A 42,638-nucleotide genomic window follows, 5' to 3' on the forward strand; every position below is an offset into this window, starting at 1 on the left:
TAACACGAATAATTTTCCCAAAAATTCCCGAAAAATGCACAAAGTCAACAGCCTAGCTTAAGCCCCTTTTTCTATACAAACTCACAGGTGATCGGTATGATGCCTACTATAGGACAATATGCCTTGGGTTATTGGTGTAAATGATTGGTTTTTCAATACCCAATAAATCGCCGTCAAAACGAAAGACTAATTATTGTAGAGACGGCGATTTATCGCGTCTTTGTAATTTATCTTTGTAATTTATCGCGTCTTTGTGATGATTTGATCGCAAAAAACCTTAACCGATTTAAACTCGAAAGTCTAAAATATGGTGCGCCGTAATTTGTGGTTGTTCCAGGTGTGGAAGATGACCACAATTTTGAATCCAGGTAAGAGTACTATGTGGAATTGCCATTTTAAATTTCATGGCATCCCCAGTACCCAAAATTTTATCGGAATCGCCCCACAAAATTAGCGTTGATTGCAAAATTTGTGATATTGTTTCAACTCTAAAAGCACTGTAACCACCACTTTTAGTGAAAGAAATCAGAGCTTGATGCCAACTCGGCATTTGTAAGTGCAATGCCCCACAAGATAATGCATCGATAGAAGCAAGACTTTGATTTTTATATCCAATGCGAGAAACGCGATCGCGCACCTTCAGATTACTCAAAAACTGAGTTGCTAAATAATCCAACGGGGGAAACATAAATTTACTCAATGGTGAACCACCCGCCAACCCCGCACTATCAATTAACACCAGCTTTTTTACTACTTCCGGGTAAGTCAGCGTAAAATCAATCGCTGTCGCACCCCCCATCGAAGCACCCACCAAAATTACAGGTTGGTTAATCAGACTTTTCCAGAAATAATAAAGATGGGTTTTAATCGCAGTTGGGCTATAGGTAATTCCTGAGAGTCTATCTGTAAATCCAAAACCCAACAAATCCACTGCCCACGTTTCATTATCTTTTGAAAGTAGTGGCAAAAGCCGCCGAAATTCTAATACAGAACTGTCAAAGCCGTGAATTAATAAAATCGGAGTGCCACCACTCCCTTGCTTGACAAAAGTTGTGGTAATTGCTTGATTAGTTAAAGGAGTAGCGATCGCAGCAGTTTGAATACTCTGAGCTAGTGCGATCGAGGCTGGTTCTGTGAGTTGCCCAACTGCTGTAGGAAGAAAATTCGGAAACATAAATTTCAGTTTATCGTACTAGCTTGCTTCCACATATAGCTGATTTTGTTAAACAACAAAATTACACAAGCTAACGTGCTGAAGTATTAGTTGTAATACATAAAACATCAACCAGCGGCTATCAAAATATTCTAACTCCCCCCACTCCCCACTCCCTCCAAAAATTATGGCATCAAAGAAAATTTTCCAAAATGTCAAAATGGGGACTAAAGCCACGTACAATTAAAATCGCTTATCCCTTAATCCAGGAGCTAATGCCATGCCAATGGCGGTTGGCGTAATTGAAACTTTAGGTTTTCCTAGTGTCTTAGCAGCAGCAGATGCAATGGTCAAAGCTGCCGCAGTCACAATTGTGTATTATGGTCAAGCGGAAAGTGCTCGCTTGTTAGTTGCCGTCCGGGGACACGTTTCGGAAGTAAATAGAGCTGTTGAAGCCGGAATCGTAGCTGGTGAGCAAGTCAAGGTTGGTACAGTAATTACCTACTACGTTGTTCCTAATCCCCCGGAAAATGTGGAAACCATATTACCAATCCATTTCACTGAAGAATCAGAACCTTTCCGCATGTTCTAAGCAATTTTGCTATCAAAATCTGTAGCGAAGCTTCGTACAATTAACTTGTAGCCCCCATATCGTTTATTCATACAGGAGATTAATAATGTCATTACAGGCAGTTGGAGCACTCGAAACTAAAGGTTTTCCTGCGGTGCTAGCAGCAGCAGATGCTATGGTCAAAGCTGGTCGAGTCACCCTCGTTGGTTATATCAGAGTAGGTAGCGCTCGCTTTACAGTTAATATTCGTGGCGATGTTTCTGAAGTAAAAGCCGCTATGGCTGCCGGTGTTGAAGCCGCAGAAAATGTTTTTGGCGGTACGCTTGAATCCTGGGTAATTATTGCTCGTCCCCATGAAAACGTTGAAGCTGTTCTGCCAATTGGTTACACAGAACAAGTCCAAGGGTATCGAGAATCTGTAGAAAATCCCATTGTTAGATCAAACAATCGATAGATTCAACATCCTGTGGGGGAATTCAAAATTTAAAACGAAGAATCTCCATAAATGAATTTAAAGAGAAGTTTCTTGTCAAGCTTCTGACTATCAAAACTTTAGGGGAATGCATTCTTTCTGTTTTTAGATTTTGCATAAGTTAAATTTTGAAGCAGAGGGAAAGCAACAGTCAGAGTCAATAGTCAAAATCAATATTGACTGTTGACTATTCATTGTTAAGAATAACTTGCCAATGTTAGAGGCGTAGTTGTGAGTAAAGCTAGTTTAAAAAAAGATAAATTTGCCTATTAATTTCTACTATCCAGAATAGTGTAGGCGTAGCCCGTTGTAGACATCGCTACATAGCATACTGGGGCTGATTCCACACTACAGTGATACTATTTATCCAAGAATCTATCCAATTACTTTTAAAACATCATCTTAAACGCTAATTACCGTATATACACTTAATAAAATCGAAAAATATCATAAAAATTAACTTAATACAATTCAGTTAAGGCTTGATATTCCTTAAAAAGCAAGGAATTAAGCCAATTTATCACAGGAGTTAGGGAATCTTCCGAGGTAAAATCTCATTAACATCAAGCATATTGAAATTGAACTAAGTATTTAACTAAGTAAAGGATTATAGAGTGTTGAAACTTATACGGGTGAAATAACGTCTGACATTGAGTTAAATTAGATTCGTTCCTCGTATATGTTACAAAATGTCAGATTTCCCCGATCAATCTAGTGCAAAGGTGTATCCTCACCACTCTAGGCAAATTTCTGTTCTAAGTTAAAAACATAACTTTACGAAAATTTAAAATTAGCATAATTAGTCCAAATGCTTGATATGCAAAGGTTTAGGGCATTCTTAAGTAAAAGCAAAACATCAATGTAGAAAGTTTCTGCATAATTTGAGTGAATTAAGACGTAATAAAAGTAGAATCACTGAGCTATTTTCATGAAACTCATGAAATACGGGGCAGCTGCCAGTTAAACAATTAGGTGGGACAAATGGGGGTTGTGATGCAAACTTCAAAATTGAGTTTCGAGGAATGCAATCTCACTATGAAAATGGATATAGAAAAACTGGCTATAGATTGGCAAAAGCGATTGGCTGTGGAATGTCCAGACCAAAATGAAGCTACTAGAGAAAGCATTATTCTCTGGCTATTGGGATCTGACTCAAAACGGTTTGATCTGTTTAATCCGAAAGAACTCGATATCGCCAAGCAAGCGATGGAATATCGCTGGAGGATTTTACGTCAACGCTACTTGGGGCTGGGGCGAGAACGTGCTTATCGCAACTTGATCACGCGATTAGGGAGTTTAGTAACATTACGCAATAAGATTCAGACTTGGGTTTCTCTCAGCCGCGATCGCCAGCGCAGTGTGATAGATGTGTTACAAGAAGTACTCCAAGAATTATTGCAAAGCGATAGCCAGATGCAACAGCAAATGGCTGATATTGGCAAATATACAACCGATAGGCGATTGGGGGATGCTCTGCTATTTGCCAGTTTAGAAGAATATTGTTTGCGGCCAGTCCGCAATCAACCCCTATTAGCTTATCGATTTGTGAATTATTTACGTCGCACTCAGCGCGGTGGCTTAACCCAAGTACCTGGCCGTGACTTGGTTAGACTCGTGTCAGAAGAAATTCTCACAGATGATAATGATAATCGGGTTAACTTAGTTGATAGTCAGGCGATCGCAGAATATCAAGAAGCACAACAACTAGAAGAACAACAAGCGCTGCGCCAGTCAGTACAAAAAGAATTTGAAAATTATTTACAAGAAAATCTGGGAACAGACGCAGTGGAATGGCTACGACTGTATCTGCAAGGTAAGTCCCAAGAAGATATCGCCCGGAGACTAAATAAACAGACTAAAGAAGTTTATCGTCTGCGAGAAAAAATTAGTTACCATGCTGTGCGTGTTTTTGCCCTCAAAGGTAAACCAGAACTCGTAGATAACTGGCTCTCAATTTCCTTGCAAGAACATAACTTGGGATTAACACAAAACCAATGGCAGCAACTTGATGAAAAATTGACTCCTCTAGGGCGGCAAATTCTAGACTTGCGGAAAGCGGGTAATTCAATAGAAACAATAGCTCAACAGTTAAAACTCAAAACTCATCAAGTGTTAGGTGAATGGACAAAAATCTATCTTGCAGCCCAAGCTTTAAGAACCCAAGAGTAACCTGTAGTGGGAGTGGGGATAAGGGAGATAAGTGAGGTGAGGGAGAAATAACTAATGCCCCATACCCCATGCCCTAATCCTCAGTATTATCCACAGTCTATAATCTAAAATTCATATTCTACTTACGTCTACTTAGGTATATATAATTGAAATTTTAACAATCGAACAAAGTATCTTTATTAACTACCTACTGAATTAGAGGCAAAATATTATATACATAAACACCAAGCAATCAAACCTATGTTGTCTTCAGAGGGCGAACTAACAGATACTACAGTAAATGAGTCCCAGGTGCTAACCGCTACACAATTTAAGTGGGAGGAAGAAGGCGATCGCGAGCAGATATTCCAACTGATTGATAGTCTTTTGTCCTTTGAAGCTTGCCTCTACCACCAGATTTTGCCCTTTGGATTAGAAGACAAAAACCTCTTGCTAGGTATGGTTCATCCACAAGACAGTGAGGCGCTAGATTACGTTGGTCGCATTTTGTCTTGTATCAATTGCACAATGGTGATTGAGGCGATCGCAGCCGACGCTCACCGGAGAATACTGTCAACCTACCTCAACCATAAGAATACATCTCAGCTAGATGCCCAACAAATACATCAGCCAACAGCGGACTCTCCTTCAACAAATAGCCCAGCGACCGTTGCTGACACACCTGTTCCTTTTCTAGATGCCGACTCGGAATCAAATCAACAACCAATATTGATGGTGTTTCAGACACAAAAGCGTCAACATTCTGGGCAGCGCGTAGACTTGCCGCCCACTCCAGAGCTAGACCAATTATCTCAAACTACAACGTTCTCGACCCCTATTGAGAGCGAGAATTCTGAAGCTGCATCAAACAATTTACCCATTTTGCCCACGCAAGTTCCCGAACTACTTAGTCCGATTGAGGTGCTAACAACACTACCACCTAAGAAATTACTAGAAGAATTACTAGGGCGAATCCTGGCTGGGGGAATTGGTCGGCTGTATTTAGAAAGACAAGCTTACGAAGGCAGAATACTGTGGAGTGATAATGGAGTTTTACAGTCTGTATTAGACAAACTGCCGCTCTCGGTTTTTCAAGGAGTACTGAATGAATTAAAGCGGTTTGCTTCCCTGCCTGTCACCACAGTTGCAGAACCAAAACAGGTAGAGAAAGAATACGTATATCAAAAAAACCGCTTATTATTGCGCTTGCGAGTCATGCCGGGAATCTACGGCGAAGAGGCGACACTACAAGTGTTACGAGGAGCAGCATTAAAGTTCTATCAACAACAACAATTGACGCGTATAGGCCGCGATGCTTTAGGAATTTCTCAGCAACTAAGCTTAAAGTTACATGAACTACAAGAAAGGCTTTTACTGAATCCCAGCCTTGATTCTCAGCAATTAGAGGCTTTAGTTACCCTGAATCAACTAGTCAAAAATTTAGACCAACAGATCAAAATACTGGCGCTAGATAGCAATCCACCAACAAACAGCAAATCATAAGTCTGTCAGTGAAACCGCTGATTTCGATCACATACATAATTGTTATGTTGTAATCGAACTCTAGACCGATCAACCTTAGAGATTCATCTTCAATAAATACAAATTTTGCGATCGTATTCTGAGTAAGATTACGGTTTAAACAAACTTATAGTAGCAAAGTTAGTTTCCCACTCTTAAATCCATTTGTTGCAAATATTTCATGCTAACTGAGGTTTTTAGTGAACTTTTCCCCTTAATGAGTACAGCCAATCCACAGACTTTGGAATGGCTACTCAACGTTGCAATTGAACATGAATACCCATCTGGGCGAGCCGTTGTGATGGAAGATGCCTGGGGTAACGCCGTTTACTTTGTGGTTTCTGGTTGGGTCAAAGTCCGGCGTACCGTCGGGGAAGATTCAGTAGCTCTGGCAATTTTTGGGCGTGGTGATTTTTTTGGAGAAATGGCAATTTTGGATGAATCTCCACGTTCAACTGATGTCATTGCTCTTTCATCCGTGAAATTGCTTAGTATCTCCAGAGAGCGTTTTATTCAAATATTGTTTAAAGACCCGCAGTTACATCACCGGATGTTGCAACTGATGGTGCGGCGATTGCGGCAAATTAACCTACGCTTACAAATGCGGTCTTCACCACCAGCAGTCAAACTCGCCCATACCCTAGTGAGTTTAGGCGAAAGTTATGGTCAGGAATCAGACTTAGGAAGAGAAATTTTTAACATTCCCTTTAAAGATTTAGCAGAGGTGACAGAAATCGGCGTTGAAGAAACCACCAAAATCATGGAAAAGCTGCATGAAAAAGGGTGGATCAAAATTGATAGCGCCAACAACATCACTTATCTTGTGAACTTCAAACAGTTGATGAACTTGGCTGGCAAAATTTGATCGCCTTAGCCCCAAAGATGTAAGGATAGAAAGCATGAGAGCGATCGCAGATGTGGGCACAGAGCTATAGTTGATTGATGAGGCAGCAGGTAGTGGAGCGATCGCAGTCACTCACCTGTAAACAGTTAGCAAACTGCTTTTTAGACAGGTTGATTACCCTTACCTGTTGCATAAACTATATTATGAAACTACTGAGGCGTAAACGCCTTGATTCGCTTTTATCCCCGACTTAAAAGACGTTCACCCCTCAAAACCCAAAAGTTTTGAGGGGTTCACTTCGGGGTTTTCAGCATATTTTCTTATAAACTTGGTTCTGACTACCAGCCGCAGCAAATAAAAGTCAAAAATTAAAAGGTAAATTTGTCATTATGGGAAAAATTACTCATCTACTATTACCTCAGCACACAAGATGACTGAAGCAACAGCAACTCGCCCCAACACCTACATCCAAGAAATCGAGCCAACGATTCATTACCTGGTGGGAATGTCCCAACCAGAAACCCATCTGTTTGAGGTGACTTTACGCCTTGTAGATTATCCCTCGCCGATTCTCGATTTAAAACTACCGGTGTGGACACCAGGTTCCTATTTAGTCCGGGAATACGCCAAAAACTTACAGGATTTTGATGCTTTTGCAGAGGAGAAGCCTTTACCTTGGCGGAAGATCAGTAAAAATCACTGGCAGATAGACAAAACGGGTGTTTCAGAATTAACTGTACGTTACCGCATTTTTGCCAATGAGTTATCGGTACGGACAAATCACCTAGATGCTACCCACGGTTATTTCAACGGTGCGGCAATATTTTTTAGAATACCGGGCTGGGACAAGGAACCCATTCGCGTCACCATCATACCACCACGCCCAGAATGGCAAGTAACTACTGCTCTACCATCTGTTGCTGAGGAAACAAATAGTTTCTTGGCTGGGGATTTTGATACTTTGGTTGATACTCCCTTTGAGATTGGTAGCCACCAATTGTATAAATTTGAGGTATTGGGAAAACCCCATGAACTGGCAATCTGGGGGAAAGGTAATTATCAAGTTCAGCAGTTGATTGCTGATATCCAGAAAATTATCCAGGTAGAAGCGCAGATGTTTGGCGGTTTGCCATATCAACGATATGTGTTTCTGCTACATTTATTTAGCCAAGCTTTTGGCGGTTTGGAGCATAAAAACTCTTGCTCCTTGATTTACCAACGTTTTGGATTTCGCACTCAGGAAAAATATGATCGCTTTATCCAATTAGTTGCACACGAGTTCTTTCACTTGTGGAATGTCAAGCGAATTCGCCCAAAAGCATTAGAGGTCTTTGATTACGACCAAGAAAACTACACACCATCATTGTGGTTTTGTGAAGGTACTACTAGTTACTATGATTTGTTAATTCCTTTACGGGCAGGAATTTATGATGTTAAGTCGTATTTGAATAACTTGGGTAAGGAAATTACCAGATATCAAACAACACCGGGGCGCAAGGTACAACCCGTTTCCGAGTCGAGTTTTGATGCCTGGATAAAACTCTATCGCCCGGATGCCAATAGCGGTAATTCCCAAATTTCCTATTATTTAAAAGGAGAAATGGTATCGTTATTGCTGGATTTACTGATTCGCTCTACTCACGGCAATCAGCGCTCCCTCGATGACGTGATGCTAAAAATGTGGCAGCAATTTGGGAAAGATGAAATTGGCTATACCCCAGAAGAGTTGCAGGAAGTTATAGAATCTGTTGCCGGAATTGATTTGACTGATTTCTTTAAACGCTACATTGATGGCACTGACGATTTGCCCTTGAACGAGTACTTAGAACCCTTTGGTTTGCAGTTAGTAGCTGAACAACAAGAAGAACCTTACTTGGGCGTGAGAATAAATACAGAGAATGGGCGGGAGATGATTAAGTTTGTGGAGACTGGTTCACCTGCACAAGTAGGGGGAATTGATGCGGGTGATGAGTTGCTAGCAATTGATGGGATTAAAGTAACGGGGAATAGCTTAAGCGATCGCCTGAAAGATTACCAACCGAACGATACCATTCAAGTAGCAGTTTTCCACCAAGACGAACTGCGTACCTATTCCATCACCCTGGCGTCACCACATCCCACTCGCTATCAGGTAAAACCTGTTGAGCATCCTGACTCCAGACAGCAGCAAAACTTTGCTGGATGGCTTGGGGTTGCGATCACAACTGTTTAATAAAGGGCATGGGGCATGGGGCATTGGGTATTGGTTATTTCCCTCCTTGCTCCCAGTCCCCAGTCCCCAGTCCCCAGTCCCCAATCTAAGACGTTCTCACCGCCCCAGAGTAAATCAAACCCCGTTGTAGATCCAGCGTTATGATTGCCCCATCCCGAATCGCCTGGGTTGCCTCCTTCACGCCGACAATCACTGGTACACCAAGACGTAAGCCAATTACTGCTGCATGACTTGTGAGACTTTCATCTTCCGTAATAATCCCACCAGCTTTCCGAATTGCCTCGACAAAATCGGCACTAGTGCGGGGTGCAACCAATATGTCGCCGGGATTAAAGTTACTAACATCCATGCCAGTATTCGCCACCCGTGCGCGACCACTCACTGAACCTTGTCCCAGTCCAATTCCGTGACCTAATACCGCCGTCACCACCTCTACCTTAATCAAATCTGTGGAGCCGGAAATTCCCTGGAGTGTACCAGCGGTCATTACTACTAAATCTCCCTCAGACAATAACTTCAACTCCTGAGCTACGTTGATCGCAGCTTGAAATGTCTGACCAGTCGAAGGTAATCCTAGTACTAACAGCGGTTTTACTCCCCACACCATCTGTAACTGCCGCGCCACATTCACATGGGGTGTCACTGCTAAGATCGGTGTTTGGGGACGGAACTTAGAGACATTACGAGCTGTTGCCCCAGTTTGCGTTAGGGTCATGATTGCTGCTGCGCCTAGTTGTTCGGCAATTTGACCGACAGCTTGACTAATCGCATTAGGAATGGAGCGCCGGGCATCTCTGACAGAACGTAAGTTTAAGTGTTGGGATTCTTCCTGCTCCATACGTTCGGCAATTCGTGCCATCGTCGCCACTGCTTCTACAGGGAAGCTACCCACGGCGGTTTCGTTGGAGAGCATCACCGCGTCCGTGCCGTCTAAAATCGCATTTGCCACATCCGACACTTCAGCGCGGGTGGGACGGGGATTGCTCACCATGCTATCTAACATCTGAGTAGCGGTGATGATGGGAATCCCCAAGCGATTTGCTGTGGCAATTAACCGCTTTTGAAGTACGGGAACATCTTCTGCGGGTAATTCCACCCCTAAGTCGCCTCTGGCAACCATTACGCCATCACACAAAGCCAGAATCGCCTCCATTTGTTCGATTGCTTCGTGCTTTTCAATTTTGGCCACTACTGGCACTTGCTTACCTGTACTGGAAATTAGTTCTTTAATTTCGATCATGTCCTGCGGATTGCGGACAAAGGAAAGTGCCACCCAATCGACACCTTGATCTAGACCAAACATCAGATCCTCTCGGTCTTTGTCGGTCATTGCCTTAATTGACAGGTAAACGCCAGGAAAGTTTACGCCTTTGTTGTTAGAAAGTTTACCAGGCACAGTGATCCGACAATGCAAATCACCTTTGTCCCGGTTAATCTCCTCTACAACCATTTCTACTCGTCCATCATCGAGGAGAATTTTTGCGCCAACTGGGACTTCTTCGGCTAAATAATCGTAGGTGACGCAGCTAATTTCTTGAGTACCTACAACTGGACGATTTGTCAAGGTGAAGCGATCGCCTTTTGCCAAAACTATAGACCCGTTGTCAAACTTCCCCAAGCGAATTTTTGGGCCCTGCAAGTCTTGAAGAATAGCCACTGGCTGATTTAATTCAAAAGCGGTTTGCCGAATTAAGCGAATACTACGCTGATGGTCGGCATGAGTTCCGTGGGAGAAGTTTAGCCGCAGCGTCGTGGCTCCCGCTTCAATAATTGCCTTGAGCATTTCAGGACTGCTAGTGGCGGGGCCAATAGTAGCGACAATTTTTGTCCGGCGCAGAGAATCTCTTAATTGCATAGGGGCTGAAGTTAGGGAGCTATCTGGGAAGTCATCGTAACTTAAGTGGCATCTCCTTTTCAGTCACTGCTATATCAATAAGATATAAACAGTTAGAGAGGGTTTATGGGAGAGTGGGGGCTGTGGGATAGACTAGATATAGTACATCAATCTTGTATCCATCCTCCCAACGAAAGAGTTTATCCCATCAACTTTTTGCCAATTGTCATACCCCACTTATCAGTAAAGATTAGTTCTTGTCTGGAATCATAGCGTTATTCATCTACTGATATGCAAAGCTGTGGATAAATATTGCTATACAAAAAGTTACAAAACTTTATTGTTCCCTAATATTTATCGTATATTCGTAATGTTTGATTAAGAAGGAGTCAATGTTAGAAATGATCACATCGGAGGCACAAAAGCCACTGACAATCCCACCCAAGGAATTTTTAGCGCCTCCTGGTGATTTTAATCCCACGCTACTGCTCTTTTTGGTAGCTGTAGCAATGCTGGTGTTATCTAACTTTGGTTACTGGCTTTGGGAATGGCCGCACTGGCTGTGCTTTAGCGTTAACACCCTTGCCTTGCATTGTGCTGGAACTGTAATTCATGATGCCTGTCACCAATCAGCCCATCGCAACCGGGTGATGAATGCGATGTTAGGGCATGGCAGTGCGTTGATGCTAGCTTTTGCTTTTCCAGTATTTACGCGGGTGCATTTACAGCATCATGGTCATGTCAACCATCCTAAAGACGACCCAGATCATTATGTCTCTACTGGTGGCCCGTTATGGTTGATTGCAGTGCGATTTTTGTACCATGAGGTATTCTTCTTTCAACGGCGACTGTGGCGTAAATATGAGCTATGGGAATGGTTCATCAGCCGCTTAATTGTTGGTGTAATTGTTTATATCTCAGTGCAGTACAACTTTTTGGGTTACATTCTGAATTTTTGGTTTATACCGGCTTTTGTGGTGGGGATAGCGCTGGGATTATTTTTTGACTATTTGCCTCATCGTCCTTTTGCGGAGCGCGATCGCTGGAAAAATGCTCGCGTCTACCCAAACCAAGTTCTCAATATCCTGATTATGGGACAGAATTACCACTTAATTCATCATTTGTGGCCTTCGATTCCTTGGTATAATTACCAACCTGCATACTATGTTATGAAGCCCCTTTTAGATGAAAAAGGCTGTTATCAAACTTCAGGATTGTTGCAGAAAAAGGACTTTTTTGAGTTTGTTTATGACATCTTTTTAGGAATTCGGTTTCATCACCAAAAAGAATAGAGTTGTTGTATGAAGCTCACGTCAAAAATCCCCGATTTCAACAACCACACCCGGAGCGATTGTTGCTAAGACACTGCGAACACTGGGTATCAATGGAAGCAAATCAGGTAGGCGATTACTAGATGCCACCAGAACAACGACCGCAACTCCAGCCTGTTGCAAGTTTTGCTGATATCGTAAGTTTTGGTCTGTTGTCAGGAGAACCGTGAAACTCTCCTGGATCATCAGTTGCAACAGTTCACCATTCTTTTTGCCTGACCATCCCATTTCCACAACTGTGCGTACCTCATAATCAGTGAGTTCACGCCTTAAGGGTCGTGGAACACACTCATCAAGCAGAAGTCGCATAGGCGGTCAGCATTTCCTTTGCTAATTCTAGAGCGGCGATCGCTTGCTCACGGCTGACACTGGGAAAGTGATCTAAAAACTCATCCAGTGAGTCACCCGCTTCTAGATAATCAAGCAAGGTTTTTATCGGCACACGAGTACCAATAAAAACAGGGGTTCCTCCCAATATATTGGGGTCGCTATGAACAACACGTGATGTGGATGTCATATAGTTAGCTTGTCTGCGACAGACTACCTTCTGATTCTAGCTTTGGTTGTCTTGGAAATCTCAGTATATATTCCATTTTCTCTTTGCGGAGCGCGATCGCTGGAAAAATGCTCACGTCTACCCAAACCAAGTTCTCAATATCCTATACAATAGCGATCGCGCCCCTTTTGTTTGGCATTGTACAGTGCTTTATCGGCTGAAGCGATGAGTGTATCTGGTTTAATGTCGCAAATGGGTATGACAGAAGTAATACCCAAACTAACTGTGACGATATCCTTGACATCAGACTGTGCATGGGGAATGGACTGAGCATAAATTGCTTGCTGAATATTTTGTGTTACTTTGATTGCTCCTGCTAAATCAGTATTGGGAAGGAGTACTGAAAATTCTTCTCCTCCATAACGTGCTACTAGATCACCAGGACGATTAACTATTTGTTGCACTGTTTGCGCTATTCTGATTAGACAATAATCGCCTTCAAGATGACCATAGCAGTCGTTGTAAGATTTGAATTTATCAACATCGAATAAAATCAGTGACAGGGGTTGTTGTTCTCTTGCAAGGCGTTTCCATTCTGCTTGCAGTCGTACATTGAAACAGCGACGGTTAGCTACCTGAGTCAAACCATCTAGATTTACCAGTTGTTCTAGTTTATGATTTGCATCTTCTACTGTTTCTTTAGCAATTACTAACTCTGCTGTTCTCTCTTGTACCCGTTGTTCCAAAGTTTCCAAAGATGTTTGTAACTGAAGTGCCATGTTGTTAAACGATTTCGCCAGTTGACCTATTTCGTCTTTTGAGCTAATTTTGGCGCGGATATCTAAGTTACCTGCGGTAAATTGGAAAACTATATTCGTAAGGTAAATTATTGGTTTTGTTAGCAGTTGCCCAATAGCAAAAGCAATGATTGTCACTACTGAAGCGATAATTGCAAATAAAAACATTGCGTGACGAATTTGCTTTTCTACAGGTGCTAGGGCAATAGCAAGGGGTTGTGCAAACAACACAGACCAAGGTTTATATTTTAAACGAGCGATCGCAATCAGATTAACCCGATCGCCTGTTGCTGATAAAGAAGTAATTAAATATGGCTGTTTATTATCTAATGCTTGCTTCAGTTTTGACTCATTAGTTGCCAATTCCTTAACAGGATAATTAAGCAAACGCCCTTTCTTTTGTAATTGAGTTACAACATCCAAAGGCAGAGGCACAATTGATTTAAAAAGTAGTTTTGGTGCAGTGCTATGTGCCAAATAAATGTTATTTTCATCTAAAAGAATAGCAAAAGATTTTGCCCCAGCCCGTTCAGTTTGTCGAGTTACTAACTGCTGAATAACAGTAGCATTATATGAAACACGCAATACACCTAATATATCTCCCTTGGAATTCCGAACCGGACTGCTAAAAAAGAGAGTAACAAGGTCAGGAATGTTTGGCGATCGCATCATGCTAGAAACAAAGGATAACCCAGTTTCTAGTGGTTTTTTGAAATAATTGTGAACCGATTCATCTTTGCCAATGTTCGATGTCTGTGTATCCAATACATTTTTACCGTTTAAGTCGAGCAAAGAGTATGAGAGAATATTGAGCATGTCTTTGCGACTGAGACGGATTAATGTTTCTATTGCCAATTGCATTTCGGGGCTGTCATCTCGCTGTTTTGGATTTAGGCTGAGATAGCGTGCCAAACCTGGTAGAATCGCCTCTACGCGCACGGCATTGAGATTTCCATCAATAAAGGCATCTATTCTGTTAGTGGTTTCCTTAGCCGCCGCAGATAGGGCTTGTCGGGCGTTGTCAGTTAGTGCTTTTTCAGTTGTCTGTTTGTTGATAAATGCCAATAACAGCAAAGGAATCAAAGCAACAATCAGAAACGAGGCGATCAACTTTGTCCGAATGCTGCCCAAAAAAGTCTGCTGCATGGCTTTAAACTAGAAGGGAGGGTTCAAGAAGGAAGAATTGAACAAACTTTCTAGCTCAGGAATGCGCGTCACGTTTCCAGAGCGAATAAAAAAGTCTGCATATATCTTGGCAGTTTTGTAGATGGAATTAGGGTTGCTAGATTGAAACAATTTTTGATTTTCAGCTAAATCAGTTAGGTTTACTCCCTCCAGAGAGAGTGTATTGCTAGGAATTTTTAAGGCTTTGCTGACGATCGCGTTTCCTTCTTGAACATTTGCTTTCCAGTAGATCGCAGCTTGCAGCCATCCTCGCACAAATGCACGAACATCTTCGGGGCGATCGCGGATTGTATCATTGCGAAAGATAATCATATCTAAAATCAAGCCAGGGGTTTGTTTGCTGGTAAATAGGATATGTCCCCCTGATTTAATAGCTTCAGAAAGATGGGGTTGCCAAGTGTGTCCGGCTTGAATAACATTATTTTTCAGGCCTTGAGGAATTTCTAAAGCCTCTAATTTAACCAATTTCACATCATCGCTGGTGAAGTTGGAACTTTTCAACATCTCAGTCACGAAAAGTTCGCTAAAACCGCCTAGATTTGCACCTAGCTTTTTCCCTTGCAAGTCAGCGACAGTTTTTATTTGTGGTTGGGCGACTACTACATCTGCTCCTGTTGATTCATCTATAACCAGCACGCCTTGTATATCAGGATTTGTGGCACTCAAGATAATAAAACTTCCCAAGGACGCTGTAATACCATCATACTTACCCGCACTGAAATTTGCTCTTTCCAATTGGGTGTATCGTTTATAAGTTAGTTCAACATCTACACCTTGGGCTTTGAAGAATCCTTTTTCTTGAGCAATGATGCCTGGATACTCTCCAATAAAAGATGCAAATTGCACTTTCAAGGGAGGGCGTTTGAATTCGGTCGGTGATAAAGTATGACAAGCAAATAGCAAACAGGTGGTAATGAGAAAAATACTAATGTATCTGAGTAGATTAAACAAAGTTAGCTTGCTGAACAGATACTTTAATATAGAAGCAAATACAACATCTTGTTATGGAAGCTTTAAGCTTTGCATTTGGGAGGAGTCAGCTATTCACACAGAACGCCAATTTTCGATTTGCAAGTTAGGTACTCTTTGAAATTCTCGGACATTAGATGTCACCACAATATGATTATTGATTACTGCGCTGGCTGCTATAAGTACATCATAAGCACCAATAGGTGAACCAGCTAATTTAAGAAAGCTTCTGATGTAGGCTGCTTGTTCTGCTTCTTTTGAATCAAAAGGTAAAATTGTAATTGAACTTAATAATATTTCAATAATTGATTGGATTTTAACAGCGCGTTGTGGGTTTATAGCTAATCCATATTTCACCTCCATAACTGTTAGAGATGAAACAAAAATTTCAGTAGGAGAGATTAACTTTATTCGCTTGAGGGTGTTTTCTTCTCCTTTGACAAAATCACTAATTACGCAAGTATCCAGTAGATAACCCATAGATAATTAAAATTCTATTTCGTTCGGTGGTATTAGTTCCTCTCGATATGATTCAAAGATAATACTTTCTTTTATACCTGAATATTGCATGATTATTTCTGGCCATTGGCTGGGTTTAGTTTCTAGGAAGGTGACAAATACTAAACTTTCAGTGATACCTTCTGGTGTTTCAGCTAATTCAATTTTGCCGTTTTTATAAATTCCTTGAATTGTTTTTAACATATAGCTTACCTCCTACATAAATTTTAATCTATAGGACTCATATTTGATTGTTTAAAAAATTCAGTATAACTCAAAGAGGCTTCTTGACGGTTGCCTATTGCCTTACTAGGCAAATAATTTCATAAATGAAATCGGATCGCTATATAAAAATAACCTCCCAAAGCGATCGCCAACTGATATCCTTAAGTCTATCAGGCTCTCAGTTTCAACCAAGCATCTCAATCACATCGGCATCCAATGAGATTGTTACATTGTCGCATTGGGTTTGACTGCAATTGTCCAATACTGAAACGTTTCACCTCCAATCTGGTCACTATCTTCATGGTATATTTGCCGCAAACATTCGTAAAATGCTTGGGCTTCATTCTCTAATCCAAATGTCATTAAGCACTTTAATATGCGAGTGATACGAAGATAATTGTGGTCAAACATACAGACCCATTCGCGTTTACGATTCGGATAGTCTTCTGACTGGCTGACAACTATGTTTCCGTCATTATTTTCGTGGCGTTGCAACCCATAAAACTGAAGCATAACTGTCAAGGAGCGCAGCAAATTTTGGCGTATGTGTAGGTTGCTTTGAAATGCTTGAATTACATTCTCATCAATGATAGGTGCATTAGGATTGAATGCACTTGGCTCAGGCAAAGGAAACAACCACTGAATGTAATCGTGGGCACACTCTAATTCTTCAAAATTCCAAGTCCAAATATCTTGAATCATGCGACCTTCTGAATCTCTTTGCTCCCCTAAATAGAACGGAACAAGCATTGCAGTGAGTTGTTTTTCATGATTCATTGCAAACTACCTTCAAAAATTAACATCAGTAGCTAATTTTGTAGTTTTTTACTGAATTTTCTTAAATAATTTACACTTTTGACTTCACTGCTGACTGTGATGCTTGTAAAGTCTGGGGCAAACTCCAGTCGGGACGCAAGCTGGCGGCGTTGCGTAAATAAATATGATGAACCGAGGCGGAGGCTGGCAGATAGGCGTGGATTAAGAACCGAATGCAGCGCTGCAAGCTACCTTCAACGTGCATTTGCTGCACATCCAACATGGCCACATTATCCCAACCAGGACGCGCTCTGGCGATCGCAGCTGGGAAAATAGCATCCAAGTCGCGTGTCACTGAGAAAGTGACACTAATAATATCTCTGGGCTGGAATTGATTCCGGTTTTCCAGTTCATCTAATAGTTCTGTCACCACCTCTCGCATTACCTCAACAGTATTTTCTGAAGCGGTTGTTGCTCCGCGAATAGCCCGCATTTGCCAGTCCACGCCAAAATCCTCCTTAAAACATAAAAGTTAGGAGTTAGGAGTTAGGAGTTAGGAGTTAGGAGTTAAAACTCTCAACTTCTCACTCATAACTCCTAACTCATATTAGGGTCGATATAACCACAACGGTAAACCACTAGTAGACATTTCAAATTCGAGCCAATCAATACCAGCCCCAATTCCTGATGAAAACTGACGACTCCCTGGTAGAAGACGACTCAATAAGGGTTTACGTTCTTCTAGGGTATAGCAGAGAGTTTTTTCTGGATCAAGTCCGACTAGTTCTGCTGTCCAGCGGCGGGCATCTTCTTCTGTGCCCAGGCGGTCTACAACACCCAACTCTAGGGCTTGCTGTCCAGTAAAAATCCGGCCATCGGCGAAACTTTTCACAGCTTCTACTGTTAAAGAACGGCCATCTGCTACCGTTTGGACAAACTGCTGATAACTTGTGTCAATCAACTCTTGCAGGATGTTTTCTTCTGGTTGAGTCAGTTGCCGATCGAAAGACAATATGTCTTTGTAAGGCCCAGACTTAATTACCTTGAAGGAAACACCGATTTTTTCTAGCAAGCGTTCCAAGTTATTTCCACGCAGAATCACACCGATACTACCCGTAATCGTACCTGGATTAGCTACTATGTATTCGGCTCCCACGCCGATGTAGACTCCTCCAGATGCCGAGATATTCCCAAAGCTAGCGACGATTTTGATTTTTTCGCGCAAACGCTTCAGGGCGCTGTAGATTTCTTGGGAATCTCCGACTGTACCGCCAGGGCTATCGATCCGGAGCAATAATGCCGGAAACTTTTTTTCTTCTACAGTTTTCAGGGCTTCTAGGACGCGTTTGCGAGTAGCACCGGCGATCGCACCAGTAATTTCAATCCGCGCAATTTGTTTTCTAAACTTGGGCTTAAACGGCCAAATCATGAGCTGTCAACATACCTCGTAATAAATTCAATATAAGATGCCCAACGGTCAGACGCCCTGTTTTTCTCTGTTAAGAAACATGAGCAGGGATTGTGTTCATCATAATTTTAAGGAAATTTTTATATTTTTCAGTGAGTTTTATTTTGATATTCTCGATGAATGCTAATCAAGTCCTTAAAGATTGTAGCTAACACAAAATGCTAAACTCTAGTTTAGCGTCCAACGTGATGAATTAGTACAGACTATTTTAGCTTTTTTGCGGAATTCAAAATTTCAAAACCCTTGGTATTATAACTTTTGAAATTTTTGAAAATTAATTTACTACGGTCAAACACCCATACTAGTTGTTAGTAATTAATAACTAATAACTAATGATTAATAAATATTTCATCAATAAATTTGGCACTCAATTTAATTCATAAAATTTCACTCAGCAACACTAATCTCTATTTAGGTTAAGACCAGTAGTACTTTCACTGTTGGAAATATCACTTTTTCCTATCTTCTACAGCCCATGAGCGCTTTAAAAAGCTATTTTCACTATTTCTTAATCTATTCGTAATATTTGATACCGATAATAAACGTACATATCAAACAGTGCGCCGACAAAAGTACAGGTCAAGCTAATTACAACTAATCCGCGTAGGGGAGTTCCACTGCCAAAGGTGGCAAGAAAATGCATAATCTCAGTAGCGATCGCCTCTGTTAACTCTTGTAAGCCAGGGAAGTGACCGATGAGCGATAGAAACAGCAATCCACCGCCAACGAAGAACATGGGAGCGACAAAACTAAAAATGATCGTCAGTAGTAGAGAGCGGAGAAAGTTAGTGAAAATAGTCATTTAAGACAAACTCCGTGAGTAGAGATGACAAGAGCTAGATAGCGGTTTGTCAATTTCTACAATACGTGCGATCGCTCCGAAGCAGACAATCTGTCAAGAATCTTAAGTTTTCATTAAAAGAAGCGGCTACCAGTTACAGCACATGCTGGGGATATAAAAAATGACTGAAATCTGAAAAAACCTTGCAAAATCAAGATTCTAGCCAAGGTTAGCACCTATTTATTGCTTTGTAGCACGTTTAATAACAACTTTATTTTCTGAGAGCATCTTTAATCTAAGTTAATGTTTCGCCTTATCCAGGGAGTGGTGAAGAAGCAGGGGAGTAGGGGAGCAAGGGAGCAAGGGAGCAGGGAGCAAGGGAGCAAGGGAGAAGAATTTTCCCCTCTGCCCCTCTGCCCCATTCCCCATTCCCCATTCCCCATTCCCCATTCCCCATTCCCCATTCCCCATGACTTCCGCTATTCTTAAGGCAGTTACCGAGTTAGCTACAGAACATTGAACCAGACTACATCCAAATCCAGTTTAGGGGAATGGAGTCAGCGGCTGCTGGCGGCGATTTTTCTGGGTGGGCAAGTACTAGTTCACCTATTGAGGGGCAAAATCCATCGGCGCAACACCTTAGAACAAATGGCAGCAGTTGGGCCAGATTCCCTATTTATTGCCCTGTTGACGGCTATTTTCGTTGGCGCTGTGTTTACCATTCAGGTGGCACGGGAATTTATCAACTTTGGTGCAGGAAACATTATCGGCGGAGTGCTTTCTGTAGCGTTGACACGAGAACTCGCTCCTGTGTTGACAGCAGTGGTTTTGGCGGGACGAGTCGGTTCTGCCTTTGCAGCAGAAATTGGTACCATGCGAGTCTCAGAACAAATCGATGCCATGTTGATGTTAAGAACAGATCCAATCGATTACCTGGTTATCCCCCGCGTTCTTGCTTGCTGTTTAATGCTACCAATTTTAACCCTCCTGTCTTTGGTAACAGGGATGTTCGGAGGATTAATAATTGCGACAAATATCTACAACCTGTCTGATACGGTATTTTTAGACTCAGCCCGTAGCTTTCTTGGAATCTGGGATATTTTTAGCGCCATGATTAAGGCGTGTTGCTTTGGCATTTTAATCGCCGTAATCGGTTGCAGCTGGGGGTTGACAACAACAGGAGGTGCCAAAGGTGTAGGACAGTCAACTACAACTGCTGTTGTGACTGCCTTGTTAATTATATTTGTTAGCAACTTTTTTCTTTCTTGGTTAATGTTTCAGGGGACTGGCAGTGCATTCTTAGGCTTATAAAACTAATCAGTTAGGAGTTAAGAGTTATTAGTTAAAACTCCTCATTCCTAACTCCTGCCTCCTGCCTCCTAAAATAGGATAGATGCCTCCTACTAAATAAAGCAGGATTTAAGACTGTGACCAGTTCATTCGCTCCTAGCTCCACATCAACTGTGGAACTCAAGCCTAGTTACAATATACCGATAGTCTTGGTGATTGCCGCTATTCCACTACTGTTGGTACAACCGTGGGTAGGCTTAGTTTTCACACTGTTTGGTTTGTTTCTCATGTTTCAGGCGTTAACGCTGCGTTTGCAATTTACCGTCACCAATTTAGATATTTACAGAGGCGAAAAATTAATTCGGCGGTTTCCCTACCAGGAATGGCAAAACTGGCGGATCTTCTGGAATGGAGTCCCCATTCTGTTTTACTTTAAAGAAATTAAAAGTATTCACTTTTTGCCGATTTTATTTGATCCCAACACCCTGAAAAGTTGTTTAGAACAACGTTGTCCGCGTATTTAGTGCTGAGTACCATCTGTGCTGAGTCGTTTTGCTCTAAACTCATAACTCAGCACTCATCACTCAGGACTTTTATGGCAGGTCAATTGTAATATTTCTGAAAGCTATTTATTCGCGTCATAGGAATTACACTATTGTTTATGAACCCAGAGGCATCTCAAACCCCAGAACCAATTGATGAGCGGTTGGCAGAAAAACAAGAAGAGAACAAGGCAGTTGAAAATCCAGTAAATCCATCTGTTGAGTCAGTGTTAGAAACAGGAGCCATTAGCTCCTCAGAGGACTACACAACTTCTGAGCCAATTATTTCCAATGCAGAAGTGGTAGATTCTACAGTAGAGCTAACAGAAAATTCAAATGGCGAGTTTGTAGCGCAGTTAGAAGCGGAAAATGTCGTACTGGGGTCTGAAATAGGATCAGGAAATCAATCATTATATGCCGAAGCAGAGCAGCGAGTGGCAGAGTTGCAGAGCGCTGAAGCTGCTCTCAAAGAAGAAATAGCCAAGCTGCAAGCTTCTTACGAAAGCCTTAAGGCACAGGTGAGTGAAACTCAAACCTCACTGGGACGACTTGTACAAGAGTCGCTGTTGCAGTTAGAACAACGCAAACAAACCCTGCAAATTTCTGTAGAACAACTAGAACGCCGTCAAGAACGTATCCGCAACGAGATGCGAACCACTTTTGCTGGTACATCCCAAGACTTGGCAATTCGGGTGCAGGGTTTTAAAGACTATCTCACGGGTAGCTTACAGGATTTAGCCGTTGCCGCCGAGCAGTTGCAACTGACGCCAAGTGTGGTGGAACGAGAAAAACCACCCGTAAAAGAGGCAAAACCAGTTGAAGCTCAACCTGGAATACCCCAATTTGCCCAACAGCAATTTCAAGATACTACAAAGCAAATTCGCCGCCTAATTGACCAATACCGCAATAAACCGGATTATTACGGCCCACCGTGGCAACTACGCCGTACTTTTGAACCAATCCACGCTGAACGAGTTTCTAACTGGTTTTTTACCCAAGGGGGACGGGGTGGTTTGCGGACAATGGGTAGCCGCTTGCAGAATATCCTAATTGCTTCATCTGCGATTTCGATATTACACAAGCTGTATGGCGATCGCGTCCGTACTTTAGTCTTAGCTAATACACCGGAGCGATTAGGTGAATGGCGGCGCGGCTTACAAGACTGTCTGGGAATTGGTCGCCCAGATTTCGGCCCAGACCGGGGTGTGGTATTATTCGAGGCATCAGATGCTCTCGCTCAAAAAGCAGACAGATTGACGAAAGCCAATCAAATTCCCTTAATTATCATTGATGATTCAGAGGAACAAATCAGTTTGTCATTGCTGCAATTTCCCTTGTGGTTAGCATTTGCCCCTGACCCCAAAACAGTGAGAAACTATGATGATGACTTTTAATTGGTCATTTGTCATTTGTCATTGGTCATTCGGTATTGTGCAAAACAGTTCTGTTAGGGGTAGCGGGGCGTTGAGCCAGTTCCTAGTTCCTAGTTCTGGGTAAAAAGTGAGATTCAGCACTCAGCACTCCTGAGAGTCGTTAGTCATTGGTCAAGAGTAATACCTCTTGACTTTCTTAAATTTTGAATTTTGAATTTTATTATGGCTATTTGGTTAACTCTATGCGGGACAATTGTAGTCATAGCTTACCTGCTGGGTTCTTTTCCCACTGGCTACATTGCTGTGAAGCAGTTAAAAGGTATTGATATTCGGGAAGTTGGTTCAGGTTCCACTGGCGCAACTAATGTATTAAGAACCTTGGGAAAAGGGCCAGGAGCATTCGTTTTAGTACTTGATTCTTTGAAGGGAGTATTAGCGATCGCTCTAGTATACTGGTTGTTCAATTTTGCCTCTAGTCAAAATTATATCCCCCCAACGGTAGATGTAAATCTGTGGCAACCGTGGATAGTAACTTTAGTTGGGTTAGCTGCCATCCTGGGGCATAGTAAATCAATTTTTTTGGGCTTTACTGGTGGTAAATCTGTTGCTATTAGCTTAGGGATTTTATTAGCAATGAGTTGGCAGGTAGGTTTAGCAACAGCGGGTGTGTTTGCCGTCGTTGTCGCTATATCAAGGATTGTCTCTTTGAGTTCAATTGTAGGTGCGATCGCAGTTTCCATTCTCATGGTACTTTTGCATCAACCCTTACCCTATATTCTGTTTGGAATTGCCGGTGGACTATATGTGATTTTGCGCCATCGCACTAATATCGAACGGCTGCTTGCTGGTACTGAGCCAAAAATTGGGCAAAATGTAGCGACAGAACCAGAACAAACTGTATGATTGTCCAACCACAAATAGATATGTTTTTACCCCTGTGCTTTATCCGGGGGTTTAGTTTACGAATTAACTTTGCCTTTAATTAAACGGTGGAAAAGGCGGCAAGGCCACAAAAAAGCTCCACAAATACTTACTGAGGCGATGGCGGCCACAACTCGCCAACTCGAACTAGACCCAGTGGTAGACTCTGAAGGTTGAGCTTGTGTGCTTTTAGCTAGTTCTGGCATTGAATGAGATAGCTGACTGGCTGTACTCACCCCTTCAATCGCTGCTCCAATTAGATAAGCTACTAGGGCAATTACTAGCCAGTGATTCATAATATTGCACTGTTTGAACTTTGAGCGTATGCTTGGCAGTGAGCAATCACTTGATTTCTCGTACTAATGATTGCCGCCTTGCCCTAAAGATAATCGACCTTCAGCCGTATCGCGAATTAGGGGCAGTTTAGATTTTATATAAGTATTGAGGGTGCCATCTGCCTGAGCATCAAGCCCCTGTTTAGCTTTCAACTGCTGGAGTAGCAATTGTACTAAAGCAGCATCGTCAAATTGGAGCAGAGTGCTAACCTGGGTAGACTCGATTACAGCCCAAAGCTGTTGCATCATTTTTGCAGTTACCATGAGTCTGTAACCTCTTAAGCTTTTCTTTATATTCACACAAATTTGAGATTTGTGGTTAGTTTTTATCTGAAGATTTATAAAGTATAGAAGCTGGAAACGCCTGAGTAAGCCAGTATGGTTAAGTTATGGCGTTTTTTAATTGATTGAACTAGGGACTGGGGATTGGGGATTGGGGATTGGGAAGATTTGAATGAGGATTCAGATCCCAACCAAATCTTAATACTTCTCTATGAGATACTTTAAAAGAATTTCTTCCCCAATCCCGGAGCGCACATTCTTAAGAGACTTCGGCGCTGCAAGTCGGAGAATTCTGAGTATGGCCTGTTGAAATACAACAATCACTACTCCCTGGAAAAGCTCTAATGCAGACATAGATAGGCATCAGCGCTTTTTGTAGAGGGGAAACTTTAGTGGTTGCATTGAGTAATTTTGCCAGAAGTTTATAAGGAAGGCAGGCTGAAAACCCTTGAGGAACAGGCGCACCGCGCCGTATTCCGTACTTCAGGCTGCGTGATGAAAGCCGCCAGAAGGCGTTTACGCCTTCGTGACGCAATATTTTCTAATCATTTCTTCCAAATATTCGCTAGCGCTAACATTATTTTTTGCTGCTAACTCTTGCACAGAATGCCAAGCTGTATCTGTGAGCATGACACCTCTTTTCTTTTTTGGTTCATCATACAAAACTGGTGTATTCTTAACTCTTTTTTGGCCTTTAGCTGTTGACATATTTAGAACATTCACCCATGCTAAGTATAGTATAGGCAAAACAAAGGGGTGAGTCAAGTTGCTAGTTATAGAGTATAAAGTTAAAGCCAAACAACTACAATATTTAGCAATTGAGGAAGCTATCAAAACTACTCAATTCATTAGAAATAAGTGTTTGAGATATTGGATGGACGCGCCAAAAGAAGCGAAAATTGATAGGTTTGCTTTGAACAAGTATTCAACAGAACTACGCAACGAATTTAAATTTGTGGCTAACTTAAACTCTATGGCTGTACAATCATCAGCCGAGAGAGCATGGTTAGCGATATCAAGAAGCTAATCCAAAGTTTTTGAGGAAAGCCGAGAAATCCGTTAAACACTCTCAAAGACGTATTTACAAAAAGAAAAAGGGTTCATCAGGACGTAAAAAAGCTAGAGGTATATTTGCCAGAAAGCACTTGAGAATAAATAGGCAACGGAATGAACACGCAAAGAGAATTGCGCGTAACGTGTGCAAGTCTAACGACTTAGTAGCCTATGAAAACCTACAAGTGCGTAATCTACTCAGAAACCATTGTTTGGCTAAGTCAATTGCTGACGCTAGCTGGTATTTGTTTAGGCAATGGATTGAGTATTTTGCTGGTAAATTTGGCAAGCTAGCGGTTGCTGTAGCACCACATTACACATCACAAAAGTGCAGTAATTGTGGTGTGATTGTAAAAAAGTCTCTATCAACTCGCACCCATGTCTGTAACTGTGGATGTAGTTTGCATAGGGATGAAAATGCAGCGATTAATATTTTGAATCTTGCAAAAGCTAGGACGGGGCACGTCCAAAGTAACGCTAGGGGACTAGTAACCTCTACTCTGCTTGGTGAAAACCTGGTAGAGCAAGTAACTAGGTTGAGCCTAGAATCCCTTCGGCTTTAGCCAGGGGAGTGTCAATGTGAACCTCTTATACAAGAAGTTTCTTGACCAGAAGAATCGGGAAAAACTGCTAAAGTATGATATCCAGGGCTATCTGTTCCATATATCACTCGAAAAGTATACAACTTGTTTTTACCTTGCCCTTCGGTAATAACTGTTAAAAGTGTATTGCTAGTATTTGGAAGTCCTGGAATGTTGAGTTTCTTAATTCGTCTGAGTTGAATTACATTCGCTGCGGAGTTTTTACAATCTCCAGCACTAGTATTAGGTTTTGGGCCAAATTGCATACATACCGGCCCATCAAAATCCATAGTTACCTGTGATGGATCGTTTAACCAAACTTTTTTAATCACTTCTCCAGCTGTAATAAAGCTTAAGTTTGTTCCTTGCTGATACGAAACATCAATCGTCGGTATTACTCCCCCTAAGCCTTGTGCTTGGCAGGAAAATATGGAACGCAGAACGGCGTTGTTAGCCACAGCGCGACCTACCACTAAGAACATAGCAACCGAGAAAGTGAAGGAAGCTATCGGTAGGAAATAAGAAGAACGTTCTGGGGTATTTCCTGACAATTTAGTATTCTTTTTCATGGTTGCAAATATCCAAAATTGGTATCAATCCTACCTGCTAAAACTGAGTTGGTTGATTAACGTATATTTCAACATTTGTGCCAGCGGGTAAAAACCAAATATTAGTTTGTTGTGACATTTGGGCGATCGCTTGTTGATTACGTTGGGCAATTTGGGGTACTACAGAGTTCAAACCACCTTCCACAATCCCGGCTGGAAGGTCGCGTCTGTTCTTAGTGACAGTAGTAAGAGTTGTGCTGCTACTGGTGTTGCCGTCAACGGTAGTTTGTGAAGTAAGTGGTTGGAGTTCAGTATCACTACGATTTATTAACTCTGCGGCTTTGCCAATACCTCCCAACACGAATAACCCTATATCCATTGAGGCTATAGACGAACTTTGACCAGGAAATTTATTTGCAATTAAAGGTTTACCTTGGGAACCGCGAAGAATAATTGTATTGTTGGGTAAGCTTCGTTCTGTAACATTGCCATCATTTTGCGAGATAACTTTGACTACGTTCATCTGCAAAAGACCTTGTTCGGAGAGGGAACGAATTTCAGCGAGTAATTCGGTGTTTGCAGGTAGAGCGATCGCACCATCTGTAGATTTTAATGGTTCTTTCAATCGGATCACAAAGACATTTTTATCTTCACCTCCCTCACCACCACCGCCTGATCTAGTAGTTTCCCCAAATATTGCTGTCGCCAACACACCTTTGGCACTACTCCCGATTGGTACAGACTTCTGTCCCTGCGGTTGCGCTTGACTGACTACAGGAGTTTCTGGTTGTGGGGTTTGCTCAGGATTGGGGTTTGGTGTCTGTTCTGTCTCTTCCTGGGGCTGCGTATTGTTTAAAGGTTCAGGAGCCGCTGCTATATTACTGGGTTGATCGGTGGCATTTACTTGACCGTAGCTACCTAACTTTGCTAGTCTTGTCCACTCTTCAAGTGGGCTTGGTGGAGGTGGTGGAGTTATATTGACTACCGGTTGAGTGGTTGGTCTCACAGCTGTCACAGCTGGTAGTTGGGGTGATACAGAAGGTTGATAAGTAGGTACTCTAACGATGCGTTCAACTGGTGCTGGCTGAGGCACGTAAGCTGTTGGTGGGGGTGTTGGAATCACTGTCTGTCTACCTCTGGAAGAAACTGACGGTTCTTGTAAGGCTACTTTAGGTGTAGTTTTGGCAATTCTCAGCTGTTGTTGAGCAGCTTTTACCATCTGTGCTTGTTCAGTCAGGGCTAATTTCGTTTTGAGAGTATCTACTTCAGCTGCTAGCTGCTGAGATATAGATTCATCAGTGGGCTGCTCACGCACTGGTGGAGAAACAATATTTTTTGGCTTTTGACTACTGCTACCCATCAGTTGGGATAAAAACACACCACCCACCAAAACGATCGCTAAGGTAGCAGCCCCTACCAAGCCTAACTTTGCAAAGGGATTAGATGAGAGTGCTTGCTTAGTTTGAACTTCTTGTGGAAGAGATAGCGACTCTGGCGGCGTTGCAGAGTCTTCTGAACCTTGGGTATCGGTAGAAGAAGATTCTTCTTCAAAGCCGACCAACCTTGACATCCGTGATTCCCAATCTAAAGATTCTACTTCTGGTTGGCGATCGTCGGTGGTGAGAGTAAATCCATTTTGGGGAGGCGTTTCGGCAGGAATTGAGTATCGAGTCATGGTAGAGCTTGGTTGGGATTTCCAGAACAATTTTTATCTTGGATTTCACAGACATTATAAATTTCTAGTCTGGCTTCACCAAGGCGATAAGCTGCGAAGTAGGACGGTAGGGCTGCATTTGGTAGTGAAGTTGCTGGTTCATCTATGGCTCTAACTAAAATTTGTTTATTAAAGGAAACTGATTTTCCCAACTTATCATAACTGCTAAAAGTTAATTGATTGGCAAGCATCTCCACTTTCCATGTCCCATCACCTATTTTTGTTGGTTGGGAAATTTTTTGGATTACTAATACATTCTCTGCTCCTCTGTTAATATTTTCAAATTGGCTATCTGGATTTAAATTAGTAAGTTCTGATTTAAGTTTTTGTTTAAAATCATCAGCTACAAGTTGGGAAGTAATTTCCCAGACTTGAGTTGGCGGCTGTTGCTGTGACCAGGTGAGCATTAAGCTCATAGTTTCACCCACAAAACGGCGAATAGCCTCTGGTTGTCGTTCTAAATTTGGTTGGGGGTCTACGGTTATAGTGCGACCATCAACAAGTTGCACTAAACTTCGAGGTGTGAGTTGCTGACTTAACTGTTGTAACATAGACCAGTGAAATATTAGTAACACCAAGGTGAATAGATGTAAACCAAGTGTTACTACTGCCAACAGTGGTAAGGGACTATTTTTCTTATTCTCTGGTTTAAGTAATTGCATTAATACTTGATTATATAAATTGAACTATCTTCAAATTAAGTAGAAATCGATTATCTGATAAAACTACCAGATGTTTGCCCAGTTCCGCATTGTTTGGATTTATCTTCGTTGAGGTTGTTGTAGTCGTCTAGCAAACATAAGTTACGAATTTCATAAATTTCTAATTTATCAGCACGTACACTATATATTGCTTTTTGCAAGTCTGTACCATTGTTGGCTTGGGGATTACCAAAATAATCTGCTGCACGTACAAGTAAATCTTTGTTAAAAGGAGTTATGAGTTTTTCACCACCAACTCGGTTTCTTTGAATTAAGTCGGCTACCATACCTACTCGCCATTTACCTGGTGCGATTTCTTTTGGTGGATAAAGTCTCTTAATTACTAATTGTGATGTCATTGCTTGGCTGGGATTTTCAGAGAAAACTTCTGGTGGTGTCATTTCTGCAACTGTGCTTAAGAAACTTTTGCGAAAGTCTTCTGAGAAGGCAAAACTAGCTACCCAACTGCTAGTACTAATCTTTTGACTACCACCTTGAGGTGTACTAATCAGAATTCCTAAATCTGATTTGGGGTTTGCGACTTCTTCAATAGTTTGTGATGGTAAGGTTCCAGACCAGCTAAACATTGATATCATCGTTTTGCTGATGAATCGGCGAATTGTTTCTGGTTCTCTTGCTAAATCATCAATATTAGCTACTGGTTGACCGTCGATTAATTGTACAAAGTTGGGAGGTTTTCTTAAACTGAGTTGGCGAATATTTAGCCCTTGTAATATAAATAAAAATAAAACTAATATATGTAAACTAAAGGTTGCGATCGCAAAAATTGTCAAAACACTTCCCGTTTTTTGTCTTTTTTCTAGTAAACGCACCATTTCATCATCTCCTCCTGCGAAAAACTTCAGCTATTATATATGATGATTTCCATATAGTCAGCAGTCAGGAAACGAGCCAAATTGAAGAAGAATTTAGAATTCAGAAGTCAGAATTCCGGAGTCAGAATCAAGACGCTATAATCCTTTTTTTGAGCGATGAATAACTCACTACAAAAATTATACCTAGCTACTTATATTCTCTCCTTTACTAAAGAAGCCGTGTTGCTGATAGCACTGAAGACAGCAAAACCGCCAGCAGCAGCCACAATTAAAGATAAAATTGGTGCTAAAATTCCCAGAAAAATAATGAACCACATCAAATCTGGATCAACATTAGCATTTTGACCTGGCCCATTGACAATAACTGCGGCAGTCAGCACAGCAATAATATTGAATGAAATCTTGGCGATTCCAATAGCTAAAAATCCAGTCAGCCATGCAAAAATTGGTTTACCAGCGACAGGGAGCAAAGAACCACCTACGGCCAGTGGGCCTAATGCTGCTATCAGCAACATAGTAGCTTCTATCAAATTCTGAAAGGCATATTGTAAGGAAACTAAAAAGTTTTTGATGCTCGTTTGGACTGTAGAACCTAACAAAGAGTTAAATGAGGTTTCTGATACAATTCCAGTGCCATATCTGATGTTATCTACCTTAGTTTGGAGTCTAACTATCCAGTTTTTATTTCCATAAGTATCTCTATATTTCTGCCAGAGAATGTTGACTTTTTCGGCAGCCTTGACAAAGCATTGACTTTGTTGTTCGCCAGTTAGTGATTGACAAGGACGAAGCAAAGAACCAGCTACTTCTTCAGCAATACTCATATTCAGTGCTTGCTGGTACATTTGCTCTGCATCTGCTGTTACCAATACTTGCTGATTCACAGTGTTTAAAAAATTTCGCACTCCCAGCGTCAGATTAGAAAGTATACTTCCATTGCCTGAATTACTTAAGAGTACTACCACAATAAAAGGCCAAATTAAAGCTGATATGGGACGAGTATATTCGTAGGATATTAAGTCTCTGAGGAATTGTATCATAAAAAATAACAGGGTTCCTACTGCGAAAAAAATACCCAGATTTGTCAGCGCTCCATACAAATTATTGCTGGTGTTATTTTGTAATAAATCCAGCCATTGTTTATCCCAACCTTCGGCAACACTTTGGGAAGTTGCGGTACCACTATCGAGAATCTGGTCAATGCCTACTTGGGCAAAAATTAGTTGGATAGCAAGTTGCATTTTGAGTTGATGGGCTGTTTTTTAGATTTCCTATTTAAGGATTTTAACAATCTATGGAACAATGAGAGTTTCTTATCCTCAAATCTACTTGTTAACTTTTCTGCCAAACAAATCTAGTTGAGAAGTTGCTCGCAAAAGTCGTGAGGCTTCTGTAGCTGTTTCTACTCTTCTAGCGCGATTCGCCTCTTCTGTCTGTTGAGAAATGTTTGCCAAATTCAAGTTAGAATATTGTAAAGACTGATTAGTTTGTAATGACTGAGCAAATGTTTCAGCGACAATTTTAGATTGTTCTTGTTGGATTTTAATGGTTTCTTGGTTAGTAGTTAGCAATGCTAATACCCCCTGACCTAACAAGTTATCAGCAAGACTTATTACTTGTTTAACTGTTCTGTCAATCTGAGTACTTTCCAGTTGATTCTTAAAGCTATCAATCTGGTTAGTAGCATCATTTGATCCAGCAATATCTTGCAGACTTCTTTCTGTATTTTCTAACTTAGTTTTTGTCCGAATTTGTCCATTTTCACCGAGGACACCTACTGCTACTCCACGGGTAATTACACGATTGAGTTCATTACTAACTAAATTTCCCCGCACTGCTGAATTATTCTCAAAGCGGTTTGATCTAGAGTCTGAATTAGAAGAGTATAAAATCAAATTATCACGAACATTTTTCCCCGCAGCGACAGGGTTAGGTATGTTCAATTCTCCTTTAGAATTACTCAGAGCATTTTGACTCTGTATTTCTACAGGCTTTAAATTTTCGCTCAGATTATATTGAAGGTAGTTTTGCAAATCTGTGGAATATGATTGAAAATCAGTCCAAACCTGACCTAATCCACCTGTTTGAATTTGTGCCATTCCTGGTAGTATTGCCAGGGATAGTAAGGTGAAAGTAAAAATGGTAGTTTTTTTCATACATTTGTGCCTGAAAAAGGTAGACGACATGATGTAGTGAGTCACAGAATTTTGGATTTTGGATTTTGGATTTTGGATTGTTTTTTTAGTTCAAGCAAGACTGCTATGCCTCCTATAAAATCTAAATTCCTCAGCCTGTTCCTTGCAGTCAATCTAAAATCTAAAATTTAAAATCCAGAATTGTTGAACTCACTGTTAACTGTTTACAAAACCCGATTAACTACTACGTAGATTCGCGACTAACTGACGTGCAAATGCAGAAATTGCTTCATATTTATCACTGTGAAGTTGCATCATTTGGCTACGTGCAGTTTGTTCATAGGGGTTATTCGCAACTGCTGCCAATTGTTCATAACCTGGATAGTAACGGCAGAATGTATAACTACCGTTATCATCTAATAGCCATTGGCTATAAACGCCTTCTTTGCGGGGAAAAAAGCTTTCTGAGGCATTGCGAGAAATAACTTGGCGGGGATATTTCAAGATGTCTGCAAAACTATCCACTGCAACTGGTTGAATGCGTCCAATCAATCGTGTTGTCAGGTTTTGCAAAATTTTAGATGCAGCTTTAGATCTAGCAATGGTGTCAGGATCTTGTCCTGATAAGATCACTCTGATACCAGCTTTAGCGCCGTTCGCACAAATTCTACCAACTAAGTCAGAAATTTGCTCGAATTCAAATAAAATTGGTGCTTCGTCGATAAAGAATATGGAAGCTGGACTACCTAATGCGCGTCGGAGTGCGGCTGAATAGGCACTTAAGGATAGTACGGCTGCATCTTCACTATCTGATAGGTTTCTGAGAGCAAAAACTAAAAGTTGGGCATCGGTAGGAAAGCTGGATGGTGCAGAAATGGCTTGTCCTACGCGGCTAGAAAGCCAAAAGCGCAAGCGCAACTGAATTTGACTGAGGGCGTCTTCTACTCTGCCAGTTAAAGAACTTAGCTGCAAGTGTTCTGGTGAGCAGAAAGAGAGAAAATCTTTTAAAGTGGGGGTTTTCTGCCAAGCAAGTGTGCCAAATCCCGCCGCCATCGCCTGTCGATATCGCTCTTTGATGCCCTCATCTCTAAAGAAGGCTTCTAAAGCGAGGTTGAGTAGCGATCGCACGGTTTGCGATAAAATTTGACTTTCAGTGGATGATCCTAAAACCATTGTCATTAACGCTGATTCTAGGAAGGCGGTATAATCGTTGAAGCGATCGCGCTGTTGTTCTAGTTCTAGCGATCGCAAATCTGGCTGTTCAAATAAGTTATTCGATTGTTTGGAGATATCAAAGTACGCCCCATTCCCCTCCATAAACTCTGTGTAGTCAGTGAATGTAGATGTCCCATCAGGTTTAGGGAAATCTAACGCCACAACCGGAATCCCATGCGCCAAAGCCTGAGTTAAAATCCCTGATACCAACACAGATTTACCAGCACGAGTTGTAGCAAACAAAGCTAAATTTTTGTGTTGATTAAATAAATCTAAATGTACGGGTGTTCCGCCTTCTTCAGCAATCAACTCAAAGCCTTGTCTATCACCCCGTTTAGTTAAAACTAGAGGCATTAATCCGGGAACTTCACTGGTTAAATATAGCTGGCGACGGTTGAAGGGGGTTGCTAACAAACCTTCCCAAACTATCGGTAGAGTTTGCAGCCAAATTTTCCAGGCATATTCAGTTTCCCTAATTACCCTGGCTGGACGCTGAAAACAGTTTTCAATATATCTTGTCGCCTCATCTAATTTCTCTACAGTGGGACGATGTACTAAAATGGCGACACTCGTATAAATCGGGACTGCACCTTCATATAACTGTTCTTGCGCTGCTACCGATTTCTTCAACTTTAATTGAGCATTGACATCAATAGTTTTACTTTTTTCTTGAGCCAAAATTGTTGTCATATTTGACTGCTTCAGCACTCGTTGCAGAGTAGTTTTCACTACTGCGGGATTTGCGGCAGTCAACTCACAAAAAATTTCTGTATCTACTACTGTTTCTCTAGCTAACAGTTCCCATAAATAGCGGAGTTGGGCAGATTTATTCGGCCAACCTCCGGGTTTTTCCAGAAACGACAGTGCGCCAATATAGCGATTGTTAACATTAACCCAGCGGCGATCGGCACAAGGTACACTAGATTCCATCAGCAAAGTTGTGCCGTGGATATTTTCTAGAAGCAATTTAGTACTAGCTAAATCTGAATTAACTTGCTCATGCAATCCTTGTTCATCTAAAGTCATTAACTGGGGAATATCTATTGGCTGCGTATCATTAAACCTTTTCCAGATATCCCCCCAGAGTTCATTGGCAGTCAAAGGCTTGACATCCAATCCCATTTTGTTAGATAAGATTTGTTCCCAGCGGAGAAAACCTTGATTGTAAGCATTTGTGATCAGAGTTTCAATGCGTTGGTTTTCTACTTCTGAGAGATCACCTTTGAATTTTAACCACCATGATTCAGCTTTGACTAAAAGCTTTTCTATCCAATCATCTGCATGTTGCGAGTTGGATTCAATGGTGTAAGTGACATAAATTCGTAAAAATTTGGGCTTACGAATACCAGAAATAGTCAGTTCTTTGACTCTGGCTCTCTCCGCCATCAACAAATATTTGATATCTCGTGATGGCGAATTTCTGATTAGGGTTGCTAATTCTTTTTGACGCTCTTTGTCTGAACTAAAAGAACCCAAGTGTAGGGTCATCCTTTCACCAGTAGGGATGTCTTTTAACCCAGCTTCAATGTTATTAAAAAGTGTATCTATTTGTTCAGGTCTTAAGGTGGTATGAATTCCCTTACAATCAAAACCAAAAACAAAGCAGAACCGATCTTTTTGAGTGCCTTTTGTCAAAAGGTAAGCGCCAATATCGCGTCCATTCATTGCGACACGCAGCATTGTCGCCAAGTGCAAGGCATCTTCAAATGGTGTTAATCTACTTTCACTTCCGGCGACGCCGACGCTTTGTTTTCCGATTTTTTGCTTCATGGTTAACTTCCAGTAAGCTCTGATAACGAGCAAAGCCTCTTGTCCAAGCGGGAACACCAATAAATTTACTTAAAAAACTCCAACTCCTACCACCAGTTAAAATCCACCAAGTTCCTATTCCCCAACCAGTCATTAGTATTGTCCACAACCATTTTTGAAATTCTTCTTGGAAAAGTCCTCCAAAAATTCCATTGATCATAAAATAGGAGGCTAAGGCAATTACTGTCCAAGGAAGAATTTGATCGGCAGGAATTGGCCCTAATGAAGGTTGGCTTCCTAGAACCTGGTTGACTGGACGAAATTCTTGTTCCCGCTCTTGAGACATTTGAAATATCTGAATTATTTATTGCACTTGTGGGCCAATTACAAAGCGTGTGAGTACATCAGCAATGGTAACAGCAACAACGACTAATAGTGGAGTTCTGGCAATACTTTGCCAATCTTCATCTTTACGCACTGCGTTAATCACACCAACCAGAGAAATTGCAATATAGAGTAAGTAAATTGCCCGCAACACATTAAATATCAAACTGATTGCTGTCTCGCTACCACCACCATTTGTTGCTGCACCACCTAAGTTTCTTTTGAAAAACTTTTCAGCTTCCCCAAAAAACTGGGCTTGTGCAGGGGTTGCGAAACAGTCTAACCAAAATAAACTGAAGATAATGGCTGCTGCTAAAATTTGTAATGATATTAGCGATCGCCTCGGTAAATTCACCTGCTGCCCAATTTGCTGGGTAATGACTGCAATTAAACTACCAACTAGTAAACAAAAGAGCAGGATAGGACTTTTTAGGCTGATAACGCTCACAAGTACAGCACAAGCAATCAAAAAAGGTACAGATTCAACCAGAATAATCAGGCCGGATTTCAGTCCCCGTGTTAACTTATGAGATCCTTTGACCGCATTACCAGTTAAAGCTTTGAAAAAGTTTCTCTCATGAGAACTTTGTCTAGACATTTGCTAATTTTCCTATGGTGTACTATGTGTGTTAGGTGTCTAAAATTTTACAGCTAATCACAATCTAACATGGTTGAACATTCATTTTTAAGGAAATTATGAAGTTCGCAGTAAAGTTCTATATTATATACAAACTATTACTAAGTTAAGTTAATAATATGTTAATTTTTATTTAAAAAATAAGGATATATGTTTTGAACTTCTACAATTTTTCTACACGCAGGATTTTGCCTTAATTAGAGGTTGGGAATGGGGTTGAAATGCGAAATAATTTTTGGGCACATACTAAAATATCAGTTTTGTATTTCACCTTTAGAGACTGTGTAGGCAATATATGGCAAGATTTCTAGTACTATTTTTTACACAATTCTTACTTAAGCAGTTAAATTGAATACTTGCCAAATTTTATCCGACGAGCAGTAGATCGCACCCAGTATTTCCTTCTCTATGTAATTGTGTTTGGTAAAAATTAAAACTACTTAATAAGCATATTTAGTTATTTTAAAGTTGGAATTGAATACAAACTTACTATTGTTGGTGACCTAATATCTATGGGTCAGAATAGTTGAAAAAAGTTCAACCGTCAACTATGTTATGATTAGATAGTTGAGAAATATTTTCGGTCATGTAACTGACTATAATAAACACCTCTCCGAATCTAAATCTCTACACCCTTTGATTTTGAAGGTATTTGATGTCAGTTAATGTTGTTAGCCTATCCAATTAGGTTGAAGATGACGACCGAGAACAGGTCTTCTCAAAGTATGGATAAGGGTAATGTATTTCAATACAGTTCGGCTAACTAAAATTTCAGTTTTTGGAATGCTGAAGACTCTGATATCTAAAGGTTTTAGCTCTATTAACTTTGAGACTATGACCCATCTGTGACACTGATACATCTAACTGTCAAAAAAATGTGCTAAGAAGAACGGACAGAAAAGTGTGTCACAAACCTAGACAACATACGGATACTACTTGAACTTATGTTAACGGATATAATTACCCGTCCTGAGTCGCTCACGGAAGATTGCTTCTTTACTTATGCCCTTGGGACTGATTTGCACGATACTAATTCGACAGCCAAATATTTACGCCGAATCAGAAAAGAAGATAAACCCTATATCGACATAGCGGTTTCTCCCAGGCCAGGCTATCGGTTTGAGGTTTGCCTTATCCCTGTTGAAGGGTTTGCTCAAGAAACAATATTGACAAAAGATGGGTTCGCCAAAGCTTTAGCGATTATTTGTGCTGTATCTAACAAAGCTAGGAAGCGATTCCCTTCAGGAAATGGACAAGAGATTGTCCGGTGTCAATTTAGCAACTTAGCTGATGCAGTCGCTGTAGCGAACAGATTGTCTGCATTGCCCTCTGATATGTATGAAACTCTCGTCAAGCTACCAAATGCTTTGTAAGATCGCGTCCGCTTGAACATTTATGATTAGAACTGATGCGGAGACATTTTAATGGTAGGTAACTAGACAGACTTGAGATTAAAAACTCAATGGTTCATAAGACTTTTAACCCGAATGTGCAATTTTGATGTTTTTGCACGGTAAACTGTAATTCAAAGTGAGTTTTTTTTATGCCTACAAGTCCTTTGCGTGAAGAACCTCGTAACCAACGAGCGCCTGTAATTCGTACAAGTAATGAATTTATTCTTTTGGAATGGTTAAAGTCAACTGGTCGTCTAATCGAGCGTGAACATCAAGAATCTGAGTATCTAACTGAAGTAGAAGAAATTTCAGAAATGATAGACCTTGACGATATTCCTTATGATCATGACGATGATGATACTGAAATGGATTTAGAAGCGTAGCAGATTAGCCAAATTTTAGAGCCAGGGCGGTTATAAACCGCGGCTACACAAACAAAGTCCGCCTCCGCGGACTAAGGAAAAAATTAAGGGTTTTTAACCTGCGTATGTGGGTAAAACCCTGTCTTGACGAGGTTTGTAACCGCCGATTTCACTTAAGTAATAAATAAAATAGTTGTCCATTGCCAACTGTAACACCCGCGCGATCGCCTGCTATTTTCCCAGTACCTAAAAAATAATCTACTCTACCTGCACCTTTAATTGCACCTCCAGCGTCTTGGTCAAGAACATAGCGGCTAATAATCTGCTCCTCCATTTTTCCGGTAGGATTAACAAAAGGAATAGAAGCGCGAATCAACGCTAAAGCGCCAGGGGGCATGAGAGATTTATCTGTAGCAATAGAACGCTCTGCTGTTAATGGTACATTGATAGAACCTTGGGCTGGCTCACCGTGATTTTCTTGAAAAAAAACAAAGCTGCGATCGCGCGGAATATAAATATTTAATTCTTGGGGATGCTTTTGGAAATAGTCGAGAATAGTTGGCATAGTTACACCTTCTAGTGGTAATTTGCCATCATTGATTAATTCTCGCCCAATGCTTTTGTAGTTATAAGCGATATTACCCGCATAGCCGATTGTTGTCTGAGTACCATCGGGAAGCTGAAGTCGCGCCGAACCTTGAATTTGAGCTAAATATGGTTCAAGGCGATCGCGAAACCAAAACAACTCTAATCCTCGCAGTTTCCCTTTTGCACCTTGTAAACCATCTGCTCCTTCTAAGTCTTCACGTGTCGGATGAGGCCTAGTCCAGGAGTTTAAATCAGGAGGTAAGCGATAAACAGGATAGCGATATTCTGCTGTGGGGACGCGACTGGCTGCGTAAAGTGGCTCATAATAGGCGGTGAATAAAACAGCACCTTTGTTATCTTTACCCACTGACTGATAAAGAACAAATTCCCGCTCGATGGCTTGATGTAATTCTGTTGCAGAACTAGTTTTTAATAGGAGTTCGCGGAATCTTTGCAAGCTTTTGAAGACGCGATCGCGCGTAATCCCAGCCACCTGATAGTTTTGATAAGCAGCCGCCGCATTAGCTGTTTGCAGATATTGGAGACTGCGTGCGATCGCACTTAATAGTGCCTTTTTCTCTGGTATTTCTCCATAGAGTACTTCATCAAAACAAGAGCTATCACCTTGACAACAAGTAACTGGTAGTCTCTGAATCAATGGTGATTTTTGCTTTTCTGAAAATGCATTTTGATTTTCAGCAGTCAAGGACACTGGTATATCCCACTTTTTCACCCTACATTCTGGCGGACTGAGTTCCCCATGTGCCAAAGATTGCATCCGCACCAGCAAAATCGACAAAAACACAGGTAAGCTGATGGCAATAATTTTGTTAAATTTTCCTAAACCAGCAAGTGTCTTTTTCATCAAAATTCAAAATCTTTGATATTATCCAACTTTCCTGTAATTCAAAAATCACAAATTAAAAATAATTTACTTGTTTTACACCACCAAGATGTTTTCCCAATGCCCAATGCCCAATGCCCCATGCCCAATCCCTTATTCATTCATATTACGGTAAGTAGCAACTGCGGAAGGCGATATCCGGTTCAAATAGCGGAAAATCCAATATTTGAAAATGGTATCTAAAATCACTGGAAATGTAGCAATAAATAAGAAGATAAAATCTCTATTTGCTGGTAATCCCCAATGGCGTGATACACCTTCTAGGAGGACTTCCCAGCCATGAGGAGAGTGGAATCCTACAAATATATCAGTAAACAAAATGATGATAAATGCCTTAGCACTATCACTAAGTCCATAGACAATATGATCAAAGAAATCTTTGATCACAGCAATAGAAGACTTGCTGACAAGCAAAAGCCAGATAAAAGCAACCACCGAGAAAACATCTGCAAAAACATTTTTGATAGCATTAGAGCTTTCGCGACGAAATTCTTCAGAAATCTCTATAGCCTTATTTTTCATTTCAGTTTCTATCTGTTCAGGCAACAGTGGAGGGGCTTTGATAATCAGATTTTCAAACTTGAGCCTTTCTTCAAATCTTTGTAATTCGACAAGGGCTTCCTCTTCCATTTCGGAATTAAGGAATATCTGCATTTGCTCACTGCTTCTAAATCGGTCAATAATTGGGCCTACTACGAAAGCTTTTGCTATCTGATGTGTCAAAAGTGGTATGATAATTAATAGTAAAATAAACCTGATAGATATTATTGTTCTTCTTTGAGTCTGACGAAAAGTTTGAATTACATCTTGTTCAGAATTAGGGTCTAATTCAACTTGTAGACGACTGATAGTACTTAAAATAGAGCGGGGTAAAACGCCCATTGTATCAGCTTTCAGCTTTGATTTAGGTTTTTTATCCGAGTCTCTATTTGGTATTTTTGGTGGTAACGTTGGAGTATTTACGAGCAGCGAATCATCGTCAGATATTACAGAGTTAGATGCTATGTTTGGAGGACGAACTACTAAAGCTTTAGAAGTGGTTTGATCGGAAATATTTGTGTATTTGGATGTAACTTGATCGATGAAGTTGAGCTTTTCCAAAACCAAAGAAGGACTTAGATGCTGTATATCTGCTTTCTGAGCAGCTTTTTGATTCTCTTCATTTAGAAACCAACGACTTGCTTTAAACTCCGTCAACCGCATCCTGGCAATTTTTAATAGCTTCTTAAGGTCTGACTCAAAATAATCCATCACGCTATTACTGTACATGGCTGAGTCAATGTCTATTTTATTACCATTGAAATGCTTATCTTCTATTTCCTTAATCTTTAATGCTGCATCGTAAGCTTCATGTAAAGAACGTTCAGGAGTCTGTAAGTACCATCGATAAGTAGCAAGTAAGAAAGAATAGATTTTTTGACTAAAAACAGAGTTTTTCATTGCAGACAATCATCCAGCATTATTTGGTGATTCTTAACCTTAAGTTAACGCACGAGGTATACTAGCAAATCTAAAAGGAGAAAGTTTGTGGTTTCTCATTCGGTTTGGATTGTTGGCACTAGCCGTAGTGGTAAGACGGCTCGTTTGGTAGAGCAATTTTGTAATTGGTTAGAACCTGAGAATAAATACGCTGAATCATTTTATACTAAAAAAACAGGTCGTAAAAAAAGTGGTCATGTACCCGAATTTTTATATCTTAAACAAACAGAGCCGGGAGTTTTAGTCTTAGCTGCCAATGATGACAATCGTCGAGAGTTAGGAGACATAATTGTTACATCTACCTTGGGAAAATATCCGGTTCGTGCCAAGACGCCACTAGGTTTTTTTCAGGATGAAGTTATTTTATTTTGGCCGTTGCTAATTAACTCATTGAATTTGAAGGCACAGTTTCCGGTACGATTGCGGCCAGAAACGGAACAAGAATTAGCAACCAAACTCTGGCGTCCCCAATTAGACGAAGAAATTTTACGGATTGCGGGAGTGAATGAGTCTCGCCTGGTGCGTCGCATCCTAGATTTATTGCAATTAGCAGCTTATAGTGGTACTCCTTGCGAAGATATTGCCCAGATTTTGGCAAAGGGTCTGGGGGAAAATACTACAACTTTAGAGCCGGAGTTTTTGGCATCTTTGCTGCTAGATTGGCGTAACTGGTGTTTAGAGAGGGGGTTACTAACTTATGGCATTATTACCGAACTCTATAGTCAATATTTATTAAGCGATCGCAATTACCAACAGCACCTAACTAAACGCTACCAGGCGGTACTGGCAGATGATGTCGATGATTATCCTAGCGTAGCGCGTCTTTTGTTTGAGTTGCTGTTAGATCAAGGTGCAATCGGGGCCTTTAGTTATAATCCCGATGGTGCAGTGCGATTGGGATTGGGAGCAGACCCCAACTATCTAGAAGGTTTAGCAGAGCGTTGTCGGGTAGAAATCTTGACCGGGCCGCCTCCAGAGTCTCTTGGTGAGCAACTCACTAAACAGATGGTGGAATTAGTCACAGAACCGATGATACTGTTGAGTTTACCTGAGATTGTGCATTCAATTCAAACCACCTCCCGCGCCCAATTATTGCGGCAAACAGCCGAGGTAATTGCTAATGCCATCCAATCGCGGCAAGTGCAACCAGAACAAGTGGCAATTATTGCACCTGGTTTAGATGCGATCGCTCGTTATACTCTAGTAGAAATCCTGATTAAACAAAATATCCCAGTAGAATCGCTGAATGACCAACGTCCCCTAATTAGTTCACCCGTCATTCGCGCCTTACTCACCATGCTGGCACTAGTTTATCCCGGCTTGGGACGACTCGTAGATCGGGATGCCGTCGCAGAAATGCTGGTTGTGTTGAGCAGGAAACAACAACTACCAGAAAACTCTACAGACGCGATGAATCGCGTCTCTACAAATATTGATCCGGTACGTGCTGGTTTGATTGCAGATTACTGCTTTGTACCCCATCCCGATCGCCCCAACTTGTTACCAGTATCAGCCTTCGAGCGTTGGGATCGAATCGGCTATGCAGCAACCACAGCCTATAATGACATATTACAGTGGTTAGAACAGCAGCGATCGCAACAAGAATTGCGGTTAATTCCCAGTCCCATTTCCCTCTTAGACAGAGCAATTCAGCGCTTTTTGTGGAATGGTAGCAATCTTCCTTACGAACAACTAGCAGCACTGCGAGAATTATTAGAAACCGCTCAACATTACTGGGAAATTGACACCAGACTACGACAAATTGCCCCAGTTGAGACAACGCCTCACACAACTATTATCGAATTCATTCAATTACTGCGACGTGGTACAATCACCGCCAACCCTTACCCCGTGCGTCCCATTGGTGGAGCCAGAAAAGCCGTCACCTTAGCAACTATATTTCAATATCGATCTAGTAGGCGATCGCACCAGTGGCATTTTTGGCTAGATGCTGGTTCACCTCTATGGGCCAAAGGTGGTGCGGCGACGTTATTCGGTGCGCCGTTTTTCCTCCGAGACCGCTTAGGCGAACCCTGGACAGCAGAAGATGAAAAATTGGCAGAGGAACAACGACTGCGAAGAATTTTGACAGATTTACTCTCTCGTGTATCCGAGAGAGTTTATTTGTGTCACAGCGATTTAGCCGTGAATGGACAAGAACAATTAGGGCCACTGTTACCCTTAGTGAATGCTTGTGTAACGGTTATTTCTGAGGCTAATGTTAATTGAGTTTATTTATAGCGGTTCTCGACAAGCGTGAAGTACAATTTTGACCTCACTTCTATTCCTCTCTCCTTTTAGGCTACGGTGTACACACATCTTTCTATAAAACCAAAATCGTGGTAGATCCCCCT

The 42,638-nt window shown here is 41.2% G+C and carries 39 protein-coding genes and 2 pseudogenes; 15 read left to right on the plus strand and 26 right to left on the minus strand.

Going from position 1 to position 42,638, the window contains the following annotated elements; genetic code table 11:
* Positions 1-286: 286 nt before the first annotated feature.
* On the minus strand, positions 287-1,174 hold the full coding sequence (locus ABF638_RS18050) for an alpha/beta fold hydrolase (protein ID WP_435024343.1): 888 nt from the start codon (positions 1,172-1,174) through the stop codon (positions 287-289).
* Positions 1,175-1,433: 259 nt separating this feature from the next.
* Between ABF638_RS18050 and ABF638_RS18055 the strand changes: the two genes are divergently transcribed.
* The 6 genes and pseudogenes from ABF638_RS18055 (at position 1,434) to ABF638_RS18080 (ending at position 8,921) form a co-directional block, all read left to right on the plus strand.
* Positions 1,434-1,745: a BMC domain-containing protein gene (locus tag ABF638_RS18055; protein WP_069069150.1), complete on the plus strand. Its 312-nt coding sequence runs from the start codon at positions 1,434-1,436 to the stop codon at positions 1,743-1,745.
* A gap of 85 nt (positions 1,746-1,830) precedes the next feature.
* Positions 1,831-2,178 (plus strand): carbon dioxide-concentrating mechanism protein CcmK, encoded by a 348-nt coding sequence (locus ABF638_RS18060; RefSeq protein ID WP_069069149.1) that lies wholly within the window; start codon positions 1,831-1,833, stop codon positions 2,176-2,178.
* 999 nt (positions 2,179-3,177) lie between these two features.
* Entirely contained in the window at positions 3,178-4,365 is a 1,188-nt protein-coding gene (locus ABF638_RS18065) for a HetZ-related protein 2 (RefSeq protein WP_435024345.1), read from the plus strand.
* Positions 4,366-4,605: 240 nt separating this feature from the next.
* Positions 4,606-4,812 (plus strand): annotated as a pseudogene (locus ABF638_RS18070) (pilus assembly protein PilB); the annotation flags it as partial.
* Between the two features lie 1,234 nt (positions 4,813-6,046).
* Positions 6,047-6,730, plus strand: coding sequence for a Crp/Fnr family transcriptional regulator (locus tag ABF638_RS18075; protein ID WP_435024347.1), 684 nt, complete (start codon positions 6,047-6,049; stop codon positions 6,728-6,730).
* Between the two features lie 409 nt (positions 6,731-7,139).
* Positions 7,140-8,921, plus strand: a complete 1,782-nt coding sequence (locus ABF638_RS18080) for a M61 family metallopeptidase (protein WP_435024349.1) — start codon at positions 7,140-7,142, stop codon at positions 8,919-8,921.
* Positions 8,922-9,006: 85 nt separating this feature from the next.
* Here the strand turns inward: ABF638_RS18080 and pyk are convergent, their stop codons facing one another.
* A complete protein-coding gene (gene pyk, locus ABF638_RS18085; protein WP_435024351.1) occupies positions 9,007-10,776 on the minus strand; it encodes a pyruvate kinase in 1,770 nt (589 codons plus the stop codon).
* A 380-nt stretch (positions 10,777-11,156) separates the two neighbouring features.
* On the opposite strand from pyk, the gene crtR reads away from it, so the two are divergent.
* Entirely contained in the window at positions 11,157-12,047 is an 891-nt protein-coding gene (gene crtR, locus ABF638_RS18090) for a beta-carotene hydroxylase (RefSeq protein WP_069069165.1), read from the plus strand.
* Positions 12,048-12,068: 21 nt separating this feature from the next.
* Here the strand turns inward: crtR and ABF638_RS18095 are convergent, their stop codons facing one another.
* The 10 genes from ABF638_RS18095 to ABF638_RS18140 all read right to left on the minus strand — a co-directional run bounded on the left by ABF638_RS18095 (position 12,069) and on the right by ABF638_RS18140 (position 19,282).
* Entirely contained in the window at positions 12,069-12,395 is a 327-nt protein-coding gene (locus tag ABF638_RS18095) for a DUF5615 family PIN-like protein (protein WP_435024353.1), read from the minus strand.
* Complete coding sequence (locus tag ABF638_RS18100) at positions 12,379-12,603, minus strand: DUF433 domain-containing protein (RefSeq protein ID WP_435024356.1); 225 nt, start codon at positions 12,601-12,603, stop codon at positions 12,379-12,381. Before ABF638_RS18100 ends, ABF638_RS18095 begins: the two co-directional genes overlap by 17 nt.
* A gap of 134 nt (positions 12,604-12,737) precedes the next feature.
* Complete coding sequence (locus tag ABF638_RS18105) at positions 12,738-14,525, minus strand: sensor domain-containing diguanylate cyclase (protein WP_435024358.1); 1,788 nt, start codon at positions 14,523-14,525, stop codon at positions 12,738-12,740.
* A gap of 9 nt (positions 14,526-14,534) precedes the next feature.
* The gene (locus ABF638_RS18110) at positions 14,535-15,515 is read right to left on the minus strand and encodes an ABC transporter substrate-binding protein (RefSeq protein WP_435024360.1); all 981 of its coding nucleotides are present in this window, start codon (positions 15,513-15,515) and stop codon (positions 14,535-14,537) included.
* 93 nt (positions 15,516-15,608) lie between these two features.
* Complete coding sequence (locus ABF638_RS18115) at positions 15,609-16,013, minus strand: type II toxin-antitoxin system VapC family toxin (protein WP_435024362.1); 405 nt, start codon at positions 16,011-16,013, stop codon at positions 15,609-15,611.
* A gap of 6 nt (positions 16,014-16,019) precedes the next feature.
* Entirely contained in the window at positions 16,020-16,235 is a 216-nt protein-coding gene (locus ABF638_RS18120; protein ID WP_435024364.1) for a hypothetical protein, read from the minus strand.
* 246 nt (positions 16,236-16,481) lie between these two features.
* On the minus strand, positions 16,482-17,033 hold the full coding sequence (locus ABF638_RS18125; protein ID WP_435024366.1) for an opioid growth factor receptor-related protein: 552 nt from the start codon (positions 17,031-17,033) through the stop codon (positions 16,482-16,484).
* 70 nt (positions 17,034-17,103) lie between these two features.
* On the minus strand, positions 17,104-17,517 hold the full coding sequence (aroH, locus tag ABF638_RS18130; RefSeq protein ID WP_435024368.1) for a chorismate mutase: 414 nt from the start codon (positions 17,515-17,517) through the stop codon (positions 17,104-17,106).
* Between the two features lie 102 nt (positions 17,518-17,619).
* Positions 17,620-18,441 (minus strand): signal peptide peptidase SppA, encoded by an 822-nt coding sequence (gene sppA / locus ABF638_RS18135; protein ID WP_420758403.1) that lies wholly within the window; start codon positions 18,439-18,441, stop codon positions 17,620-17,622.
* A gap of 547 nt (positions 18,442-18,988) precedes the next feature.
* Positions 18,989-19,282 carry a hypothetical protein gene (locus ABF638_RS18140; protein ID WP_435024370.1) on the minus strand — a complete coding sequence of 98 codons (294 nt, stop codon included), beginning with the start codon at positions 19,280-19,282 and terminating at the stop codon, positions 18,989-18,991.
* A gap of 495 nt (positions 19,283-19,777) precedes the next feature.
* Between ABF638_RS18140 and ABF638_RS18145 the strand changes: the two genes are divergently transcribed.
* The 4 genes from ABF638_RS18145 to plsY all read left to right on the plus strand — a co-directional run bounded on the left by ABF638_RS18145 (position 19,778) and on the right by plsY (position 23,369).
* Positions 19,778-20,572, plus strand: a complete 795-nt coding sequence (locus tag ABF638_RS18145) for an MlaE family lipid ABC transporter permease subunit (RefSeq protein WP_181930422.1) — start codon at positions 19,778-19,780, stop codon at positions 20,570-20,572.
* Positions 20,573-20,688: 116 nt separating this feature from the next.
* Positions 20,689-21,075 carry a DUF3119 family protein gene (locus tag ABF638_RS18150; RefSeq protein ID WP_181930421.1) on the plus strand — a complete coding sequence of 129 codons (387 nt, stop codon included), beginning with the start codon at positions 20,689-20,691 and terminating at the stop codon, positions 21,073-21,075.
* Positions 21,076-21,212: 137 nt separating this feature from the next.
* Positions 21,213-22,487 (plus strand): DUF3086 domain-containing protein, encoded by a 1,275-nt coding sequence (locus ABF638_RS18155; RefSeq protein ID WP_435024373.1) that lies wholly within the window; start codon positions 21,213-21,215, stop codon positions 22,485-22,487.
* A 201-nt stretch (positions 22,488-22,688) separates the two neighbouring features.
* Positions 22,689-23,369 carry a glycerol-3-phosphate 1-O-acyltransferase PlsY gene (plsY, locus tag ABF638_RS18160; protein WP_181930419.1) on the plus strand — a complete coding sequence of 227 codons (681 nt, stop codon included), beginning with the start codon at positions 22,689-22,691 and terminating at the stop codon, positions 23,367-23,369.
* 56 nt (positions 23,370-23,425) lie between these two features.
* On the opposite strand, the gene ABF638_RS18165 is transcribed toward plsY, so the two are convergent.
* The 3 genes from ABF638_RS18165 to ABF638_RS18175 form a co-directional block, all read right to left on the minus strand.
* Positions 23,426-23,683, minus strand: coding sequence for a hypothetical protein (locus ABF638_RS18165; RefSeq protein WP_435024375.1), 258 nt, complete (start codon positions 23,681-23,683; stop codon positions 23,426-23,428).
* A 63-nt stretch (positions 23,684-23,746) separates the two neighbouring features.
* The gene (locus tag ABF638_RS18170) at positions 23,747-23,986 is read right to left on the minus strand and encodes a hypothetical protein (RefSeq protein WP_435024377.1); all 240 of its coding nucleotides are present in this window, start codon (positions 23,984-23,986) and stop codon (positions 23,747-23,749) included.
* Positions 23,987-24,520: 534 nt separating this feature from the next.
* Positions 24,521-24,712, minus strand: coding sequence for a hypothetical protein (locus tag ABF638_RS18175; protein WP_435024379.1), 192 nt, complete (start codon positions 24,710-24,712; stop codon positions 24,521-24,523).
* Positions 24,713-24,770: 58 nt separating this feature from the next.
* Here ABF638_RS18175 and ABF638_RS18180 point away from each other — a divergent pair.
* A pseudogene (locus ABF638_RS18180) lies at positions 24,771-25,620 on the plus strand (RNA-guided endonuclease InsQ/TnpB family protein).
* A gap of 11 nt (positions 25,621-25,631) precedes the next feature.
* Here the strand turns inward: ABF638_RS18180 and ABF638_RS18185 are convergent.
* The 9 genes from ABF638_RS18185 to ABF638_RS18225 form a co-directional block, all read right to left on the minus strand.
* A complete protein-coding gene (locus ABF638_RS18185; protein WP_435024381.1) occupies positions 25,632-26,207 on the minus strand; it encodes a hypothetical protein in 576 nt (191 codons plus the stop codon).
* Between the two features lie 37 nt (positions 26,208-26,244).
* Complete coding sequence (locus tag ABF638_RS18190; protein WP_420758407.1) at positions 26,245-27,861, minus strand: hypothetical protein; 1,617 nt, start codon at positions 27,859-27,861, stop codon at positions 26,245-26,247.
* Positions 27,858-28,562: a hypothetical protein gene (locus ABF638_RS18195; RefSeq protein ID WP_069074126.1), complete on the minus strand. Its 705-nt coding sequence runs from the start codon at positions 28,560-28,562 to the stop codon at positions 27,858-27,860. Before ABF638_RS18195 ends, ABF638_RS18190 begins: the two co-directional genes overlap by 4 nt.
* 50 nt (positions 28,563-28,612) lie before the next feature.
* On the minus strand, positions 28,613-29,437 hold the full coding sequence (locus ABF638_RS18200) for a hypothetical protein (RefSeq protein WP_435024384.1): 825 nt from the start codon (positions 29,435-29,437) through the stop codon (positions 28,613-28,615).
* A 191-nt stretch (positions 29,438-29,628) separates the two neighbouring features.
* The gene (locus tag ABF638_RS18205) at positions 29,629-30,678 is read right to left on the minus strand and encodes a hypothetical protein (RefSeq protein WP_435024386.1); all 1,050 of its coding nucleotides are present in this window, start codon (positions 30,676-30,678) and stop codon (positions 29,629-29,631) included.
* Between the two features lie 84 nt (positions 30,679-30,762).
* On the minus strand, positions 30,763-31,593 hold the full coding sequence (locus tag ABF638_RS18210; protein WP_435024389.1) for a hypothetical protein: 831 nt from the start codon (positions 31,591-31,593) through the stop codon (positions 30,763-30,765).
* A gap of 216 nt (positions 31,594-31,809) precedes the next feature.
* On the minus strand, positions 31,810-34,557 hold the full coding sequence (locus ABF638_RS18215; RefSeq protein ID WP_435024390.1) for a hypothetical protein: 2,748 nt from the start codon (positions 34,555-34,557) through the stop codon (positions 31,810-31,812).
* Positions 34,511-34,882, minus strand: coding sequence for a hypothetical protein (locus ABF638_RS18220; RefSeq protein WP_069074131.1), 372 nt, complete (start codon positions 34,880-34,882; stop codon positions 34,511-34,513). The genes ABF638_RS18215 and ABF638_RS18220 overlap by 47 nt, the downstream gene beginning before the upstream one ends.
* 18 nt (positions 34,883-34,900) lie before the next feature.
* A complete protein-coding gene (locus ABF638_RS18225; RefSeq protein ID WP_435024392.1) occupies positions 34,901-35,518 on the minus strand; it encodes a hypothetical protein in 618 nt (205 codons plus the stop codon).
* 983 nt (positions 35,519-36,501) lie between these two features.
* Between ABF638_RS18225 and ABF638_RS18230 the strand changes: the two genes are divergently transcribed.
* The gene (locus ABF638_RS18230; protein ID WP_435024395.1) at positions 36,502-36,930 is read left to right on the plus strand and encodes a hypothetical protein; all 429 of its coding nucleotides are present in this window, start codon (positions 36,502-36,504) and stop codon (positions 36,928-36,930) included.
* A 170-nt stretch (positions 36,931-37,100) separates the two neighbouring features.
* Positions 37,101-37,334: a DUF3134 domain-containing protein gene (locus tag ABF638_RS18235; RefSeq protein ID WP_069074137.1), complete on the plus strand. Its 234-nt coding sequence runs from the start codon at positions 37,101-37,103 to the stop codon at positions 37,332-37,334.
* A gap of 148 nt (positions 37,335-37,482) precedes the next feature.
* Here ABF638_RS18235 and mltA read toward each other — a convergent pair whose 3' ends face one another.
* Positions 37,483-38,766, minus strand: coding sequence for a murein transglycosylase A (gene mltA, locus ABF638_RS18240; protein ID WP_435024397.1), 1,284 nt, complete (start codon positions 38,764-38,766; stop codon positions 37,483-37,485).
* 132 nt (positions 38,767-38,898) lie between these two features.
* Entirely contained in the window at positions 38,899-40,245 is a 1,347-nt protein-coding gene (locus ABF638_RS18245; RefSeq protein ID WP_435024399.1) for a proton extrusion protein PcxA, read from the minus strand.
* A gap of 87 nt (positions 40,246-40,332) precedes the next feature.
* Between ABF638_RS18245 and ABF638_RS18250 the strand changes: the two genes are divergently transcribed.
* Positions 40,333-42,513 (plus strand): recombinase family protein, encoded by a 2,181-nt coding sequence (locus ABF638_RS18250; protein ID WP_435024401.1) that lies wholly within the window; start codon positions 40,333-40,335, stop codon positions 42,511-42,513.
* Positions 42,514-42,638 lie beyond the last annotated feature (125 nt).

This window comes from Nostoc sp. CALU 1950 (genome assembly GCF_051172895.1).
GTDB lineage: Bacteria > Cyanobacteriota > Cyanobacteriia > Cyanobacteriales > Nostocaceae > Nostoc > Nostoc edaphicum_A.

Bases quoted from the DNA above. Each gene is read 5' to 3' on its own strand.
- ABF638_RS18050 (WP_435024343.1), bottom strand. From the start codon at position 1,174: ATGTTTCCGAATTTTCTTCCTACAGCAGTTGGGCAACTCACAGAACCA.
- ABF638_RS18055 (WP_069069150.1), top strand. From the start codon at position 1,434: ATGCCAATGGCGGTTGGCGTAATTGAAACTTTAGGTTTTCCTAGTGTC.
- ABF638_RS18060 (WP_069069149.1), top strand. From the start codon at position 1,831: ATGTCATTACAGGCAGTTGGAGCACTCGAAACTAAAGGTTTTCCTGCG.
- ABF638_RS18065 (WP_435024345.1), top strand. From the start codon at position 3,178: ATGGGGGTTGTGATGCAAACTTCAAAATTGAGTTTCGAGGAATGCAAT.
- ABF638_RS18075 (WP_435024347.1), top strand. From the start codon at position 6,047: ATGCTAACTGAGGTTTTTAGTGAACTTTTCCCCTTAATGAGTACAGCC.
- ABF638_RS18080 (WP_435024349.1), top strand. From the start codon at position 7,140: ATGACTGAAGCAACAGCAACTCGCCCCAACACCTACATCCAAGAAATC.
- pyk (WP_435024351.1), bottom strand. From the start codon at position 10,776: ATGCAATTAAGAGATTCTCTGCGCCGGACAAAAATTGTCGCTACTATT.
- crtR (WP_069069165.1), top strand. From the start codon at position 11,157: ATGATCACATCGGAGGCACAAAAGCCACTGACAATCCCACCCAAGGAA.
- ABF638_RS18095 (WP_435024353.1), bottom strand. From the start codon at position 12,395: ATGCGACTTCTGCTTGATGAGTGTGTTCCACGACCCTTAAGGCGTGAA.
- ABF638_RS18100 (WP_435024356.1), bottom strand. From the start codon at position 12,603: ATGACATCCACATCACGTGTTGTTCATAGCGACCCCAATATATTGGGA.
- ABF638_RS18105 (WP_435024358.1), bottom strand. From the start codon at position 14,525: ATGCAGCAGACTTTTTTGGGCAGCATTCGGACAAAGTTGATCGCCTCG.
- ABF638_RS18115 (WP_435024362.1), bottom strand. From the start codon at position 16,013: ATGGGTTATCTACTGGATACTTGCGTAATTAGTGATTTTGTCAAAGGA.
- ABF638_RS18120 (WP_435024364.1), bottom strand. From the start codon at position 16,235: ATGTTAAAAACAATTCAAGGAATTTATAAAAACGGCAAAATTGAATTA.
- ABF638_RS18125 (WP_435024366.1), bottom strand. From the start codon at position 17,033: ATGAATCATGAAAAACAACTCACTGCAATGCTTGTTCCGTTCTATTTA.
- sppA (WP_420758403.1), bottom strand. From the start codon at position 18,441: ATGATTTGGCCGTTTAAGCCCAAGTTTAGAAAACAAATTGCGCGGATT.
- ABF638_RS18140 (WP_435024370.1), bottom strand. From the start codon at position 19,282: ATGACTATTTTCACTAACTTTCTCCGCTCTCTACTACTGACGATCATT.
- ABF638_RS18155 (WP_435024373.1), top strand. From the start codon at position 21,213: ATGAACCCAGAGGCATCTCAAACCCCAGAACCAATTGATGAGCGGTTG.
- plsY (WP_181930419.1), top strand. From the start codon at position 22,689: ATGGCTATTTGGTTAACTCTATGCGGGACAATTGTAGTCATAGCTTAC.
- ABF638_RS18165 (WP_435024375.1), bottom strand. From the start codon at position 23,683: ATGAATCACTGGCTAGTAATTGCCCTAGTAGCTTATCTAATTGGAGCA.
- ABF638_RS18170 (WP_435024377.1), bottom strand. From the start codon at position 23,986: ATGGTAACTGCAAAAATGATGCAACAGCTTTGGGCTGTAATCGAGTCT.
- ABF638_RS18175 (WP_435024379.1), bottom strand. From the start codon at position 24,712: ATGTCAACAGCTAAAGGCCAAAAAAGAGTTAAGAATACACCAGTTTTG.
- ABF638_RS18185 (WP_435024381.1), bottom strand. From the start codon at position 26,207: ATGAAAAAGAATACTAAATTGTCAGGAAATACCCCAGAACGTTCTTCT.
- ABF638_RS18190 (WP_420758407.1), bottom strand. From the start codon at position 27,861: ATGACTCGATACTCAATTCCTGCCGAAACGCCTCCCCAAAATGGATTT.
- ABF638_RS18195 (WP_069074126.1), bottom strand. From the start codon at position 28,562: ATGCAATTACTTAAACCAGAGAATAAGAAAAATAGTCCCTTACCACTG.
- ABF638_RS18200 (WP_435024384.1), bottom strand. From the start codon at position 29,437: ATGGTGCGTTTACTAGAAAAAAGACAAAAAACGGGAAGTGTTTTGACA.
- ABF638_RS18205 (WP_435024386.1), bottom strand. From the start codon at position 30,678: ATGCAACTTGCTATCCAACTAATTTTTGCCCAAGTAGGCATTGACCAG.
- ABF638_RS18210 (WP_435024389.1), bottom strand. From the start codon at position 31,593: ATGAAAAAAACTACCATTTTTACTTTCACCTTACTATCCCTGGCAATA.
- ABF638_RS18215 (WP_435024390.1), bottom strand. From the start codon at position 34,557: ATGAAGCAAAAAATCGGAAAACAAAGCGTCGGCGTCGCCGGAAGTGAA.
- ABF638_RS18220 (WP_069074131.1), bottom strand. From the start codon at position 34,882: ATGTCTCAAGAGCGGGAACAAGAATTTCGTCCAGTCAACCAGGTTCTA.
- ABF638_RS18225 (WP_435024392.1), bottom strand. From the start codon at position 35,518: ATGTCTAGACAAAGTTCTCATGAGAGAAACTTTTTCAAAGCTTTAACT.
- ABF638_RS18230 (WP_435024395.1), top strand. From the start codon at position 36,502: ATGTTAACGGATATAATTACCCGTCCTGAGTCGCTCACGGAAGATTGC.
- ABF638_RS18235 (WP_069074137.1), top strand. From the start codon at position 37,101: ATGCCTACAAGTCCTTTGCGTGAAGAACCTCGTAACCAACGAGCGCCT.
- mltA (WP_435024397.1), bottom strand. From the start codon at position 38,766: ATGAAAAAGACACTTGCTGGTTTAGGAAAATTTAACAAAATTATTGCC.
- ABF638_RS18245 (WP_435024399.1), bottom strand. From the start codon at position 40,245: ATGAAAAACTCTGTTTTTAGTCAAAAAATCTATTCTTTCTTACTTGCT.